We start from the raw sequence: 57,671 nt of genomic DNA on the forward strand, positions 1-57,671 counted from the left end.
GGACGCGCGCAGCATCGCGCAGTTCATCAAGCGCTGGCTGACGGCCAATGATCGATGGAATTCGCCCAAGTTTCTGTTTGGCGAGTCTTACGGCACGGCGCGTTCCTGCGTGCTCTCGTATGTGCTGCACGAAGACGGGGTCGACCTGAACGGCATCACGCTGCAGTCGTCCATCCTCGACTACACGCAGGCGGGCAACCCCGTGGGGCTCCTGCCGACGTGCGCAGCGGATGCGTGGTTTCACAAGCGTGCAACTGCGCCCAAAGGCGGCTCGCTGCCCGCAGACGTGGGCGACTTTGCCGAAGCCGCCGCCGTCTTTGCGAGCACCGATTACGAAAAAGCGCTCGCTAAACCCACGCATGCCGATCCGGCGGTGCTCAAAACGTTGTCTGCCTATACCGGCATCGATGCGGCAACGCTGCAGGGCTGGCGGCTGGATGTGGCCGCGCATGACGGGGCGGGCACGTCGCTGTTCCTGACCACGCTGCTGGCCGACAAGGGCTTGTCGCTTGGGGCGTACGACGGCCGCGTCACGGGCATCCACACCGGCATTGCAGCGAGTGTCGATCCGAACTCCGGCGGCAACGATCCGACCATGACGGCGGTGTCCGGCGTCTACACGGCCATGTGGAATACCTACCTCAACGACGACCTGAAGTTTACGTCCAACTCCGCCTTCACGGATTTGAACGACCAGGCCTTCCGTCATTGGGACTTCCGCCACACCGACCCGACCGGCGCGCAGAAGGGGCTCGATGCCAATGGCAACGTCGCCCTCTACACCGCCGGCGACCTGGCCGCCACGATGAGCCTGAACGTGGATCTGAAGGTCTTTTCCGCCAACGGCTACTACGACTTCGTCACCCCGTTCTACCAGACCATGCTGGACCTGAAGGCGATGCCGTTGCTGGATGCGGGCGTGCGCAAGAACCTCTCGGCGGGGTTCTATCCGTCGGGGCACATGGTGTACCTGGACGCCGGCTCGCGCACGGCATTGAAGGCCGACCTGGCGCGCTTATACGACGCCGCCACGACCGACCACCAGGCCGTCGCGCGCATCCGCATGCTGCAAGCGCGCAAGGCCTGAGCCCGGTTTGCGGATCAATACCCGCGGTAATACGGGTGGTAGTAATGCGGGCGGTCGTAATAGCCGCCTGCCGGCACCACCACGCACGCACTCAGCGCAGAGGTCGCGGCAGCGGCAAGGATGAGCAGGGCGATGGTGCGTTTCATGATGAGGCTCCGTGGTGATCGTTGGACTTGGCCTCACTGTATGGAAACGCTTCGCAACCGCGCTTTACCGTTTGTAAGCAAAACTGTGACGCGCAAGCCGGTGATCGGCGGCCGGCCTCAGGCGGACCCCGCTCGCACCGTGGCGGCCGTAATTTGCCGTTACCTTTGCGATCAGACTGTGGAGCAGACCGGGCCTGTTCCGCGACTGTCAGCACAGCGCCACAATGTTCCACGAACTTATCGCCACACTATTGACAGATCGTCGAGATAGGCGGGAAATACAACAAACGGCAAACGTTGGGCTTCAAGTTTGAACGCACAGCGCCGATAGCCGTTCATATAGATGTCGGGGCGTCTCGGTCTAGCCGGGACAGCAAAGCCCTGCGGGGACCATGCGATGCGCACCGCCCAACCGTGCGCGTCGGCAACACACATCGGGGGGACGCATCATGGCCAACATTCTGGAATCCACCATCGCCTGGGCTGCACCGTGCCTGATCGCCACCGCGATCGTCGTGCCGGTCATGTGGGGCAAGCTGCGCACGCGCCGTGTGCTCGAAGCGATGCACGAAGCGCGCGAACACCGCGAAGAGTGATCGGCCGATCGGCCCGCTGCGCCGATCCCATCTGCTTCTCGCACTGATTGAAAACGAAAACGGGCGCCGCACTGCTGTGGGCGCCCGTTTGGCATTCTGCGAGGCAGAGTGCGGCGCGTCCCGTTGCGCCGCAACCGTGTTCGCTCAGGCTGCCACGGCCTGGCTGACAACGTCGCGCATGGCGGCGTGAGCGGCTTCGAGGGCCTGTGCGCGGGCGTCCGGGCCCATCGCCAGGCGTTCGGCGCGCACGAATTGCACATCGGTGATGCCGAAGAAGCCGAACACGGTCTTCAGATACGCCTCCTGGAAATCCATGGCGGCGGCCGGACCGGCGGAGTACATGCCGCCGCGCGTCGATGCAACGATCACCTTCTTGCCGCCGGCCAGGCCAACCGGGCCGGTTTCCGTGTACTTGAACGTACGGCCGGCCTGCGCCACGCGGTCGATCCAGGCCTTGAGCTGGCTCGGCACCGAGAAGTTGTACATCGGCGCGCCGACCACGATCACGTCGCTGGCGAGCAGTTCATTCACGAGCGTTTCCGAGCGGGCATGCTCGGCGCGGGTCGCGTCGTCGAATTCGTCAGCGCCCGTGGCGCGGAAGCCGGCGGCAATGGCGCCGTCCAGGTGAGGAATGGCTTCGACGGACAGGTCGCGGTGGACGACGGTGGCGCTCGGGTTTTCGCGGCGCAGCTCGTCAACAATGGCGGCGCTCAGGAGGCGCGAAGCCGAGGCGTCACCGAGGATGCTCGAATCGATGTGAAGGACTTGCATGGTGTCTCTCCAAAAAAGGTGGGTTGCTGCAAAGATAGTGCGATGCAGCGAGTTCCAGTAGTGGGTTGAATCGACACACATCGTTCTATGGGTGAGACAATGCGCCGGTGCTTTGGAGAACGGCCATGGAAGACCTGAACGACCTCGTCCTGTTTGCCAGCGTGGTAACGCATGGCAGTTTTTCCGGCGGCGCCCGCGCGCTCGGGATTCCCAAATCGCGCGTGAGCCGGCGCGTGGCCGATCTGGAAACGCGCCTGGGGGTGCGGCTGCTGCAGCGATCAACGCGGGCGGTGCATGTCACGGACGTGGGCTCGGCGTTCTTCACGCATTGCGAATCGATGACGCAGGCCGCGCGTGCCGCCTTCGAAGTGGCCGAGCATGCCAGCGAGAAACCTTCCGGCCGGCTGCGCGTAAGTTGCCCGGTGGGCGTGGCGCACGTGTTTATCGCACCCGTGCTGTCCAAATTCCTGCGCGCGCAACCCGATGTGCGGCTGGAACTGGACGTGACGAACCGCCGTGTCGACGTGATCGGCGACGGCTACGACGTGGCGCTGCGCGTGCGCTCGACGCTGGACGATTCCAACCTCGTCGTGCGCAGCTTTGGCGTGAGCGACCAGGTGCTGGTGGCCAGCCCGTCGTTTGTCGCCGAGCATGGCCCGTTCGAGACGCCCGAATCGATGCGCGGCGTGATGGGCGTGGGCGTCGACGGCGCGGCCGGAGAGCGGACGCGCTGGCGCCTGACTGCGCCTGAAGGCGGCGCGGTCGATATCGAATACACCCCCGCACTGGTGACGGACGACCTCTACCTGATGGGGCAGACGGCACTGGCCGGCATTGGCGTTGCGCAGCTTCCGTTCAACCTGTGCGCGGAGCCGGTGCGCGATGGCCGGCTGGTCGTGCTGCTGCCGGAATACCGCTTGCCGGTGCACCAGTTTCACGCGGTGTTTCCGTCACGCCGGGGGCTGGTGCCGGCTGTGCGCGCGTTCATCGAATTCCTGGCCGAGGAGCTGCCGGGCATGACGGCAAACGTCAGCCGGTGCTACGAGGACATCGTCCGCCAACCCGATCGTTGACTCTGCAACGAATGCGAATCGGCAGTATCATCAACGGCTTCGCTTCTCCCATTGGCGCGCGTGCCCCGAGCGGCATTCGCGCATTCCCATGTCCTCCCGCGCCAGCATTGAACCGCCCAAGCCAGACACGCCCACTGCGCCCATCGCGTCGGCACCCAGCCCGCTGGACGCGCTACCGGTGGCCGACATTCCCGTGATGGCGGTGATGGGCGGGCTGATGCTCGCCATTTTGCTGGGCGCGCTGGAGCAGACCATCGTTGCGGTGGCGCTGCCCGTGATCGCCGGCGAATTCAACGGCTTTGCGCTGATGGCGTGGCTGGTGTCGGCGTATCTGGTGGCGTCCACGGTCGTCACGCCCATCTACGGCAAGTTGAGCGACCTCTACGGCCGCCGCGCCATGCTGACGACGGCCATCGTGCTGTTTGTGCTGGCATCGGTGGCGTGTGCGCTGGCGACCAGCATGCCGATGCTGCTGTTTGCGCGCGTGCTGCAGGGCCTGGGTGGAGGCGGTCTGATCTCGGTGTCGCAGGCGACGATTGCCGATGTGGTGCCGCTGCGCGGCGCGGCCGCTACCAGGGCTACGTGAGCGGCATGTGGGCCATGGCCAGCCTCGCCGGGCCGGTGATCGGCGGCTATCTCACCCATTACCTGTCGTGGCGCTGGATCTTCTGGATCAACCTGCCGCTGGGCATCGTCGCGCTGCTCGTCGTGCGCCGCACGCTGCGGCATCTGCCGGTGGCGCATCAGCGTCGCCCCATCGACGTGCCGGGCGTGGTGCTTTTTGCCGCGGGGCTGACTGCGCTCTTGCTGATGATCACCCGGGTGGGGCAGGGCACGCCGCTCACGCAGCCCGACAACCTCGGCCTGCTGGCCGGGGCCGTGGTGTTGCTCGGCGCCTTTGTCTGGCAGGAAAACCGCGCCGTCGAACCCATCATTCCGCTGTCGATGTTCCGGGTGCGCACGGTCACGATCTGCTGCCTGGCGCTGTTCCTGTGCTTCTTCCAGCTGATCGCCACGTCGGTGCTGATGCCGCTGCGTTTCCAGATGGTGGCCGGTGCCAGCCCCGACGCCGCGGCGCTGCGCCTCGTGCCGCTGACGCTGTCGATTCCGCTCGGCGCCTTCATCGCCGGCAAGTGGATGACGCACAGCGGCCGCTATAAGCCGCTGATGGTGGGCGGCGCATGCGTGGTGCCGTTTGCTGTGGCATCGCTGGGTTTGCTGGACCCGCACAGCGTGTTGGCGCTGACCTTGGCGATGATCGTGCTGGGCCTGGCGATTGGCGTGCAATTTCCGACCGGCCTGGTCGCCACGCAAAACGCGGTGCCGCCGCAGACGGTGGGCCTGGCCACGGCGCTGACGGCGTTCTCGCGCCTGCTGGGTGGCGCTGTGGGTGTAGCGGTGCTGACGTCCGTGCTGATTGCGCTGCTGCGTCAGGCTGCGCCCGAAGCACAGGTGGCCGCCGGCGGCGGCGTGCTGATGGACCTTTTCCACGCGGCACTTGCCAGCAGCGGTGCCGACGCCCAGGCGCTGCAACGCGCAGGCGAGCGCGTTCCGGCATCTGTTCTTCTTTGCCGCCGCGGTGTCGGTGATTTCGCCGCTGCTGATCGTGCGGCTGGAAGAGAAGGCGCTGCGCGGCAAGGTGTCGCTTGCCGAAGCCATCGAGTAAAAGCTGGGCGCGCTAGCTGGCTGCAGGCGCCAGCGCCCGCCTTCGAGCGCGGCGCGCCACGCTGCCGTCATGCAACGCCCAGCGCAGCGTCGGCGCCACGGTGCGCATGGCCGCCGATGCAAAGGCCGCCTGCAGCGGCGGCCGCTTGAGATCGAGCATCTGTATTGCCCACGGCGGCAGCAACTGGATGCCCGCATCCAGGAAGAGGCGTACCGCCGGGCGCAACCCCGGGCGCGGCGCCTGCCACGTCATCAAGACTTCCACCACCGTGCGCGTGCGATCGCTGGCCACCAGCTCGGCACGCATCGCATTCAGATAGGTCTGGACCGCCGCCCGCGATTTCGGCACGTCGCGCGCCGAGCATCTCGGCCACCAGCGCGGTCTCTTCAAAGTAACGATCCTGCTGCGCGCCGCTCAGGCTGCCATCCACATAGCGCAGATAGCCCGCCAGGAAGCTCGACATCTCGGCCACGTGCACCCAGGTGAGCAGGTCGGGGTCGTTGGCGGAATACGGCCGGCCATCGGGCGCGATGCCCTGCACGCGGTCGTGGATGGTCTTCACCCGCTCGATGAGCGCCAGCGCATCTTGCCGGCTGCCGTACGTGGTGCCGGCCACGAACTGCGCGGTGCGGCCCAGGCGCCCCTGCAGGTCTTCACGAAAGTTGGAGTGATCCCACACGCCGGCCAGCGCTCGTGGGTGCAGCGCCTGCAACAACAATGCGCTGATGCCGCCGGCCATCATCGCCGGGAAATCGGCGTGCACCTTCCAGCAGACTGCATCGGGGCCGAACAGGCCGGGGTCGCCCGGCGGCGAGGCAATGTCGAGGGTGAGGCTGCCGGTGGCGCGCGTCAGGCCGCGGATCTGATTGGCGATGCGTTCGCGAATGGCGTCGAGTGGCGAGGGCATGGTGCCGAAGGTGCCGGGAAGCACGAGGCGGAGAAGCGCCCATTTTACCGAGCCGCACCGCAGCACACGATGCCCGCCGTGATGACAGAACGCCGCATGACCGATGTGCCGGCGCAGGACCATTTGTTGCGACGGCATGTGCATCCGCGCCTCCTAGAATGAAGAACGATTCCACGAGAACGCCATGCCTATGACCCCCCATCGACATTCCGCCTGGTCAGGTTTGCTTGCCCTGAGTGCTTTGATGGCAGGCCTGTGCCTCAGCGTCCCGGCGCGTGCGGCGGACAACGCGCAAGCGCTGCGCGACAAATACCAGACCGTGGCGCCGCAGTTGGCTGACAACGCGTTCCACCGCCCGCTGGTCCTGGAATCCACCGAAGCGCCCGAACGGCTCAAGAGCGACATCTATAGCGTGCTCGACTACCCGTTCGCCACCGTCAGGAGCGCATTGGGCGACCCTGAGCGCGGCGCTGCCAACTGGTGCGACGTGCTGATCCTGCATCTGAACATCAAGTACTGCCATGCCACGCAGGGCACGGAGAGCAGCGTGTTGAACGTGAATTTGGGCCGCAAGGTGGAGGACTCGCTTTCCAGCAGCTACCGCCTCGAGTTCGGTTATCACCCTGTTGTCAGCAATGCGGATTACTTCCGCGTGGAACTCAGCGCGGCTTCCGGCCCGCTCAGCACCCGGGACTACCACATCATGCTGGAGGCCATTCCCGCCCCTGGCGCCGGCAACCACACCTTCCTGCACCTGACCTACGCGTACGGCTATGGAACGGCCGGTCGACTGGCGATGCGCACGTACCTCGCCACCGTGGGCAGCGGCAAGGTCGGTTTTACCAAGACGGCGGAATCTTCATCAGGCGGGGAGCCCGAATATGTGGGCGGCGTGCGGGGCCTGCTCGAGCGCAACACGATGCGCTACTACCTCGCGATCGACGCCTATCTGAAGTCGCTGTCTGCGCCGCCGGACAAGCGCGTGCAGCAGCGGCTGAACACGTGGTTCAACGCCACCGAGCAGTACCCGCGCCAGCTGCATGAAGTGGAACGGCAGGATTACCTGCAGATGAAGCATCACGAAATCGAGCGCCAGCAGACGGCGCAGTGACGCTCTTGGTAAGTCAGGCCGGGCGGTAGACCTTGGCAAAGCGCTGCGCCTGCACGACGCCGTAGTCGCCGGGGGCGTATTGGAGCACCCAGTCGCCTGCCTGGCCATGCAGCACGTCGCCGGCCTCGGAGCGCGCCATCGAGAACGCTTCACGCATCTGCTTGGCCAGCACCACGCTCGGTCGGTTGTGGTAGGCGCCAGCCTGACCATGCGCGAGCGATGCATCGGCGGGAACGTATTTCGCATCGAAACGCTCGCGCGAGACCACCCAGCGGTCTCCGGTCGAGCCGGTGATCAGCGCATCGCCGGGGGCGTAGCGGTTCGGGCCTTCGAGGCTCATCAGCTCGCCGGCTTCGGCGGCAAAGTCGACGTGGACAGTCTCGTCCTTGACGAAGGGGCGGGCGGCGGGGTCCGTGCGGAGGTCGACGTGTTGCAGGGCGGGCATGAGGTGACGCAAAAGGCGATGAAAGCCCGGGTGGGGCGAAAGGCCGTAAGCGTAGCGCAAATGGCGCCGTGGGGCCCCGCGTTTCGGCCGCGGCGCCCGTCATGCGGTGTAGGACCGTGTAACCAACGCCGATAGAGCGACGAGCCCATCGCGCGCACAATACCGCAGCTCAATTTTGCGGAGTGTGCATGCTCATCGATTGGTCCCTTATCGCCACGCGGGAGGCTGACGCGCTGCACGACACGGTCGTCGACATGGAAGGCTGGGCGATGCCGCTGGACGCCGCGGCGCAGTCCGCCGACTACTTCCTGCTGAGTGCCGAAACGCCGTGCTGCGGCGGTTGCGTGTCGCGCAACCCGGCCACCAGCATCGAAGTCCTTGCGGTGCAGCCGCTTCCGGTGGGTGACATGACGCGCGTGCGGGGCCGGCTGGTGCGCTTGCAGGACGACCCCGCAGGCTGGCGTTATCAATTGGTGGATGCGTCGCTCGCGCCCGGGCAGCCTGCGGCCGGATCGCCACGCGTCAGCCGTCGCGTGTTCCTCGCGGCGGGTGCGGCGATGGGCTTGGCAGCCTGCGCGCCGGGCCGCTTTGCCAACTACACCGATGCGCCGTCAGAGGCTTCGTCCATGTGGACGCCGCCGGCCGGCACGCTGACCATCGATATGCACAGCCACGCCGGGCGCGTGACTGTCTCGCGCGATCCCAAGATCGGCGCCAACCGCCCCTTCTTGCCGGCGGCGGAGCCGATGCGCGCCGGCGGCATGCAGGTCATCTGCCTGGCCATCGTGACCGACACCACGGCCGTGCACGTGGGCGCTGGCGGCAACCGTTTCGAGGCGTTCCGCACGCCCGAGCCCGGGGAGCTTTACCAGCTCGGCATGACAGAGTTTGCGCGTGCCCAGCGGCTGATCGAGCGTGAGCAACTGCATGTGGTGACCGACGCCGCATCGCTGGCCGCCATGGGCACGCAGGGGCCGAGCGTCATCATCGCGTCGGAAGGTGCGGACTTTCTGGAGGGCCGCATCGAACGCGTGGACGAGGCCTACACGCAGCACCGTCTGCGGCACCTGCAGCTGACGCATTACCGCGTGAATGAACTGGGCGATATCCAGACCGAGCCGCCCGTGCATGGCGGCCTGACGGATTTCGGCGCCGATGTGGTGCGCCGCTGCAATGCGCTGGGCATTGTGGTGGACGTAGCGCACGGCACGTATGACCTCGTCAAGCGTGCAGCGGCGACGACGACCAAACCGCTGGTGCTGTCGCATACGGCGCTGTCAGGGTCGCCCAGGCCGCGCAGCCGGTTGATTTCCGCCGACCATGCACGCGCGGTGGCGGACACCGGCGGCGTGATTGGCGTGTGGCCCAATGCGGCGGATTTTCCCAGCCTCGATGCCATGGCGCTGGGCATCAAGCGTATGGCCGATGTGGTGGGCGTGGCGCACGTGGGGCTGGGCACTGACATGTTGGGTTTCATCCGGCCGCCGGTGTTTACCAGCTATACGCAGTTGCCGGCGCTGGCCACGGCATTGCTGAAGGCGGGATTCACGGCAGTGGAAGTTGGCCAGATCCTGGGCGGCAACTACCGGCGCGTGTTCGAAGCGACGGTGGGTTGATCGGTGCCCGCAAGGCGGCAAAACCTTGCGGGCCCGATCACCGCACTTCCCCGTGTGCCCTGCTTATCAGCGGTGTATCAGCGGTCGTACTCGACTGACGTGGTGAAGTTCAGATCCAGCGGGTCGGCCCACGACATGTTGGTGAACGACATGTCCTGCGTGCCCGTCCACCCCGTCACCGCCGGGAAGGCCGTCCCCTGGTCACCCGCCACGTTCAGCGTGAGCGTGGTCCCGGGCGCAGCCGGCGAGGCGCGGCCCACGCCGTTGACGAACACCGTCGGCTGGCCCGACATCGTGGAACGGATCTGCACATTGACGCGCTTCACGAACGGCACGCCGGCCTTGGTCGTCCACGTGACCGGCAGGGTGGGGCCGCCCGCAAACGTCGATGCCGTGCCCGGGGTGAGGATGTCGCGCGTGGCCTGTGAGACGTCCTGCCACGTGTACTGGCGCAGCGCATCGGGCGAAGGCGATGGCGTGCGCAGGCGCACCGTGTACGTCTTCGACGGCTGGCTCGTCACGCCCCCTGATAGATGGCGATCGTGTAGGCGCTGAACGGCGTGATCGTCGCGAGCTCCGATGCCGTCAGTTGCGGCTTGGCCCAGGCCGTGTTGTTGCGCGGCGCATCGCCCGGCCACGTGAAGCTGCCTTGATTGGCCGGGTCTTGCGCCACGCCTGCCAGGCGGAAGTTATTGCGGCAGGCGCTTTGCTTGGCCAGCAGCGCAAGCTGCGCCGGGGTCTGGCTTGCGCCAATCTGGGCGCGGATGTTGAGCGTGTCGCAGGTGCCGGAAGACGGCTGCAGGAACACGCCATTGCGCAGGCCCGGGCCGGTCACGATCGCGAAATCGACCGGCGTGCCGGCGGCGTCGACGATGCCGACCTGCATGTTGATCGAATCGACAAACGCATTGGTGCCCGTCATTGCGGTGGCGCTGTTCAACCAGTCCCACTTCTGCGCGTTGGCGTTGACCTTGGTGAACACGGCGCGCTGGTTGCCGACGATACGCCAGCCGTTGTCGCCGCTGGCGCGGGCGGCGGGCTGCACCGCCACTTGCACGTGCTGCTGCATGCCGTCGCGAAGGCCGTCGGCGCGGGTCCAGGCGAGCTTGACCCACAGCGTGTCACCGCTGCTGGATGTCACGCGGATGATCTCCGGCAGGCTGAAGCTGGCGTTGTTCATCGCGTCATCGGCAAACAGGCCGGGCGCGCCGCCGCCCAATGCGGGGCCGAATTCCTTGTCGGCAGTCAGGCCGTTGTTCAGGTAGGCCGACGGCACGCCGTTGATGAGCGCGCCGCTGGCCACGTCGTCCACGAAGATCTGACCGCAGACGGGTACGCTGCCGCCCGTGCGCGCCGCGCCCGTGGAACCCGCAAAGCACTGATTGAGCGCCGTTTGCAGCGCCACCAGATCGGACGCGGTCGGCAGGTTCGAGACGGGGTTGCCATTGATGGTCGCCACGCTTGGCAGGCTCGCCTTGTCGCTGGGCTGGGGCGCTACGCCTGGCGAGAGCTGCAGCTGCGCAGGCGTATCGCTCGACGCGCCTGCCACGGAGCTGATCTGCACGCTGCCGTCCGGCAGCACGTTCACCTTCACTTGATCGAGCAGACGATCGAGCCCCGGGGCGCCGGCCGTCAATGGGCCCGAGATCAGATCTACCCCGGTGTTGCCGGTGGCGGCCAGCAGGTCGGCCAGCGCGGCGGCATAGGCGGCGACGGTGCTGGAGACGGTCTGCGCGGTCACCTTGCTCTGCAGCAGGCCCGTGTTGCCCAGGAGCTTGCTCGGGTTGTCGCCGACGATGGTGGCCGCAATGGCGTTGGTGATGGGCGTGATGTTGATCGTCTGCGTGCCGGCGCTGGCAGACAACGCAATCAGGGTGGCCTGCGAATCGGCAACGTTGCCGGCTGCCGACAGCACGAACGGCGCGGTAAGACCCGTGACCGTGCACTGGAAGGCGCCCGTCGTGGCGTTAGCGGGGCAGTCGACCGACTTGCCGCTCGCATCCATCAGCGTGACCGTGGCGCCTTGCATGGCTGCACCCGTGGCAGCGACCCCGCTGACGGTCTGTGCTGCCGGAACGTTGGTGCCTGGCGCCGTGCTGGCGTTGCTGCCGGAATCGCCACCGCCGCAGGCCGACAGGGCAAGCGTGGCCAGTGCGATTGCAATGGGGGTGAGTTTCATGGAGTCCTCCCTGGATCGTGGGTGCGCCGTACATGCGACGCCGTTATTCGGCACGGAGATTCTCGAAGCACGCCCCAGGCACCCGCATCATTCATTTGGAGGAAAGCGTCGCCAAATGAACGATGTTGATTGGCGCACGCGCGTGTTACGTTTGCGCGCATAACATGTCCGCTGCCACTTTGTTTACACCGGGTGAGCACGGCGGGCGCCATGGCCAGACAGCCATCCTTCGGGGGAGGGGAGTGTGCTTAAAGACCAGCTCATTGGTGATCTGTACGAAGCTGCGGTGACGCAGGACGGTTTCCTGGACGTGTTTCACGACGTCACGGAAGCGCTGGGCGCCAACGTGTTCCACATGTTCAGTTGGGACCCCGTTCGGAACGCGCCCCATCTTTCGACTTACTCCCCAGGGCGGGGTGGGACGATGCCATTGCCCGCTACGACCAGTACTACGGCGCGCTTGATCCGCGGCGCGCGCATGTCGAGCGTGCCGCGCAGGGCGAGTTTGCTTTCTGCCAGGACTACGTGTCCGATGCCTACGTCGAGCGCAGCGAGTTCTACCAGGACTTTCAGCTTCCGTCGGGATTTCGCTACCTGATGGGCGTGCGGCTGGCGCGTCCCGGCGGCAGCGACATCCTGCTGGGCATGCTGCGCGCGAACGGCCGCGCTCCGTTTTCCGATGAGGAACGCGCCACGGCTGCCGGCATGACGGGCCACTTGCAGCGCACCATCAATCTCTGGCAGGACACGCGCGTGCTGCATCGCGATGCAGCCGTCGGGGCAGAATTGATGGAGCAGCTCGGCCTGGCCGTGTTCGCGCTCGGGCGGGATCAGCGTGTGCTGTTTGCCAACGCGCAGGCCGAAGCGTTGCTGCGCGCATCGACTTGCCTGCGGCTGGAGCACGGCCGGCTGGCTGCCGCGTTTGCCGCCGACAACGATGGCCTGCAAGCCGCGCTGGCGCGGGTGGCGAAGTCACGCAAGGGCGAGAGCCTTGCCGTGCGGCCGGCACTCGGGGCGCCGCACGAAGTCTTCCTCGGTATTTCGCAATTGCCGGCCAACGCCGCCCATGCCGCGTTCGGCGATGCCGCCATGCTGGTCACGGCGCGCCGCAAGGGCGATGCCGTACCGGTGACGGCCGTGCAACTGCGCCAGGCGTTTGGTTTGTCAGCGGCGGAGGCGGCGGTGGGTGAAGCGCTGATCGCCGGCAAGACGCCTGACGAATACGCGGCCAACGCCAACGTCGCCATGTCGACCGTGCGTTCGCAGCTGCGGGCCATCTTTGAAAAGACGTGCACGCGATCGCAGGCGGAGGCCGTGGGCGCAATGCTGTGGGTGCTGTCGCAGCGCAGGCCGCAACGCTAGACGGCTGTCAGGAAAATACCGGACGGAAGAAGCTGCGTTCGTAGCTGACGATGCAGCCGGTGTCTTCGGCGTACTGGAAGGCCGCCATGCAATCGGGGTCGGTCTTGGCGCGCTCGCGATAGACCTCGTAGGTCGCCAGGCTCGGGAACGAGAACAAGGCCAGCGCGACGTTGTTCGCCCCTTCCGATGGGAGAAAGTAGCCGTGGTGCTGGCCGCCGAATTTTTCGACCAGGGGAATCCACATCTTTCCGTAGGCTTCGAATTCGGCAAGCCGTGCCGGGTTGATGATGTAGCGGAGGTAGCAGGTGATCATGGCGCGTGTGGTGAGGTCGGAAGCGCACGAGCCTAAACGTCCGCCCGCGGTCCGGTCAATGCCGTATGCGGGCGGCGTGCTCAGTAGTAGCGCAACTCCGTCGCCTTGCCGTGGAACACCTTGTACGAGTAGATCGTGTAGCCGACGATGGTCGGCAGCACAATCGCCACGCCCACCAGCATGAATTCAAGCGATTCCGGTGCGCTTGCGGCCTGCCAGATGTCGAGCCGATCCACCACCAGATACGGGAAGAGGCTGTAGGCGAGGCCATTGAAGGCGAGCAGGAAGATGGCCCCGGTACCGACGAACGGCGCCCAGATCAGATGTTCATCACCCTTGGCAATCTGCTGGGGCAGGCGGCGCAGGACCCAGTCGATCAGCAGGAACAGCACGATGGTCACCAGCGGCACCGGCGCCAGCAGGATGATGTTCGGCAGCGCAAACCACTTGTCGAACACGCGTGTGCTGACCCACGGCGTCGCCAGCGACACGGCGGCCACGCCCAGCGCGGTGAACCACAGGCTGCCGCGTGCCCACTGCACCGCGCGCAGCTGCAACGCGCCTTCCGTCTTCATGATGAGCCACGTGGCACCCAGCAGCAGGTAGCCGGCAATCAGGCCGCCCGCCGTGCAGATCGCAAAGATGACGTTGGCGGCGTCGTACTGAAAGCCGGTGATGTATAGCCCGAGCATCAGGCCCTGCGCAGCGGTGGCGATGACCGAGCCTGCATAGAACGCGCGGTTCCACCACGGCTTGTGGTGCGCGCGCGCCTTGACCCGAAAGTCGAATGCCACGCCACGCAGGATGAGCCCGAACAGCATCAGCGCCACCGGCAGATACAGCGCGCCCAGGATCTCGCCATGGGCGGCCGGAAACGCCACCAGCAACAGCCCGACACCGAGTACGAGCCAGGTTTCGTTGGCGTCCCAGAACAGGCCGATGGAGGCGATCATGGTGTCCTTCTCGGCGTCGTCGGCGCGGCGCAGCAGGATGCCGACGCCGAGGTCGTAGCCGTCGAGGACGACATAGGCCAGCACGGCAATCCCCATCAGGGCCATGAAGACCACCGGCAGCCAGCCGGCGGGTTGGGTGAGGTCGGGGATGGCGTTCATGCTTGGCTCCGGGCGGGTTGGGCGAAGACCGGGTTGGGTGTTTCGATGACGGGTGTGCCGGTGGCATCGGGGTCGGTGGGATCGATCACGCCACCGGCCTTGCGGGCCAGATAGAACACCACGCCGATATACGAGGCGATGAGGAACGCGTACAGCGCGAGATACATCGCCAGCGTGCTGCCGATCATGCGCGCGGGCACGGACGACGCTGCCTGCGCGGTGGTCAGCACGCCGTAGACGAGCCACGGCTGACGGCCGATCTCGGTGACGTACCAGCCGGCCACCACAGCGACCCAGCCGGAGAACGTCATGGCGACGAGGGCACGCGCCAGCCAGCGCGGCAGCTCGCCGTTGCGGCGAAGGCGCCAGGCGCTTGTCCACGACACCGCCAGCATCAGCAGCCCCACGCCCACCATCAAGCGGAAGGCGAAGAACACGGGCAGCACGGGCGGATGCTCGTCAAACTGATCGAGCCCGCGTACCTCGCCGTCGAGCGAATGCGTGAGATACAGCGATGCCAGCTTCGGCACCGCGATCTCGTAGCGGTTGCTGTGCGAAGCCGCATCGGGAATGCCGAACAGCACGGCGGGCACGCCGCGTTCGGTTTGCCAGATGCCTTCCATCGCGGCCAGCTTGGCCGGTTGATGCTCCAGCGTGTTGAGGCCGTGCGCATCACCGGCGGCAATCTGCAGCGGGATCAGCATGGCTGCAAGCACCACGCCGGTCTTGAGCGCCGCACGTACATCGCCGCCGCGGTCGTTGCGCAGCCAGCGGTAGGCCGATACCCCCGCCAGGAGGAACGACACCGTCAGTCCCGAGGCCAGCAGCATGTGCGTGAACCGGTAGGGGAACGACGGGTTGAAGATGATCGCCAGCCAGCTTTGCGGATGCGCGCGGCCGTCGATCATCACGTAGCCGGCGGGGGTCTGCATCCACGAGTTGAGCGCGATGATCCAGAACACCGAGATGGTCGTGCCCAGGGCAACCAGGAACGTCGCGAATGTGTGGATGCGCGGGCTTACGCGGCCCGTGCCGAACAGCATGATCCCCAGAAAGCTGGCTTCCAGAAAGAACGCCGTCAGCACTTCATACGCCAGCAGCGGCCCGGCGATGTTGCCGACGGTATTCATATAGCCCGGCCAGTTCGTGCCGAACTGGAAGCTCATCGTGACGCCGGACACCACGCCCAGCGCGAACGTCAATGCAAAGACCTTCACCCAAAGGCGATAGGCGGACATCCAGGCTTCGTCACCGGTCTTGCGATAGCGCAGCTTGAAGAACAGCAGCACCCACGCAAGCGCGATGCTGATGGTGGGAAAGAGGATGTGGAAGGTGATGTTGGCGCCAAACTGGATGCGCGCCAGGACAACGGGATCGAGCGACATGGTTTTTCTTGATACGGGCTACTTCGATTTGCCGCCAACGACAACGGCAAGCTTGTTCTTCATTTCCAGCAGCTTGTGCACCTTGGCGCCCATCTTCATGAGCTGCTGCAGCGATTCGGCGTCGAGCTTCTGCACGTCGTCGAACCAGTTCGTCATGAGCGTGATGAGCTGGTACATCTCCTTCATGCGCGCCTGGGCGTGGCGGTCGTCGGGGTCGGTCGGGGATTCGAGCATCACGTCGCGCAGCAGCGAAAGCGTGGGGTCGATCTCGCGCTTGCGGCGCTCTTCGGCCAGCGTGCGGAAGATGGTCCAGATGTCATCCGGGGCGGAAAAATATTCCCGCCGGTCGCCCGGCTTGTGCGAAAGGCGGACCAGCTTCCAGGACTCCAGCTCCTTCAGCCCGATGCTCACGTTGGAGCGGGAGAAGCCCAGCGCCTCGGCGATCTCGTCCGCGTTGATCGGCTCGCGCGCGGCGTAGAGCAGCGCGTAGATCTGCCCGACGGTGCGGTTGATGCCCCAGCGGCTGCCCATCTCGCCGAAATGCAGGACGAAGCGCTGTTTCAAGGGGGAGAGTTGCATTGTTTTGATCTTTCTCAATTTTTAGGAATTTGTGAAAGTTTAGCCGTCTTGGCCGGCCCTGCAATGTGGCGCGCTGTCGCGGGGGGTGTGCTGTGGTTCGGGAGCTATCGCGTCGCAATATGTGAGGTTTGCTCACAACGGCGCATGTGGCGCACCGTTTTTATGTTTTATCTCAAGTTCAGGCGCCGAGAATTAACGCAGATGGGGTATTAACGAACGCGCTTGGCGGCGCTAATCCGATGCGCTCGTCGCGCGAGCCGAGAAATCTGCTCCGGATAAGGTAGATGCGAATCATTTTTCATAATGCATTTATCTGCTCGGGCAAGGGAATGAGTCGCGTCTGGTGTGCGCCGAAGCGGGGTTATCCGGCCTTAATAAATCCGGTTATGTGCCGATAATCCGTTGCGAAGCAAATCATCAAAGGAGATTCCCCATGCGTGTCAACGAACCTGTTACCCAGCGCGAATACGAGTTCCCGGACAACGCCACGCTCATGTCGACAACCGATACCCAGAGCTACATCGCGTATGCGAATGCGGCGTTTGTGGAGGTGAGCGGTTTTTCCCGCGAAGAGATCGAAGGGCAGCCACATAACATCGTGCGTCACCCGGATATGCCAACCGAGGCATTTGCCGACATGTGGGCCACGCTCAAGGCGGGGCAACCATGGACGGCGCTGGTCAAGAACCGCCGCAAGAATGGCGACCATTATTGGGTGCGTGCCAATGCAACGCCCGTGGTGCGTAACGGCCGGACCAGCGGCTATATGTCAGTGCGCACCAAGCCCACGCGCGAGGAGATCGCTGCAGCCGAGGCGCTCTACAAGGATTTCCGCACCGGCCAAGCCGGCAGCCGGAAGTTTCACAAGGGTCTGATCGTGCGAACCGGGTTGATGGCCTGGCGTTCGGTGTTTCAGGTGATGCCGGTGCGCTGGCGCATCCGGCTCACGTTTCTCACATTGCTGCCCGCGCTGGTGGCGGTGGCGTGGGCGTTTGGGCTCTCCGGCGCGGCGCTCGGCGGTTTTGCCGGCGCGTTGCTCGTGGCGCTGGCGCTGGCGTCGTGGTCATTGAAGGTGCAGATCGCCACGCCGCTTGAAAAGCTGCAGGAGCTCGCCCTGAGCGTGGCCACGGGTGAGAGCCGGAAAGTCGCCATCGCAGACCGCGTGGACGAGATCGGCATGACGCTGCGCACGATCAGCCAGCTCGGGCTGATGTTTCGCTGGTTGATCGACGACGTGGCCGAGCAGGTCGTCAACGTGCAATCGGCCAGCCAGGAGATCGCCAAGGGCAACGGCGACATCAACATCCGCACGGAGCAGGCCGCTGCCAGCCTGGAAGAAACCTCCAGCTCGATGACGCAGATGACCGCCACGGTGGCCAGCAATGCCGAGACGGCCGGGCAGGCCAACACGTTGTCGAGCGCGGCCACCCAGGCGGCGGTCAACGGCGGCCGTGCCATGGAACAGGTGGTCTCCACCATGAGCGCCATCACGCAGAGCGCCAAGCAGATCGCCGACATCATCGGCGTGATCGACAGCATCGCCTTCCAGACCAACATCCTGGCGCTCAATGCGGCCGTGGAAGCCGCGCGTGCCGGCGAGCAGGGGCGTGGTTTTGCTGTCGTCGCGGGCGAGGTGCGTGCGCTTGCGCAGCGCAGCGCCGGTGCAGCCAAGGAGATCAAGGAGCTGATCGGCACCAGTGTCGACAAGGTGGAATCGGGCTCGCGGCTGGTGGACGACGCCGGCAAGACCATGGACGACATCGTCGAACAGGTCAAAAAGGTTTCGGCCATGATCGCCGACATCAGCCTGGCGACGGCGCAGCAGACCGAAGGCATCACGCAGGTCAGCCAGGCGGTCAATCATCTGGATCAGGTCACGCAGGAGAACGCCACGCTGGTCGGACAGAGCGCAGCGGCGGCCGAGGGCCTGCGCATCCAGGCGACACGCTTGGTGGAGGCGGTGAACGTGTTCCGTTGAACACGACGCAATTGCAAAAACCGTGTGAGCGCCGCATCGCGATTGTGCGGTCTTCGCCTACTATGCCTGTGCGGTAACGTCCTCAAAACGCACATTCATTGGAGCGCGAACATGGCCTCACACGGTTTGATTGCCTGGTTGATCATCGGCGCGGTAGCGGGTTGGCTGGCCGGCATCCTGGTCAAGGGCGGTGGTTTCGGCATCTTTGTCGACATCGTGGTCGGCATCGTCGGTGCGTTCATCGGCGGATGGCTGGCGGGGGTGCTGGGCATCTCGCTGGGCGGCGGGTGGATCGGCTCGATCGTCACGGCGGTCATCGGCGCGGTGATCCTGCTGTTCATCATCCGGCTCATCAAGCGCGCATAGCGCAAGGCAGCACCAATCCCAAGAACGGCGGTGGATGCGGATGTCATCCAACCGCCGGATTTCAACATGCACCGCATCACCTAGACTGGTTGAACCAAGGGCAGCCGCGCCGCGCCACAAGCGCCTGCGCGGCCGGTACACGCTAACCCGGCGAGGCCACCATGTCTGACCAGCTCACCACTGCACCGCAAGAACTCTACGAAGGGTTCGAGATTCACGTTGTGCCAAGCCCGACTCGGGCAGACTCCACGCGCTACACCTACACCGGCTACGTGTGCCACCCCGGCGCCGATCCGCAGTTGACCGGTCACGTCGTGGCGTTTCATGCCGATGGCGACGAGACCTTCCGCAGTCCCGAAGAAGCCATGGAAGAAGCCGTGCACGTGGCGCGCAGCATTGTCGACGGCACGCATCCGGATCTGTCTGTGCTGTCGATCGTGACGCACGGCTACTGACGTCGGTTACGGATCCGGCAGCTTCTCCTTCCACACGTCATGCAGGTGATGTGCCGGTCGCCATTGGCGGCGGCCCACGCATTTGCTGTGCCGCACCATCCCGACCGCATCTGCACCGAAACCGTGCGGCGCGGTGCTCCCGCATGAGGCACGCGCGGGCGGCGATTTCTCCTCAATCTCCCGCAAACCGCGATAGCTCAAGGCTTTGCCCGCCTGGCATACCTGTTGCATAGCACCATTGCGCGGGTCAAAGGCGATTCGTGCTCTTCGTGGTGAAGGCCCTGGTGCTCAGGGCTACTTGGACAACGGCGTCCCAGACCCCGGCTACTGCAGCCGGGCTCTCGGACGCCTTTCTTTTTTGGCCCCTGATTGATGGGATTCAACATGACCGGCAAAGCGACCCGAATCGACCTGTTCAGCCTGCGCACGCCGCAGATGCGCGCCTTCCATCTGACGTGGCTCGCGTTCTTCGTGTGTTTCTACGCGTGGTTTGCCTGCGCGCCGCTCATGCCGGTGCTCAAGGGCGAGTTCCACCTCACGCCGGGCCAGATCGCCAACATCAACATCGCGGCCGTGGCGGTGACGATCCTGGTGCGACTGATTGTCGGCCCGCTGTGCGACCGCTTCGGCCCGCGCAAGACCTATACCGGCTTGCTGCTGCTCGGCGCCGTCCCCGTGCTGGGCGTGGCGCTGGCGCAAAGCTACGAGGCCTTCCTGTTCTTCCGCCTGGCGATCGGCGCGATCGGCGCGAGCTTCGTCATCACGCAGTACCACACGTCGGTCATGTTCGCGCCGAACGTGGTGGGCACGGCCAACGCCGCGGCGGCCGGCTGGGGCAACGCAGGCGGCGGTGTGGCGCAAGGCACGATGCCGCTGCTGCTGACCGCCATCGTGATGATGGGCGTGACGCAGAGCCTGGGGTGGCGCCTCGCCATGGTGGTGCCGGGCGTGGCGATGCTGATCGTCGCGGCGCTGTACTGGCGCTATACGCAGGACTGCCCGGAGGGCAACTTCAGCGCGCTGCGCGCCGCCGGCAAGACCATCGACGGCGGCAAGAAGGGCGGCTGGGGCAGCTTTGTGTCCGCTGCCGGCAACTACCGTGTGTGGCTGCTGTTCATCACCTACGGCGCGTGCTTTGGCGTGGAGATCTTCATCCACAACATCGCCGCTACCTACTACGTCGATCACTTTGGCCTGTCGCTGTCGGCCGCGGGCATGGCTGCCGCGAGCTTCGGCCTGCTGGCGCTGTTTGCCCGCGCACTGGGCGGCATCGTTTCGGACCGCGTGGCCGCCAAGCGCGGCCTGGATGCACGGACCCAACTGCTGTGCGTGCTGATGGTGGGCGAGGGCCTGGGCCTGTTCGGATTTGCCCATGCGGGCAGCGTGCCGGTCGCCATCCTGGCGATGCTCGGCTTCGGCCTGTTCACGCACATGGCATGCGGCGCGACGTATGCGCTGGTGCCGTTTATCGATCGCCGTGCGCTGGGCGGTGTGGCCGGCATCATCGGCGCGGGCGGCAACGCCGGCGCGGTGGCTGCGGGCTTCCTGCTCAAGGGCATGGCCGATACGCAGGCCACGCTGTCGGTGCTGGGCGTGCTGGTCGGGCTGTCTGCCATCTGTGCGATTGCCGTGCGCTTTTCGCCGGAACACAAGGCGCGTGAACAAGCGCTCTACGACAACACGCTGGCCGCTGCCGGCAACGCCTGAAAGAGGACATCACCATGACCATGAAGATCGTCGTCATTGGCCACGGAATGGTGGGCCACAAGTTTCTGGAAAGCCTGCTGCATGCGCCGGGCCATCACCTTCAGGTGACGGTACTGTGCGAAGAGCCGCGCCCGGCCTACGACCGCGTGCACCTGTCGGAATTCTTCACGGGCAAGACGGCGGAAGACCTTTCGCTCGTCGCGCCGGGCTTCTTTGATCGCGATGACGTGGTGCTCAAGCTCAACGCCCGCGCCACGGCCATCGACACCACCGCCAAAACGGTGACGGCCTCCACCGGCGAGGTGCTGCCGTACGACAAGCTCGTCATCGCGTCGGGCTCGTCGCCGTTTGTGCCGCCGGTGCCGGGCCGCGACCGCAAGGACTGCTTCGTCTATCGCACCATCGAAGACCTCGAAGCGATGGCCGAGTGCGGCCAACGGGCCAAGACCGGCGTCGTCATCGGCGGCGGCCTGCTGGGGCTGGAATGCGCCAAGGCGCTGCGCGACATGAACCTGCAAACGCACGTGGTCGAGTTTGCCGGCCGCCTGATGGCGATGCAGGTGGACGACGGCGGCGGCCGCATGCTGCGCCGGAAGATCGAAGACCTGGGCGTGACCGTCCACACGCAGAAGAACACGTCGGAAATCGTCGACGGCGAAACGGCGACGCACCGCCTGAACTTTGCCGACGGCACGCACCTGGAAGCCGATATGGTCGTCTTCTCGGCCGGCATCCGCCCGCGCGATGAGCTGGCGCGGGCTTGCGGGCTGGAAGTGGGCGAGCGCGGCGGCATCGTGATCGACTCCGAGTGCCGCACCTCCGCGCCCGATGTGTACGCGATTGGCGAATGCGCGCTGTGGGGCGGCAAGGTCTACGGGCTGGTTGCGCCCGGCTACGAGATGGCCCGCATCACCGCCAAGCAGATCCTGGCGGCGGACGACGCGTCGGAGTTCAGCGGTGCCGATATGAGCACCAAGCTCAAGCTGATGGGCGTGGACGTCGCCAGCCTGGGCGATGCGCAGGGTGTGACGCCGGGCAGCCGCAGCGTGCTGTTCACAGATGAGCGCAAGCAGATCTACAAAAAGCTGGTGCTGTCCGAAGACGGCAAGTACCTGCTCGGCGGCGTGCTGGTCGGGGATGCGGCCGAATACGGCACGCTGCTGCAGATGATGCTCAACCGCATCGAGCTGCCGGAAGCGCCCGAATTCCTGATCCTCCCGCAGGCCGATGGCAATGCGCGCCCGGCGCTGGGCGTGGATGCGCTGCCCGACAGCGCGCAGATCTGCTCGTGCAACGACGTGTCGAAGGGCGCGCTGTGCCAAGCGGTGTGTGCCGGCGCCACGTCGGTAGGCGCGCTCAAGGACGCGACCAAGGCCGGTACCTCGTGCGGCGGCTGCGTGCCGCTCATGACGCAGGTGATGAAGGCCGAGATGAAGAAGCAGGGCCTGGCCGTCAACAACCACATCTGCGAGCACTTTCCGTATTCGCGTCAGGAGCTGTATCACCTCGTGCGCGTGGGCCGCATCCAGTCGTTCGAAGCGCTGCTGGAAGCGCACGGCAGCGGCATGGGCTGCGACATCTGCAAGCCGGCTGTGGCGAGCATCCTCGCTTCGTGCTGGAACGACTTCGTGCTCAAGAAGGAGCACGCCAGCCTGCAGGATTCCAACGACTACTTCCTCGCCAACATCCAGAAGGACGGGACGTATTCCGTGGTGCCGCGCATGCCGGGCGGCGAGGTCACGGCAGACGGCCTGATCGCCGTCGGGCAGGTGGCCAAGAAGTACGGCCTGTACACCAAGATCACCGGCGGTCAGCGTGTCGACCTGTTCGGCGCGCGCCTGGAGCAACTGCCGCTGATCTGGGAAGAGCTGATCGCGGCAGGCTTCGAGTCGGGCCACGCGTATGGCAAATCGCTTCGCACAGTGAAGTCGTGCGTGGGTTCCACATGGTGCCGCTATGGCGTGGGCGATTCGGTCGGTTTTGCGATTGCGCTGGAGAACCGCTACAAGGGCCTGCGCTCGCCGCACAAGCTGAAGTTTGGCGTGTCGGGCTGCACGCGTGAATGCGCCGAGGCGCAAGGCAAGGACGTCGGCATCATCGCTACCGAGAAGGGCTGGAACCTGTACGTGTGCGGCAACGGCGGCATGAAGCCCCGCCATGCTGAACTGCTGGCGGCCGACCTCGACCAGGAAACGCTCATCAAGTATGTCGACCGCTTCCTGATGTTCTACGTGCGCACGGCCGACCGCCTGCAACGCACCAGCACATGGCGCGACAACCTGGAAGGCGGTCTCGACTACCTGAAGGACGTGGTCATCAACGACAAGCTGGGCATCGTGGCCGAACTCGAAGCCGAGATGCAGCATGTGGTCGACACCTACCAGGACGAATGGAAGACGGCCGTGACCAACCCCGACGTGCGCAAGCGCTTCCGCCACTTCGTCAACAGCGAAGCGAAGGATGCGAATGTCGTTTTCGTTGAAGAGCGCGGCCAGATCCGCCCCGCCACGGTCGAGGAGCGTGCCAAGACACGGCCCGTGCGCATTCCCGTTGTGGCTGAAGCCGCTTGAGCCCGAGAGAAGAGGAGAACGCCATGCAAGCATCCCGTTGGACGCCCATCTGTGCCGTGGACGACATCGTTCCCAACACCGGCGTCTGCGCGCTGGTGGACGGTGACCAAGTTGCCGTGTTCCGTGTGGCCGGCAACACGTCGCAAGGCGTGTACGCCATCGGCAACTACGATCCGAATTCCCATGCTGCCGTGCTCTCGCGCGGGCTCATCGGCAATCTCGGCGAGCGTATTGTCGTGGCTTCGCCGATCTACAAGCAGCATTTCGACCTGACCACCGGCGAGTGCTTGGAAGCGCCGGCCAACTCCGTGCACGCGTACGCGACCAAGGTCGAGAACGGCACCATCTGGGTGGGAGTGTGAGCATGACGTCGGCGCGCCCCAAGCTGGTCGTGATTGGCAACGGCATGGCCGGCATGCGCACGGTCGAAGAGTTGCTCAAGCTCGCGCCGGACCTGTACGACATCACCGTGTTTGGCGAAGAGCCGCACGGCAACTACAACCGCATCCTGCTCTCGCCTGTGCTCGCCGGCGAAAAGCTGGTTGACGACATCATGCTCAACACGCGTGAGTGGTACGCGCAGAACCACATCACGCTGCATGCGGGCGATCCGGTCGTCGCCATCGACCGCCCGCGCCGCACGCTGCGCTCGCGAGACGGCGTGGAGATGCGCTACGACCGCCTGCTGATCGCCACCGGCTCGCGGCCGTTCATCCTGCCGGTGCCGGGGCATCTGCTGCCGGGCGTGATCGCCTTCCGCGACATCCAGGACGTGGAGACGATGCTGGAGGCGGCGCGCAATCATCGGCATGCGGTCGTCATCGGCGGCGGCCTGCTCGGGCTCGAAGCCGCCAATGGTCTGATGCGGCAAGGCATGGACGTGACGGTCGTGCACCTGCCCGACACGCTGATGGAGCGCCAGCTGGACAAGCCCGCCGCACAACTGCTGCAGAAGGCGCTGGAAGCCAAGGGCCTGCGCTTCCTGCTGGGTGCGCACACGGCGGAGCTACTGGGCACCGACCGCGTGACCGCCGTGCGCTTCAAGGACGGCACCGAGATCCCCGCGGATCTCGTCGTCATGACGGCCGGCGTGCGCCCGAACATCGAGCTTGCCAAGGCCGCCGGCCTGCATTGCGAACGCGCCATCATCGTCGACGATACGCTGCAGACCTACGATCCGCGCATCTACGCCGTGGGCGAATGCGTGCAGCACCGCAGCGCAACGTTCGGGCTCGTCGCGCCCATCTGGGACCAGGCCCGCGTGTGCGCCGCGCACCTGGCCGGCGCAGGACACCGCCGCTATGTCCAGCAGGCAACGGCCACCAAGTTGAAGGTCACCGGCGTGGACTTGTATTCGGCAGGCGATTTCATCGGCGGCGACGGCACCGAAGACATCGTGCTGCGCGACCCGCGCCGCGGCGTCTACAAGCGCCTGGTGCTGAAGGAAGACCGTATCGTCGGCGCAGTCCTGTACGGCGATGTAGCCGACGGCCCGTGGTACTTCGACCTGATCCAACGCGAGGTGCCCATCACGTCGATCCGCCAGCGCCTGTTGTTTGGCCGCGCGCTCTGCGAAGCCGAAGCTGCGTAATGAGCACCGGCAAGACGCGAAACCGACGACACCCTGTGCATGCCGTCGGTGTGGCCTTTGACTTATCTGCCCTAGAGGGCGCCTTGAATTTATGTAAGCGGGCGGAAAAAGGAAGGAGGCTTGTTTGAGCGAAGCGAGTTTGCCTCCTTCCCCGCCCGGTTACAGAAATTCAAGGGGAAGGCGCCATCTCGGGCGCGCCTTTGCTGACTTTCTTTGGCAAGACAAAGAAAGTGAGTCGCCCTCGGCAGGGGGTGAAACAAGGGATGCACGACAAACGCACAGCAATACGGAAATGACGATGACCACCATCCCCCTCCACCCAGCAACGAACGCCGTGCGCACCACCTGCCCCTACTGCGGCGTCGGCTGCGGCGTGCTCGCGACCCCGCAGGCGGATGGCAGCGTCAGCATTCAAGGCGATCCGACCCACCCCGCCAACGCAGGGCGCCTGTGCGTGAAGGGCGCCGCGCTGGGGAAACCGTCAGCCTCGAAGGCCGCCTCCTGTATCCCGCCATCCGCGAACGTTCGCATGACGTCGACGCCTCCATTGCCCCGCTGCAGCGCGTGACATGGGATACCGCCCTCGACACCGTCGCCCAGGGTTTCCGCCGCATCATCGACGAACACGGCCCCGATGCGGTCGCGCTCTACGTCTCCGGCCAGCTCCTGACCGAGGACTACTACGTCGCCAACAAATTGATGAAGGGCTTCATCGGCACGGCCAACATCGATACGAACTCTCGGCTGTGCATGTCGTCGGCTGTGGCCGGCCACAAGCGCGCGTTTGGCGAAGACCTCGTGCCCGTCTGCTATGACGATCTGGAAATGGCCGACCTCATCGTGCTGGTCGGCTCCAACACGGCGTGGTGCCACCCGATCCTGTTCCAGCGTATCGTGCGCGCCAAGGAAGTGCGGCCCGAGATGAAAGTGGTGGTGGTCGACCCGCGCCACACGGCCACGTGCGAGCTGGCCGATCTGCATCTGCCCATCAAGCCCGGTACCGATGTGCGGCTCTTCAACGGCCTGCTGTCGTTCCTCCGCGGCGCGGCGTGGTGGACAGGAACTTCGTCACGCTGCATACCAACGGCCCGGACGCCGCGCTGGAAGCTGCCGGCACCGAGAGCGAAGACGTCGAAGCCGTCGCCAAGGCCTGCAAGCTCAAACTCGACGATCTGCTCACCTTCTACAGCTGGTTTGCCGACACCGAGCGCACCATCACCGCGTTCTCGATGGGGGTGAATCAGTCGACGGCGGGGACGGACAAGGTCAACAGCATCATCAACTGCCACTTGCTCACGGGCCGTATCGGCCGCGCGGGCATGGGGCCGTTTTCGATTACCGGCCAGCCGAATGCCATGGGCGGCCGCGAGGTGGGCGGGCTGGCGAACATGCTGGCCGCGCACATGGAGCTGAACGAGCCGTCGCATCGCGATCTCGTGCAGACGTTCTGGGGCGCGCCGCGCATGGCCGACAAGGCGGGCCTCAAGGCGGTCGACCTGTTCAACGCCATCGAAGACGGGCGCGTCAAGGCCGTGTGGATCATCGGCACCAACCCCGTGGTCAGCCTGCCGGATGCGGACCAGGCGCGCCGTGCGCTCGCCAAGTGCGAACTCGTCGTCGCTTCCGACATCATTGAAGCCACAGACACGACCGTGCTGGCCGACATCCTGCTGCCGGCGCTCGGCTGGGGCGAAAAAGACGGCACGGTGACGAACTCCGAGCGCCGCATCTCGCGTCAGCGCGCCTTCCTGCCCGCACCCGGCGAGGCACGTGCCGACTGGGACATCCTTGCCGACGTCGCCCGCCGCATGGGCTACGACGGCTTCGACTTCAAGCGCGTGCGCGATGTGTTCGACGAACACGCGCGTCTGTCCGCCTATGCCAACGGCGCGAGCGGCATTCGCCGCGCCTTCCACCTCGGCGGCCTGGCGGGGCTCGATGCCGATGCATACGACAGCATGTCGCCGGTGCAGTGGCCCATCACAGCGTTGGGCCACAGCGAAGCGCGCCTCTTCAGCGATGGCCGCTTCGCCCACGCCGATGGCCGCGCGCGCTTCGTGCCGACGCCGGCCCGCGCGCCCGCGCATGCGGCCGACAGCGAATATCCGCTCATCCTCAACACGGGCCGCGTGCGCGACCAATGGCACACCATGACGCGCACCGGCCGCGCGCCCAAGCTGGCGGATCATGTGCCCGAACCGTTCGTCGATCTGCACCCGCACGATGCGCTGCTGGCCGGCGTGCGCGAGGGCGGCCTGGCGCGCGTGTCCTCGCGCTGGGGCAGCGTGGTGGCGCGTGTGCGCATGACGGGTGGCATCGCGCGCGGCAGCGTGTTCGTGCCGATCCACTGGAACGGCCAGTTTGCTTCCGATGCGCGCGTGGGGGCCGTCGTCAACCCGGTAGTCGACCCCGTGTCCGGCGAGCCCGAGTTCAAGCACACGCCGGTGATGGTCGAGCCGTTCGATGTGGCATGGCACGGTTTCGTGCTCTCGCGCCGCGCGCTCGACACGGACGATGCAACGTGGTGGACGCGCATCCAAGGCAAGCAGTTCGTGCGCTACGAGTTGGCTGGTCGCCAGCAACTGGGGGCCGTACACGATTGGGCGCGCGCGCTGCTCGGCGTAACTGACCCACACGCCGACTGGCTCGAATACGAAGACACCACCGCGCGTGTCTACCGCGCCGTGCACGTCGTGGACGACCGCATCGAAGCCTGCGTGTTTCTTTCACCGCGCCCGGACCTGCCGTCGCGCAACTGGCTGGCCGGCCTGTTCGCCCAAGAACGGCTGGAAGACGTCGATCGGGCGGGCGTGCTGCTCGGCCAGCCGATCGAAGCGGGCGTCGACGTCGGTCCCACCGTCTGCTCATGCTTTGGCGTGGGCCGCAACACCATCTGCGATGCCATCCGCACGCAGGGCCTGCAATCCACCGGCGAGATCACGGCCTGCCTGAAAGCGGGCGGCAATTGCGGCTCGTGCGTGCCGGAGCTGAAGCGGTTGCTGGTGGAGGCGCGCGTGCAGCAGGCCGCGTGACGGTTGTGTCACGTCACGCGCAATAGCGCTTTTATGCCCGGGTAATATTGACATCCAATTAAACCCGGGTAGAATGCGCTCCTGTTGAAACTTCAGCAGGAGCGTTTCTCATGGATGCCGCAGCAATCCACGCGTGCACGGCGTTTGCCGGTACGCAGCGCCTGGCCGGCGGGCCCGTCCGCGACGTCGCCCGGGCCGTCAAGATCCACGTCGATGCACACCCCGAATCACAGGTGCTGGTGTTCGACAACACCTCCGCACAACCGGTCGAATTCGACTTGCGCGGCACGGTTGAAGACGTGCTCGCGCGCCTGGATCAAACCGTACCGTCTGCCACGGAACCCGCCGAGTCCGAAAGTCGCCCGCGTGGCCCAGGCCGCCCCAAGCTGGGCGTGATCGCCCGCGAGGTCACCTTGCTGCCGCGCCACTGGGACTGGCTGGCCGCGCAGCCGGGCGGGGCATCGGTTACGCTGCGCAAGCTGGTTGAAGATGCGCGCCGCGCTGCCGAAGGCGCCGACCGTCGTCGGACTGCGCAAGAAGCGGCGTACCGCTTCATGTCAGCCATGGCGGGCAACGCCGCGGGTTTTGAAGAGGCCACGCGCGCCTTGTTTGCCGCAGATGCCGCGGCGTTCGAATCCCTCACACACTCCTGGCCCGCCGACGTGCGCGACTTTGCACGCGAGCTGGCGAGCCGGGCCTTCAATCCTCAACAGGAGGCTGCATGACAGCGCCTGCTGCTCGCCCGTTGTGGCGAACATTCGTTGCCTTCCTCGGCCCGCTGATTCTGGCCAACATCCTGCAATCGTTGTCGGGCACGCTCAACAACGTCTATGTCGGGCACATGCTCGGCGTGAAGGCGCTCGCCGCGGTGTCGGCGTTCTTCCCGATCCTGTTCTTCTTCATCGCGTTCATCATCGGGCTCGGCTCTGGTGCGGCGGTGCTGATCGGGCAGGCGTGGGGCGCCAAGAAGCCCGAGGCGGTCAAGACGGTGGCCGGGACAACGTTGTCGGTGGGCTTCATCGTAGGGCTGGCGGTGGCGCTGCTGGGCGGCCCGTTCGCAAACGCGCTGCTGGGGTGGCTCGGCACGCCGGCCGACATCCTGCAAGACGCTACGCTCTACGCCAGCGTCATGCTCTATGCCATGCCGGGCCTGTTCGTCTACCTGCTGGCTACGGCGATGATGCGCGGCGTCGGCGACACGCGCACGCCGCTGCGCACGCTCGCGCTGTCGACGGCGATTGGGCTGGTGCTGACGCCGACCTTCATTCGCGGCTGGTTCGGCTTGCCGCAACTGGGTGTGGCAAGCGGCGCCGCGGCGACCATCATCTCGTTCACGATCGCGCTGGTGTGGCTCGCCTTCTTCCTGCGCCGCCGCAACCATCCGCTCGCGCCCGATGCCGTGCTGGCGCGGCATCTGTGGGTCGATGTTGGTGTGCTCAAAACCGTGCTGAAGATCGGCGTGCCGACGGGCGTGCAGCTTGTGGTCATCTCGATTGCCGAGCTGGCGCTGCTGTCCTTCGTCAACGGCTTCGGTTCCGACGCGACGGCCGCCTACGGCGCCGGCACGCAGATCATCAGCTACGTGCAATTTCCCGCCATGTCGATTGCGATCACGGCGTCCATCCTCGGGGCGCAGGCCATCGGCTCAGGCAATACGGAGCGGCTCGACGCCATCACGCGCACCGGCTTGTGGCTCAACGTGGTCATTACCGGCGTGCTGGTGCTGATGGCGTTGCTGTTCTCGCGCGCCGTCATCGGCTGGTTCACCACGAACACGGAAGTGATGAGCCTTGCGCAGAGCCTGCTGCACATCTCGCTGTGGAGCTCGGTCATCTTTGGCATGGCGAGCGTCTTCTCGGGCGTGATGCGCTCGAGCGGCACGGTGATGGCCCCAACGGCAATTTCCATCCTCGCCATTGCGGCGGTGGAAGTGCCGGTGGCCTGGGTGCTGAGCCGGCATATCGGCACCGATGGCATCTGGGCTGCATACCCGGCCGCCTTCCTCGCCATGTTCGTGATGCAAGGGCTGTATTACGCGCTCGTGTGGCGCCGCCGCGCGCAGCGGTTCGGCATCCGCCGCATGGTCTGACGACGCCGCCGCCAGCTGCCAAAGGGGCGGCGGGCGGTGGAGCGCGTGCGGGACTTACGCGGCGTTCTCGCGCAAGACTTTCTTGTTGATCTTGCCGACGCTCGTCTTCGGGATCTCCGCCACGAAGGCGATACGGTCCAGTTCCGGCACGGCGTATTTGCTGATGCGTTTGGCGTCGGCGTGTGCCAGAAGGGAGTCGCGAATGGCCTCGGCCTTCAGGCGCGCCCCCGGCTTGCTCACGACAAACGCCATTGGCCGTTCGCCCCACTTGGCGTCCCGCACGCCGATGACGGCGCTCTCCTGCACGCCCGGCACCTGGGCGATCAGGCTTTCCACTTCAATCGACGACACCCATTCGCCGCCGGTCTTGATCACGTCCTTGATGCGATCGACGATCTGCACGAAACCATCAGGCGTCATGACGGCGATGTCCTGCGTGTGCAGGTAGCCGCCGGCCCACAGTTCTTCCGATGCTTCCGGCTTGTTGAAATAGCCCTGCGTGAGGTAGGGCGTGCGCAGCACGATCTCGCCCTGGTGCTTGCCGTCGTGCGGCACATCGCGCAGATGCTCGTCGACGATGCGCAACTCGGCCAGCGGCACGGGCCGCCCCGTGGCGCAGCGCATGCGGATCTCCTCCTGGAGGTCTGCTGGCTTGCGGCCAGGCGGCAGTTGCGCGAGCGCCACCACGGGGCCGGTTTCGGACATGCCATAACCGGCAAACACGTCAATGCCGCGATCAAGCGCTGCCTCGCACAGCGCCGGAGACAACGCCGAGCCGCCAATCAGGACCTTCCATCCCGACAGGTCGTGCATGCCGCCTTCCGCCGCCTGCAGCAGCATTTGCAGCAGCGTCGGCACGCAATGCGAGAAGGTCACGCGCTCCGTGTCGTGCAGCTTCAGGAGCAGGTCGGCCGCATAGCGCCCCGGCAGCACGATCTTCAGGCCGAGCATGACGGCGATGTACGGCATGCCCCAGGCCAGCACGTGGAACATCGGCGTGATCGGCATGTAGACATCTTCACGGTGCAGGCGCTGGCCATCGCGCGGCGCGCACAGGGTCGTGGCAGTCGCCATGGCGTGCAGCACGATGTCGCGGTGGCTGTAGCTCACGCCTTTCGGGTCACCCGTCGTGCCGGTCGTATAGAACGTTGCGGCCCGCGTGCGTTCCTCGAAGTCGGCAAATAAAAAATCAGGCGAGGCATGGGCGAGCAGCGCTTCGTATTCACCTGCCACCGGCAGCGTGGTGTGCGGCATGGGGGCGTTGTCGGCCAGCACGACAACGTGACGCACGCTCGTCAGCTCGGCCCAGATCTCTTCGAGCAGCGGCACGAAATCGGCGTGCACGAGCACAACTTCAGCACAGGCATCGTTGAGCGTGTAGAGAATCTGCTGGGCTGAGAGCCGCACGTTCACGGTGAACAGCGTGGCACCCATCGTCGGCACGCCAAAGTAACACTCGAGATAGCGGTGGCTGTCCCAATCCATGACGGCCACGGTTGAACCGTGTTGAACCGCCAGTGCGCTCAGCGCCGATGCAAGCCGGCCGATGCGCTCGCGAAACGTGCGATAGCTGTAGCGCAGCGCCCCGCGATACGTGATTTCCTGCTCGCCATGGAGGCATTGCGCGTTGGTCAGCAAGTGCTTGACGAGCAGCGGATAGGTGTACGCCGACGGTGTCGGGGTGATGAGGTTCTCATGCATGTTCTGAAGGGCCTTGTTGTGTATGCAGGTTCAAATCGACGTGGCGATTCAGGCAGCGTCTTCCACATGGATGACGATGTGGCCGTCGGTCTCCTGAATCGCGTAGGTCTTCAGGCACAGGCCGCCGACGCCGGGCATGCAACCGGTGGTGAGGTTGAAGCGCAGGCCGTGCGCAGGGCACTGCAGGACATTGCCATCCAGACCCCCGGCGGCGAGCGACGCGCCGTTGTGAGGGCAGCTGTTGTCGACGGCATGAAGCCGGCCTTCGACGTTGAGCAGGACGATGCTTCGGCCGTTGACGAAGACGAGTTTGCGCTGGCCGGCAGGCAGTTCGCTGGCGGACGCCACGGTGACATTGCGGGTCATGATGTGCATGGCGAGTGCGACGGTGACAGCGCGTTTTGCATGGCGCGCACGAGCGTCGTTGCAGGATGCGCACCGGAGATTGTCACGTCGGCGTTGAAGACGAAATGCGGCAGCCCGGAAACGGTCACGCCGCGACCGACTGGCTTGCAGACGCTGGGCGGGCCCGCATCGAGCGCCATCGCCGGGGCGATGTTGTGCTCGAATTCCAGGCGCTGCACTACGTCTTCGTCACCGATGTCGGCGCCTTCCACAAAATAGGCGATGAAGATGCGTTCGATGAGCCGGGCCGGGTGTCCGCCCGCGTCGATCCGTCGATATTTCCGAACCACGCCGTGCGCACGCTCGGTATTGGGCAGGACGTTGATGCGCGAGAAATCGAAGTCGATGCCGGCGGCTTGCCCGGCGCGCTGCACCTGGGCGCGCCGCATCGAAACGGCAGTGGGGCTGCCGAGGCGGCTGAGGTAGAACGCCTGGTACGGCAGCCCTTCGGCCGGGGTGTCCGGCAACAGGGGTACGGGCGCCACCGCACCTTGGTTTTCACCTCCGGATGCAGCGTTGCGAACGTGCGTAGCGCGCTCGCAAGATGGCGCGTACCGATCCAGCACCACGGACAGATGAAGTCGAAGAAGACATCGATCGTGAGCGATGTGCGCCGACGGTTCGCGCCGGCCAGCATTCCCCGCACGGGCCGGTCAAACGAGTTCATGGATCAGCGCTTCCGCCATGGGCCAGGGGCCAAATCCCGCGGCGGGATTCAGATGCCCCACCTCTCCAAGATCGACCAGGCGGCTGCCCCAGTTAGCGGCCATGCCGGCCACGCGTTCGAACGACGCCAGCGGATCGTTCCGGCTGGCCGCGACGATGCTCGGAAACGGCAACGGGCGCCGCGGGCAGGGCAGCCAGCCATTTTTCTGCAGCACGTCCTGCGTTGGGTAGCCCGACGGCAACTGCGTCTCGAGATCGGCCGGGGTGGCCAGCAGTGCGCCGTGGATCTTACGCGCGTGCCGCCGGGCCCAATGCACGGTGATCATCACGCCCGCGCTGTGCGCCACCAGAATCACCGGCCCGTCGATGGCGGTGATGGCTTTGTCCAATGCTGCCACCCGTGCCGCGCAGCTCAGCCGGTCGACTTCCAGCGGTGGGACTGACGCAGCCTTGTGGCCTGCAGCCCGGAGTTTGGCTTCGAGCAACGTCTGCCAGTGTTCGGCCACGTGGTCGCGCAGGCCGGGCACCATGAGGATGGTGGGAGAAGGGTTGGACAACGTCATGATGAAACGCCATGAAGAAAAACGAGGAGGTCACCCTCCTCGAATGCCGACCGGGGAGACGGCGGAGTCCGCCTCCCGTGGTGCTTTTGGGGACCGGCCGCTCAGAACTTGTGGCGGATGCCGACAGCCGCACCCAGCATGCTGGTCTTGCCGGCAGCCAGGCCGTAACCGGTAGCGTTGAGGTCCACAGCGGCCTGATCCAGTGCCAGGCCTGCATTGCGCGCATAGGCCGTGGTCAGATACAGGTCGGTGCGCTTGGAAAGCGTGTAGTCGGCAATGAATGCGACCTGCCACGGGTTGGCCTGTGTGGACGGTGCGCTGTTGATGGTCTTGATTTTCTGATACGAGTATTCGAGCGAGAGCATCAGCGCGTTCGTTGCCTGATAGTTCGCGCCGGCCCAAAAGTAATCGTCGCGCAGCGCCACGCTGCCGTTGGCGTTTTTGTTCTGGCCCCAGCGGTAGCCGCCCATGACCTTGAGCACATCGCCAACGAGGTAGCTGCCCGCCAGCGCTGCCTTGCGGACCGTGCCGGAGCTGAATGCGCCGCCGCCCAGCGGGGTGCTCGGGTTGTACTGGTCGTACGCGAGCGTGGCGCCCAGGGGCCCCGCCGAATAGGCCACCCCCGCGCCGTAGCCGCTGTCGCGCCGCGCCTGACCGGGCACCTCGCCGTTGCCGCCGCCGGTCGGGTTGGTGCTCGGCGCGCCGGTGCCGAACGACCAATGGGCCTGCGCCGTCACCGGGCCGAAGTTGCCCGTGTACATCGCCGTGTTGTCGGAGCGGAAATTGACGCCGGTCTGCACGGCCGCCGGTTCGTATTGCGTGGAATACGCCATCGGCTCGAAGTTGGCCAGCAACTGGAACAGCGTTGTGTACTGGCGGCCGAAGGTGAACTGCCCGATCGTGCTGCTCTTGAGCCCAACGTAGGCCTGACGCCCGAACAGCCGTCCGCCTTGCTGCGATTGGCCCGTGTCGCTCGCAAAGCCACTTTCCAGCACGAACAGTGCGCTCAGTCCGCCGCCCAGATCCTCCACGCCGCGCAGGCCCCAGCGCGAGCCTGACAGCCCGCCGCTTTGCATGGACACGCGATTGCCAGAGCTGCCCGGTGTGGCGCCCGGCAGGTTCGTCGCATATTCGATGTTGGTGTCGATGACGCCGTACAGCGTGACGCCGGATTGCGCACAGGCCGCGCCGGCACAGGCCAGCAGCGCCGCAGGGGCGATGTGCTTCGTCTTCATGTTGCAGGGTCTCCTCTTGGTGTGATCGCCGACGGGTCCGATGTGTCCCGACGGTCGTTAGAACGGCTTCCCGCCGATGATGCCGGCACGCTCCATCTTGCGATGGCACGGCGCGTAATCCATGACGGCGTAATGCTGCGTGGCGGAGTTGTCCCAGATCGCCACGCTGTTCGGTTTCCAGCGCCAGCGCACCTGGTATTCAGGAATGTAGGCCTGGCTGATGAGGTAGCGCAGCAGCTCCGACGCGCCGCCGGTGGCGTCCTGTCCGAAGCGCACGCGCGCCGGTGTGTGGTAGTTCGTGAAGTGCGTCGTGAAGCCGTTCACGTACAGCACCTTCTCGTCGGTCTCGGGGTGCGTGCGGACCACGGGGTGTTCCGGATCGGGATATTGCGCCTTGAGCGCGAGGCGCTTTTCGATCGGCATGACCGCGCCAAAGCTGGCCTCGATGCTGTGGCGCGCACGCAAGCCGGCGATGTCGCGCTTGACGTCTTCAGGCAGGTTTTCGTAGGCCAGCACCATGTTGGCCCACATGGTGTCGCCGCCAACGGGCGGACATTCCACGCAGCGCAGCACAGCGCCGAACTGCGGCGCCTCGCGCCAGGTGGTGTCGGCGTGCCAGCAGTTTTCGTAGCGGTCGTTCGGGTGATCGGGCGTCTTGTAGATGCGCACGAGGCCCGGGTGTTCGGGGTCGCTGCCGGCCACGGGGTGGTCTTCCAGATCGCCGAAGCGGCGGGCAAATGCGACGTGCTGCGCGGGGCTCAGGTCCTGGTCGCGCAGGAAGATCACGCGGTGCTTGAGCAGCGCGGCGCGGATCTCGCCGAACAGGCCATCGTCTTCGATGGCGTCGCGCAATTGCACGCCGGTTAGCTCGGCACCCAGGGCGTTGGTCAGTTGTTCAATGCGCATGACGGCCCCTCAGATGACGAAGACGGACGACCCCGTCGTCTTGCGCGACTCAAGATCGCGGTGCGCCTGCACGGCGTCTTCCAACGCATAGCGCTGGTGGATTTCGATCTTGATGCGACCGGCGGCGACGTGATCGAACAACTCGCCGGCAAGCTCGGCTTTCTCGGCCGAATCGGCGATGTAATCGGCCAGGGCCGGACGCGTGAGGTAAAGCGATCCCTTCATCGCCAGCAGCTGCGGGTTGAACGGCGGGATCGGGCCAGACGCCGTGCCGACGCACACCATCAGGCCGCGTCGCTTGAGCGAATCGAGCGAGGCATCGAAGGTGGCCTTGCCCACGCTGTCGAACACCACGTTGACGCCCACGCCATCGGTGAGTTCGCGCACGCGTTTTGCAACGTCTTCGTGCGCGTAGTTGATGACGTGGTCGCAGCCGTGCGCGCGGGCGATGTCCGCCTTGGCTTCGCTCGATACCGTGCCGATCACCGTCAGCCCGAGCAGCTTGGCCCACTGCGAGACGATGAGCCCCACGCCGCCGGCGGCCGCATGCAGCAGGACCGTGTTGCCCTTCGCAAACGGGTAGATGCGGCGCAGCAGGTAGGCCGACGTCAGGCCGCGCATGGTCATGGCGGCGGCGGTTTCGCAGGCAATGGCGGCAGGCAGCTTGATGAGCGGAGCGGCCGGAATGAGGCGTTCGGTGCTGTACGCGCCCAACGTGTTGATGAAGCCCGTGTAGGTCACGCGATCGCCCACGGCGACATTGGCGACGCCATCGCCGACGGCTTCAACGATGCCTGCCGCCTCAACGCCCATGCCGGCGGGGCGGGGTACGGGATAGAGCCCCGAGCGGAAGTAGGTGTCGGCAAAGTTCAGGCCGACGGCTTCGTGGCGCAGACGGACCTGCCCCGGGCCGGGTTGGCCGACTTCCACGGTCTCGCAGCGCAAGACCTCGGGGCCGCCGGTTTCATGAAAGCGGATTGCGGTTGCCATGGGTATCTCCTGGATTACTTTTTCGGATGTTCGGGGTGCGCGCCGCCCGCGCGGCTCGCTCCGGAGACGCGGTCAAAGCGGAGAGGGGTGGGTGCCTTGAAGGCGGCGCGCGGTTAGCGGAGCAAGGCCGTCATGCGGAAGCCACGGCGGCGGGTGCGGCGGAAGGTGCCGCGTCGATCGACACGTTGGCCACGCGCTGGAGTTCAGCTTCGTAGCTGCGTGCGGCCAGCAGGAAGCAGCCTGCAGCCACCACGCCGAAGACCGGCATGACGGCCAGGGCGGTCTGCAGGCCCCATGCGTCGGACATGGCACCGCCCACAAACGGCCCGATCGCCAGGCCGAACAGGTTCTGGAACAGCGACAGCACCGCGGCGCCAGTCGAGCGTACGCCGGGGTGCACCACGTCGAACACGACGCTCGATGCCGGCGCCACCGTGCACGTCATCAGGAAGCCGCCGAAGGCGATCATGAGGAACTGCTGGTTGGCCGGCATGGCGGTACCGAACGCCGTCATGAAGACGAGCAGCGTGACCACCGCCAGCACGGCCACCGCAATCAGCCGGTTGCGCTGGCGGCGTGCCGCAACCACATCGGCCACCACGCCCCACACGAAGGCGCCCATCGCGCCGCACAGCACCACCAGCGCGGCTTGCATGGCGGCGCGGTCCGGCGGCGTGCCGTGATAGCGATTCAGGTAGCTCGGCAGCCATGACCAGATGGTCGACACGACGATCAACTGGAAGGCAGCGCCCAGGCACGTCCACCACAGCGTGCGCGAACTGGTCAACGCGCCTGCCACGCGCTGCAGGAGCTTGCCCGCAGGCTGCCGCGCTTGCGTGCTGCCAGGCGCCATCGCCACCGTTTTGTAATCCGGTACGAAGACATAAAGCAGCGCCAGCACCAGGCCCGGTACGCCCACCACGCCAAACGCCGCCTGCCAGCCCCAGCGCGCTGCGATTACGCCGCCGAGCAACACGCCCAGCACCGAACCGACGGATGCCGCGGCAAAGAAGGCGCCCATCAACGTGGCGCGCAGGCGCTTGGGGAAGAGGCTGGCAATGAGCGCTGCGCCCACCGAGCCGTAGCCGGTTTCACCCACGCCCACAATGGCGCGCGCGGTGAAGAGCTGCGCGTAGTTGCGCGTGAACATGCACGAGATCGTTGCGAGGCTCCATACGGTGGCCATCACGACGATGCTCTTGACGCGGCTGAAGCGGTCGGCCAGCAGCGCCACCGGCAAGCCACCCACCGCTACCACGATGGAGATGACCGAGACGAGCGCGCCAAGCTGCTTGTCGGACAGCGCCCAGGCGGTTTTCAGGTGCGGAAACAGCGACACGATGACTTGCCGGTCGATGTAATCGAACAGCATCAGTGCAAAGGTCATCGCAAATGCAAACCACGCCTGGGGGCGGCTGACGAGGTAGCCGTCTTCGTGGTCTGCGCGCGGGTCGGCGGCATGCAGATTCATGGTTGTCTCCGAGTGGCGGTGCTTGCGTTGAGCGCCGCCTGTGTTGGCCCGGTGATACTGCGGCTTCTAGTTTAGGCAGCGCGCAGCGGCAGGTTCTTCACGTTCGGCGCACGGTTGGGGGACATGCCGTTCTTCGCCAGCGTTTCTTCCACGCTGTCATATTGCACGCCAATGCGGTAGATGGCGCGGGCCTCTTTGCCGCTGGCAACCTCGCGGCCCAGTTCACGGGCCACGCGCACGCACTGCTCAATCTGCTGCACGGACGTCATGCGCTTGCCGTGCTGGTCGATGATCGTGTCTTCAAGGCCGCAGCGCGGATGCAGGCCCATTGCCATGGCCATCATGTTGAAGGGCAGCACGTTCTTGAGCAGCGACTCGGCCGTCAGCGTGCAGCCATCCGGAGCGCGGTGGATGAAGTTGAAGAAGTTGAACGGATTGGGGCCGTCGAAGCCGCCGCCAATGCCGATCCACGTCAGGTTGAGCGGGCCCTTGTAGACGCCCTTGCGGACGACGCGTTCGAGCGTTTCCAGCGCGTGGATGCCGGTCAGCTGGAAGTGCGGCTGCACGCCGGAGGCCTGCAGGCGGCGCAGGTGCTCCTCCAGCCAGGCGGGGCCGGCGGGCACTGTCATCTCCGCATAGGCGGCGGCCAGCGCGGGGTTGGCCAGCGACGTGCCCTCCAGATACGCCGGATACAGCAACTCCATGATGTTCATCTGCGTGGTGTTGACGGCCACGGTCACCTGGTCGGGCGTCGGCGTCAGGTCGGCCAGCATGTGGCGGGTGTCGTCGGACAGCCACTTGGCGGCTTGCCCTTCGTCTTCCGGCGCAAACGAGATCGAGCCGCCGACCTGGATGATCATGTCAGGCACGGCCGCACGCACGCCGGCAATCAGCTCGTTGAATTTCGACAGCCGCTTGGAGCCCTTGCCGTCCAGCTCGCGCACGTGCAGGTGCAGGACCGTGGCGCCGGCGTTGTAGCAATCGACGGCCTTCTGCACCTGTTCTTCCATCGTGACCGGGATGTCTTCAGGAAAGTCTTCCGGCATCCATTCCGGGCCGTACGGCGCAACGGTAATGACGACCTTGTCCTGGTTTTCGGGGTGCAGCGAATCATCGAGGAATTGCATGTTGGGGGCTCCTGTAGGGGATGTCTCGGCTGGACTTCACTATAGGGAAGCGGTAGCTTTGAATTTCTCAATTGGCGCCAAGTTTTCTCTTTTCGCGCCATTCCGCGTAAACACCAAGACGGTTCGGAGCGCCCTGAAATCGATGGAAACGATGGTGCGTGCCCGGTCGCTCAACGGCTACTTCCAGGTCGTGCGGCGGCTCGGTTTCAACCCGCAGGAAGCGCTGCGCCAGGTGGGGCTTGACCCGGCCAAGCTGGCCGATCCCGAGCAGCCGGTGCCGGTCGTGGCGACGTGCCAGTTGATGGAGATCACTGCCGCGAATGCCCCGTGTCCGACGCTTGGCCTGCAGATGGCCGAGGCGCGCCAGGAACTGGACTTCGGTGTGCTCGGGTTATTGCTGGCGCATAAACGCACGCTGCGCGAGGCGCTGCAGGCCATCATCCAGTACCGCCACCTGCTGAACGAGGCGCTGGCGATCTACCTGGAATCGGATGGCGACATGGTGGTCATTCGCGAAGAGGTCATCACCGAAACACTGGTGCCGTTGCGGCAGGCAAACGAGTTGGCCGTCGGTGTGCTGGCGCGGACATGCAGCGCGCTGTTGGGCGTGCACTGGAAGCCGCGCAGCATCCACTTCACCCATGCCGCCCCGGGTGACGTGAGCCTGCACAGGCGCGTGTTCGGTTGCCCCATCGTGTTCGGCAGCGACTTCAATGGCATCGTCTGCGCGGCTGCCGATCTCGAGACGCCCAACCCTGCCGCGGATCCCGCACTTGTGCGCTACGCCGAGAGTCTTGCCGAGCCGCTCAATGTCTCGGCGCAGGAGGCGGTGGTGCAGGACGTGCGTCGTGCGATCTACCTGCTGCTGCCGTTGGAGCGTGCGTCGGTCGAGCAGGTGGCGGATCATCTCCACCTGAGCGTGCGCACGTTGCAACGGCAATTGAATCGGCCGGCATGACGTTCTCCGATCTGGTGGAGGAGGTGCGGCACAACCTTGCCGTCCGTTACATAGCAAACCCCAGCTACCGGATCGGGCGGGTGGCCGCGTTGCTTGGCTATACGCGGCAGGCATCATTCACGCGCTGGTTCATCACCCACTTCGGCATGACGCCGCGCGCGTGGCGCGATGCGCAGCGCGGCGAGCGTGGTGCCGACGCGGCTCAGGCAGGTTCCAGCCCGGCCGCTGCATCGTCGGCACGTGGCTGACGCACCAGCCGCACCGCAGGCGATTGCAGGATGCACAGCAGCTGCAGCGCAAAGCCCCCCATCGCCACCAGCAGGCACGCCCCGACACCGGCATGTGCGGCAAGCCACGCGGCCATGGCCGCACCGACCGGCCGAGCGCCATACGACATCACGTTGACTGCGGATACGCGTGCCAGCAGCGCTGGCGGCGTCACCGTCTGCCGCAGCGTGGTCGTGCTCACCACCCAAAGAATCGGCCCACAACCGAGTAGGAAGAAGCCGGCCTGAGCCAGCGCAGGCCACGGCTGCCACAGCGTGGCCGCAAGCAGCACACCGCCCGCCAGTCCGCATACGGGGCCTGTCGCCACCACATGGCCGAAACGCCAACGCGCGAGAATCCGCGCGGCCAGCAGTGCGCCGACCACCATGCCAGCGCCGTACATGCCAAGCGTCAGCCCGATCGCCTGCGCAGAGAGATTCAACCGATGCGCCGCATACGGAACGAGGATGGCCGACACCATGAAGAAGGACATGGTGAAGACGAGCTGCGTGATGAATACCGGCCGCAGCAGCGGATGCTGAAACACGAAGCGCGCGCCTTCCGCAATGTCTTGCAGCGGATGCGCTGCGCGCGGTGCTACAGGCTCCCGAGCGGTCACGCCGGCCAACATTGCCGACGCCATGGCCGACAACGCCGCCGCCAGCACGAACGCCGCCATCGCGCCCGTCCAGCCGATCAACGCACCGCCGATGGCGGGGCCGCACGCAAATGCAACGGTGCGCGCCAATTCGATGCGGCCGTTTGCGCGTGCGAGCATCGCGGCCGGCACGAGCGACGGCACCAGCGCCGGGGCTGCCACGCTGAACACCGCCGTGCCGCACACCGCCACAAAGCCGAGCACGCCCAGCGCCGTCAGGTTCAACCGCCCGGCCATCAGCAGCCCCGCCACAGCAAACAACGCCAGTGCGCGCACCGCCTCCGCGCCGGCCATCAACGCGCGCTTGGGCCAACGGTCCGCCAGCATGCCGATGGGAATGGCAAATAGCACGAAGGGCAGCGTGAGCGCCACTTGCAGCCAGCTCGCCGTGCTGGCGTCGGCATGCAGGGTGAGCACAGCAACCATTGGCATGGCCGCCAGCGCAATCTGCTCGGCAGACTGGGCGGCCAGGTTGGAACCGGCCAGCCGGTTGAAGCCCGGCGGCAGGCGGTCGACAGCAGGGACATGGGGATCGGACATCGCACACTCCTGAAAACGTACGCCCAGGGTAGGGATGACGATGTCTGCGTGCGCTCCGCTTCTTGCGGGCGAATTCCGGGCGTGACGCTGACTACAGGATGGGCGCGAATAGCTTGGCCACGTGCATGATCACGCGGCGCAGCGGGTGTGCGTGTTCGTATTCGTCTCGGCCGACGCGGGCGGCTTCGGCGAAATCGACTTCCAGCATCTGCGCGACGTCGTTGGCGAAGCGCGGGTCGGCAGTCATGATCATCAGCTCGAAGTTCAGGCGGAACGAGCGGTTGTCGAGGTTGGCGCTGCCCACGGCGGCGGCCTCATCGTCGATCAGAACGACCTTCTGGTGCAGGAAGCCGGGCAGGTAACGGTAGATCTTCACGCCCGCGCGGATCGCCTGATATGCATACAGCGACGACGCCAGGAACACCATGTGATGGTCCGGCCGCGACGGGATCAGGATGCGCACGTCCACGCCGCGCAACACGGCCAGGCGCAGCGCAGCAAACACCGCTTCGTCCGGAATGAAGTACGGCGACGTGATCCACAGCCGCTTGCGCGCCGACTGAATGGCCTCCATGAAGAACAGCGAGCACGTTTCCTGTTTGTCGGCCGGGCCGCTGGCGACCACCTGGCAGACCATGTCTTCTTCCGGCCGCAGTTCGGGCACGATCAGTTGCGGCACTTCGTGGGCAGCCCAATACCAGTCTTCGGCAAAGGTCAGCTGCAAGTCCATGACCGCGGCACCGACGATCTCGATATGCGTATCGCGCCACGGTGCAAGCGGCGGCTTTTCGCCCATGTATTCGTTGCCGACGTTGTGGCCGCCAACGTAAGCGCGCTCGCCGTCCACCACGACGAGTTTGCGGTGGTTGCGGAAGTTGAGCTGGAAGCGGTTGACGAACCCGGCGTGGGTAGAGAAGGGCTTGGCCAGCACGCCGCCTTCGACGAGCCGGTGCACATAGTGGCGGGGCAGCGCGTGGCAGCCGATGCTGTCGAAGAGAAAGTACACGCGCACCCCGGCACGCGCGCGGTCGAGCAGCAGTTCGGCCAGGCGGCGCCCGAGCGTGTCGTCATGCACGATGAAGAACTGCACGATCAGCACCCGGCGCGCCTGCTCAATGGCCGCAAAGATCGCATCGAAGGTTTCTGCGCCGTTGACAAGCAATCGCACGCGGTTGCGCGCCAGGCACGGTGTGCCGGTCAGGCGAGGCAACGCCTGCATGCAGGTGTGTTGCGGCGCGACCACGCTCGATTCATGGTCGCGCAGGCGGCGCCAGTCGTCGGAGAGGGTGATTTCTCGCAGGCGGGCGTTGTGAAAGCGGCGTGCATCCACATAGCCGGCAAAGGTGCTGCGCCCGAAGATCAGATAGGGGATCAGCGTGAATTCCGGCAGCGTGACCAGCGAGATGGCCCACGCGATGGCGCCCTGCGACGTACGCACGGTCAGCACGGCATGCATGGCAGCGAGCACGCCCACGCAGTGCACAAGAAAGAGGAAGGCGGCAAATGCCGTGGTGTTGGTCAGCATTGGGAGCGTCGGGGGAAACGGCACACCGTTGGCCATTTTGACACGGTCCAGGTGGCGTCGGACAAACACGGATATTGCCCTGGCGGATATCTCGCGTAGTCTGGCTGCGGCGTCCACGTCAGGCACGCCGCATGCTGGTGTGAAGTCAACGTCCTCTCGACCCGCCGTACCCAACCGACATTCGAACATGCAAGGGCACCCGAGGAACCTCCCGACCGCGCTTCTACGCGCCTGGCTTGCCTGGCTGGCCATCGCGCTGCTGACCGGCTGCGCAAGCCTGCCCGAGCATGTCGATCGGCCCGTGACGACGGCGCTGGCCAATGCCCAATCGGCCACCTCGCTGGGGCGCCTCGCGCAGACGAATGCGCCGTCGGCCGATGTGTCCGGCTTCCGGCTGATCCTCGGGCGAAGAAGCCTATGCCACGCTGCTTACACTGGCCGACCGGGCCGAGCGTACGTTGGACCTGCAGTACTTCATCATCGCCAGCGACAACAGCGTGCGCGAACTGATGCGCCATGTGCGGGCCGCTGCCGACCGGGGCGTGCGCGTACGCATGCTGGTCGACGATCTGCACAGCGACGGGCGCGACCTGGCGTTCCTGAAGTTTTCGTCGCACAAGAACATCGACGTACGGCTGTTCAACCCGTTTCCTGGCGGCCGCATGTCGAACGTCACGCGGTACCTGAGCGGTGCGGCTGAGTTCCGCCGCGTCAACCGTCGCATGCATAACAAGGCCTTCATTGCCGACAACGCGCTGGCCGTGACGGGCGGGCGCAATCTGGGCGCCGAGTATTTCACCCAGAACGAGACCACCAACTTTGTCGACCTGGACGTGCTGGCCGCGGGGCCGGCGGTGCGCCAGTTGTCGTCGGCGTTCGATGCGTACTGGAACAGCGAATTTGCCTATCCGGTGCAGGCGTTGGCGCTCGAACCGAGCACGGCGCATCCGCCCGCGCAGAAAGACGGCAACTATCCCACACCCGTGACGATGCCGAACCGGCCGGAAGGGCCGCCCCAGCATATCGACGTGCCGACCCGGCCGATCGACATGGGTTCAGGCTCCGGTTCCGGCAAGGCCTCGCCTGACAAGACGATCTCGCAGCTCGAGCAGCGCCGCAACCGGACTGACCTCGCCAGCCCGGCGCCGGAGCAGCCCTTGCCGCTCAAACCTGCCCCGCGTGACTGGTTCCTCGCCGATCAGATTGCCCGTGGCCGCCTGCGCCTGGAATGGGCGCCTGCGCAGGTCATCGTCGATCGTCCGGCCAAGGTGTCGGGGGATGAGGTGGAACCTGGCGGTGAGCGTCTCGCCCAGACGCTTCTGCGCCTGATTGACGAGGCCAAGCGCGAGGTGGTGCTCATCTCACCGTACTTCGTGCCGGGCAAGCGCGGCATCGAGGTGGCCAAGCGCCTGCAGGATCGCGGCGTGCGTCTGCGTGTGCTGACCAATTCGCTGGCGGCGACCGACGCGCCCATCGTGCATGTCGGCTATGCGAAATATCGCAGCGCGCTGATCGACGACGGTGTCGAGCTGTACGAACTGCGCCCGACGCTGGGGGATCGCCCCAGGATGATCGGCACGTTCCGTTCGTCGCAGGCCAGCCTGCACGTGAAATCGATCGTGGTCGACCGCAGCACCCTGTTTGTCGGCTCAATGAACATCGACCCGCGCTCGATCGGCCTGAATACGGAAACGGGGCTGATCATCCGCAGCCCGGTGCTGGCGGAGGCGGTGGCCAAGCTGTTCGACGACTCGGTGCGCGACAGCGCCTACCGGGTGACCAAGGACGACGGCCACCTGCGCTGGACCACGCATGAGAACGGCAAGGAGGTCGTGGTCGATCACGAGCCCGAAGTCGGCCTGGGCCGCCGGACGTGGATCCAGATGCTGGCGCCGTTTACGCCGGAAGAACTGCTGTAGCGGCTCCAAAGAAAACGCCGCGACGGGCGGCGTTTTGCAGCGCAGGCCAGGGGTCGCCCGGCCGTTGCTTCATTACATCTTCTGCTTGGTGTTGTCAGCCGCGTTTTCCAGCTTCTGGCCACCGGTCTGGATGTCCTTGCCCATGCCTGCCATCGTGTTGCAGCCTGCCAGGACGGCGCAGCCCAGGGCCAGCAGTGCGATCAGTTTCTTCATCTCGATCCCTTGTGAGCCGTGCGGTATCCCGCACGATGTTCGCGTGATTGCCACCCCTGCGGTGGCGCAACCGGCATTTTAGTGCGAGCCCGCGCACGTGGGGTGCGTCGATCGCATCTTTTTGTCGTCTTGCATATCACTTGCGACGCATTCCGGACATTCCGGGCGCTGCCCTCTACTTCTGCCGTCCGCTGCCGTTAGCACCTTTGGGAGTGAACAGGGTGCCTGAAGAGGGGCGCGGGGAAACGATCTCGGCGCCACACGGGCCAACCATGCAGGGGAAAACACATGTGGAAGTGGATGGATACGAGCATTCGCACGCGGCTGACGTTCCTGGTCGCGGTATTTGCCGTGATGATTGCGGTGGTGGGTTTCGCCGGCATCACCACCGGCCGGGCCACCAATGAAGACCTGCGCGCGGTGTATCTGGAAGATGCCAAAGGCCTCGACCTGCTGGCCAAAGACACCATCAACCTGCTGTGGGCGCGCATCCACCTGACCAATTTCGATGCGGTCTCGTCGCCGGAAGAGCTCAAGAAGTTGCTGGCCGATGCGCACACCATGGTCAATTCGGCCAACGAGGCGTGGGCGCAGTTCATGAAGCTGCCGATTCCGGATGCGGACCGCGCCCAGCTGCAAGCCGCCGATGCCGCCCGCACCAAGTTCGTCAAGACCGCGCTGGAGCCGGCCATTGCCGCGCTGGAGCGCAGCGACCTCACCACGTATCGCGAGCTGAACACCAACCTGGTGCCGAAGCTGTTTGTCGACTACGACGCGGCGCTCGGGCCGCTGGTCGGGGCGCGCTTCAAGTACGGTCAGCAACGCTTCGACCATTCCCAATCGCGCTATGCGATGAGCATCTGGATCTCGGGCGGCTTGCTGGCCGCTGCGCTGGTGCTGTCGGTGGTGGCGCGCGGCGTGCTCGGCCGCACGGTGGTGCGTCCGCTGGAACGCGCCATTCAGGTGTTCGAGCGCATGGCCTCCGGCGACCTCGCCACGCGCATGGAAGGCCAGACCGCCGCCGGCCGCCGCGACGAAACCGCACGGCTCATGCACGCCGTGTCGTCCATGCAAACGAGCCTGCAGCAGATCATCGGGCAGGTGCGCACGGGCTCGGATTCGATCGCCAGCGCCACCAAGCAGATTGCCGCCGGCAATGCCGACCTCTCGCAGCGTACGGAGCAACAGGCCTCGTCGCTGGAAGAAACCGCGTCGAGCATGGAGGAACTGACCAGCATCGTGAAGCAGAACGCCGACAACGCACGCCAGGCGAGCGCGCTCGCCGTCAACGCGTCGGACATTGCTGTCAAGGGCGGGGAGGTCGTGGGCCGCGTGGTCGACACCATGGCCGGCATCAACGAAAGCAGCCGCAAGATCGCCGACATCATCGGCGTGATCGAGGGCATTGCGTTTCAGACCAACATCCTGGCGCTGAATGCCGCAGTGGAAGCCGCACGCGCTGGCGAGCAGGGCCGGGGTTTTGCTGTCGTTGCCGGCGAGGTGCGCAGCCTCGCGCAGCGCAGCGCCACGGCCGCCAAGGAGATCAAGGAGTTGATCGGGGATTCGGTGGGCCGCGTGCAGAACGGCTCGGCGCTGGTGGCGGAAGCCGGCACGGTGATCGACGAGGTCGTGGTGGCCGTGCGCCGCGTGACCGACATCATGGGCGAGATCAGCGCCGCGTCGGAAGAGCAGAGCAGCGGCATCGAGCAGGTCAACCAGGCCGTCACGCAGATGGATCAGGTGACGCAGCAGAATGCGGCGCTGGTCGAGCAAGCAGCCGCTGCGGCGGAATCGTTGGAAGAACAGGCTGAGGCGCTGCGCAGCGCGGTGGCGGTCTTCCGCGTCGAGCACGCATAAGCAGCACACGCGCAAGCACCTAAGCCCTTCCGCTTTCCAGCGGGAGGGCGTTCTTTTTCACGGCAGCAGATCGCGCGCGCGTTCGGCAATCACGTCTTGCGTGTCGTCGATCCAGCGGGCCGGGAAGGGCTGCGAGAGCAGGTAGCCCTGGATGACGTCGCACCGGCAGGCACGCAGCGCATGGAGCTGCGCCGCCGTTTCCACGCGCGTGGCCGTGACGGGCACGCCCGCACCGTGGGCGGCAGTCACCAGACGTTGCAGTGCCGCGTGGTCGCTCGCGTTGGTCACCGCGTTGACGATGGCCTGATCGAGCTTGACCTGGTCCGGCCGGAACGTTGCCAGGCAATCAAGGCTGTGCGCGGTGGCGCCAAAATCTTCCACAGCCACGCGTGCGCCACTGGCGTGCAGGGCGTCCACGGCCTTCTGCGCTGAGCCGTTGGCGCGGTGCAGCGTGTGTTCCGATATCTCGAAGACCAGCCGTGCGGTCGGCACCGCGTGTCGCGCGGCAATCTCGCGCACGACATCGCTCAATTGCGGATCAAGCAGCTGCGCCACCGACAAGTTGACGGCGGCATGCACGCCCGGCTGATGCCGGCTGTTGCGCCCTGCGCGCTGCGATTCTTCGCGCACCAGCCCGGCCAGCATCTGCGCGGCGTTGTCGAGCACCCAGTGGCCGACCTCGCGAATGTCGCCGGTCTGCTCCAGGATCGGCAGAAAATCGGCTGGTGCCACGCCTCCCAGCTCGGGTGAAATCCAGCGCAGCAAGAATTCGTAGCCGACGATCCGTCCGTCGGTCAGGCTCAGCTGGGGTTGGAGGTTCAGGCTGAACTGGCGGCGGGCAAGCGCGTGGCGGAGTTGCGCGGCCAGGCGCGGGTGTTCGGCGACGGCGTCGTATCCGTCGGCATGGGCGACGTTGGGGCCCGTGCGTGGAGGCATGGCCGCCGGGGCATACAACGCGGGGCTGGGTTCGGCACCGTGCTGTACGCCATACAGCGCCCGGTCGGCCTGTTCAATCAGCCGTGCCGCATCGGCGGGCATGCCTTCGAAAAGCGTCATGCCGATGCTGCAAGAGCAGACCAGCTCGTAACCGTGTGTGATGAAAGGCCGCGTGAGCGCCGCGGAAATCCGCCGCGCGAGGTCGTGCACATCCTGTGCCGAGACGAAGTCTGCGCAGGCAACGGCAAAGGTCTCGGGGCCGATGCGCCCGACGATAGGGGCAATGCCATCCGCAGGTGGCACGCTCAGCGTCTGAAGCCGCGATGCACATTCGACGATGACCTCTCGCGCGGCCAGCGGCCCGAGCGTGTTGGTCGCCTCGGCAAAATGGTCGAAGCCGATGAGCAGCAGCGCGCCGATTGCGTCCTGGCGAGCCGGTTGCGGCATGGCCGCCAGCAGCTGGACGAATCGTTCGCGGTCCGGCAATCCGGAGATGGGATCCAGACTCGATGGCGCGGCAGACCTTGCGCGGCTCATAAATGGGGATCGTCCTGCAAATGCCTTTAAAACGGAAATGCGTACGCTTGATGCACTGTCAATTGTAGAGCTTTGTCAAAAGCCAGCCTGCGGCATCATAAGCCGAAAACCGGCCAGGGTGGCCGATCGCCGGCATGTTTTCGGGCGCTTCCGGCCCGTGTTTTTAACGTTTAGCGGTAATTAATTCTGATAAAAGCAGCGCGAATATCAGTCCTTCTACCCGTTACACCATGCGCTGGCCGCCCCACAGCAACTGCTCATAGATGAAGCACTGCAGCAGCATCTTTTGGGCGGCGACCAGTTCGATGAATTCCACGCCGTATTGATAGACATTGGGCAGGTCGGCCGGCTTTTCACTGCGGACGAGGGCGGCGGCCACCAGCTCGGAGTGGTAGTCGCGCGTTTTCACGCGGAAGCGCAGGCGGGCCGGCGCGCCACTGACTTCAAGCCGATGCGCAGAGCGGAACGACGCGCCCGTCGTGCTGATGTCGGAAATATGGATCATGCGCGGCGGGTCGCCGCTCACCAGCATCTTGCCCACCACGTTGGCGCGCACGCGCAGCGATTTGCGCAGCGTGCGGCTCTTGATCCGCCGCGGCGGCGACAACACGACGTATTCGAACGGGATGCGGCACACCGCCATCACCGTGCACTCGAAGCTGGCAATGCCCTCGCCCGAGAAGGCGTGGACTTCCACGAGTTCGTCCTTGACCGGCATGACGGTGCGGCCGCTGTCGGTGGGCATGGTGATGAGCAGATGGCGTTGCGGGCTATAGCCCATCACGCGCGCGGCGCCCTTGGTCTGGCCGGCACCCGCCGTCAGGCGCACAGTCAGCATGCCGCCGGGGCGCAGGCCCAGCAGCTCCATGGCGATCGTGCGTTCGCCCTCAGGGTCGTCGCCCATGTCCGGGAACATCGTGTTCGGGAACTGCGTGTTTGCAAACGCGGGCGCAGGCGCGGGCGTGCCGTCCGCCAGACGGTGCGGGCGGTGCAGCGTGCACAGCAGATCGATCTCTTCCGGCGAGTGGATGACGTCGCCTTTCGGGACGAGCAGCTGCCCGTCGGCGTCAAGCATCGGCCACGGCAGGGGGATCGCAAGCGGAATGTCGAGAGGTTGAAGTTCGAGCATGGCAATGGGGGCCCCACAGCCGCGCGGGGCCCCACGTTTCTATACGGCCAAATGTTGCACAACTTTAAGCGCACTTATTGATTGTGCAGGGACGGTGGCACGGGAGTTGCGGCCAGCCCGTCATGATCGAGCACAATGGCGGTTCCAACGTGGATGGGGTGAGCGCGCGCATGGCGTCTCGGCAGCATTTCTGGGCGGTGGTGGAGCAGTTTGCGCGCTATGTCGTCATCGGCGGCGGCGCAACGCTGGCGCACTATGTGGGGCTGTTCGGACTCGTGCAGGTGGGGGTGTCGCCGTGGCGGGCATCGGTGGCGGGCAGCGTGATCGGTGCCACGCTCAACTACTTCATCAGCCGGCAGGCCGTCTTCAACAGCACACGCGGGCACATCGGCGCGATGGTGCGCTTCGGTCTGGTGGCCTTCCTCGCCCTGGGATGCAATGCGACCATCATGGCCATCGGCCTCGGGATCGGCCTGTATTACCTGATCGCGCAGGTATTCGCCTCGGCCATCACGGCAGTCTTCAACTTTCTGGTGCACCGGTATTGGACGTTCCGTGACGCCGATGCCGTCGGCGCGCCGACGGAGCCGCAACCAGTCATCGTGCAGGAACGGCCCCCGCATAAGGGCCCGTGAGGGGCCCTCCTGCGTCAATGCCGGCTTCCCACGCTCTGCAGGCCGGCAGCGATTTCCGTGACGAACGCCACATCGCCGATACCATCGGCGGGCGGGACCGGGGCATCGTCACGCAGGCGTTCCACCACCAGGTGAACGTCGATGACGTCGGCCACGCCCGACGCCTCCAACGAGACGAGTGCTGCCAGCTGCGCAATCGCAAACGTATCCGCGAGCAGCGGTGTGTCGTCGTGGAGGTCGCCGACAACGCGTGCGGACGAGGTCTTTCCAGCGCGCGTGGAGTGCTGCGCGGTCTCACGTGCGCGATAGGCGAAGTAGGCGTCGGCAAAGTGCACGCGATGCGCATCGAATACCCGCACGGCGGCGGTGAGGGCATCGTCCACCCAGGCCGGGTCGACTGGCGCCGTGCCGGGCTCGGTGCCTTCGGGCAGGCCCGCAAGCTTGAGCGCATACCGATGTGTCTGCGTGCCGGGGGCGACAAAACTCAATTCCATACGACCTCCTACAACCGCGTGCGCTGGTGCCGCGGCTCGCCGTGTTTGAATTCGCCCCCGAAGCGATATTGAAGAATAGTAACGGAGCTGTCCGATTGCGCGTTTCGTCCTTCCGGATGAGTTCAAGGGGCCTTGTCTTCACCTTAAGACATTCGCAATGTGGAGATTGCCGCCCGGCCATGTGGCAAACGGTTGCGTTCGGGCAGTGCCTGTGCGACCTAACCGAACGGCTAGCTGCTTCGCAACGGGCGCCCGTGTACAGTTTTGTCCGATGTCCGGCGACGTCGGGCAGATGTCGACAATCGACGTCGACAAACGCAGACGGGAATGACGCGGGGCGCGTTTCCTTCGCGTCATTTCGCGCACGAGGGGACCGAAAGCGCGCTCGCGGTCCATGTCCCCTCGCGGGAAGGGATTGCCCCGTTAACTCGCGGCTTCTATAGTCCGCCTCGATTCGTGCGCTTGCAACGCACCAAGGTCTGTCATTGCCGGCCGTCAACTGGGCCGCACAGACCACGAGACCGGTTACGGGGATCACGCCAACCGCCACCGCGCGCGCCTGACGCAGCCATTGCGTCATGGACCCCGCGGCGCGATGGCCACCACATCAGCCACCCCCGGGACTGCCGCATTCGCGAAACAGCATCGCCATGCTTGAGGACCACCACTTGTACAAGGCTGCGATCGAACATTCGCCGATAGGAATCGGCCTGTGCGCGCCAGAGGGTCGCTTCCTCGACGTGAACCGTGCGCTGTGCGCGCTGACCGGTCACGAAGCACAGGCGCTGCGCACGCGCGATCTGTTCGACCTGTGCCACCCCGATCACACTGAACGCACCCGACATGGTGTCGAGTCGCTGCTCGCCGGCCAGCGCGATGCGCTGTCGATGGAGACGCGCCTGGTCCGCCAGGACGGCACAACCGTGTGGGTGCAGGCCGACGTGGCCGTTGCGCGCGACGACGGCAGCCAGCACCTTGTCGTGCAGATGCAGGATGTGACCGCGCGGCGCCTGGCGCTGGAATCGCTGCGCGCGTCGGAGCAACGGCTGGCCTATGTGCTGGACGGCGCGGGGCTGGGCACGTTCGACTGGTCGACGCGCGCGCGGCATGTGTCGTTCAACCGCCGGACGGCCGACATGCTCGGCTACGAGCCGGCGGATCTGCCCAACGATCCGGATGCATGGTTCGCCATGGTGCATCCGCAAGACGCAGCATTGAGCGCGCGGCGTATCTATCGCCATATGCGCGGCGATGCCGACAGCTTTGAAATCGAGCAGCGCATGCGCGCGCGCCATGGCCAATGGATCTGGGTGGCCGCCCGCGGGCGCGTGACGGAGCGCGATGCACGCGGCATGGCCACGCGCGTAAGCGGCACGCTGCTCGACGTGACGCAGCGGCGCACGGCGCTGGATCAGGCGCACCACCTCGCGCTGCATGATCCGCTGACGGACTTGCCGAATGCACGTTTGCTTCGCGATCGCCTGTTCGTCGCCATTCAGGCGGCGCGCGCGCGCGCGGGCAGGTCGCGGTCGTGTTCATCGATCTCGATCGCTTCAAGCCGGTCAACGACGAGTATGGCCACGCGGTTGGCGATCTCGTCCTGAAGGCGACGGCCATGCGGTTGCGCAGCGGCCTGCGCGCCTCCGACACGGTGGCCCGCCTGGGCGGCGATGAATTTGTCGCCGTCCTCACGCACTGCGCCACGCGCGACGATGTGACGCAAACCGTGGAACGCCTGATCGAGCAATTGCAGACGCCGTTCCGTGTGGAGGGCCATGTGCTGTCGATGGGCGTGAGCGCCGGCGTGGCGCTGTATCCGACTGACGGGCGTGACGCGCAGACGCTCATCCGCAACGCCGACGCGGCGATGTATGAAGTCAAACGTGCCGGCGGCAACGGCGTGGGTTTCCATGCCTCGCTCAACTATGAGCGGCTGATGGGCATGCGATCGCGCAATCGCGATCTCGACGGCGAAGCCGACGCGCGCTGATCCGCTACCGCGCACCCAAACAAAACGGCCCGCCGCAAGGCAGGCTTTCTTCAAGCGTTGCAAACGCTCGAAACTCAGAACGTGTAACGCAAGTAGAGCTCGTTCAGATCCGTGCCCGGGTTCGGGCGCTTGATCGACGCGTTCGACAGGTGTTCGAAGCGGTAGCCCATCTGGAATTGCTGCTTGCTGCCGAAGGACACGCCCACGCCGATCATGTCGGAGAACTGGAAGGCCGTGCTGAAGTTGTGCTCATCTGACGTGCGGGTGTGCGAGAGCAGGCGCGGGCCGATGCCAGCTTCAATGAACGGCACCCATGAGCCGCCGCGCTTTTCGATGCGGAACAGCGGCGTCACGCCGAATTCGGTCAGGTTCTGGCGGTTGGTGCCCTTGGTCGAGCGCCATTGGCCCAGCGCCACTTCCCAATCCAGGTTCACGAACCAGCCTTGCGGGTTGCCCCAGTGGAAGCCCGAATCGAAATCCAGATCGACGCCGTACTTCTCGATGCCGTGGCTGTTGTCACGGCCGTAGATGACGCGCACGGAAGGGTCAGCCTGCGCAGGCAGGGCGGTGAACAGCGTGGCGGCGCCCAGGGCGGTGGCCAGCAACTTGGCGGAGCGGGGAAGCGCGGATCGGATCATCAGAGAGAGCGGAATCAGTTGAACGGCGCGCGTGAATCGGGGCAACTGCGTCGGCAACCACGCGCGCGGCGGACATGGTGGCAGGCAAACGGACGGTCGGGATCGCACCGGGGCGAGCTTGCAAGGCATCGGACGACGCAATTTGCGCGCCTGCTGCTGCACCCGCCCGCCCACATGATCGGGACGGTCCGGAACAAATTCCGACGATTATAGGGGGAACTATCCGACTGCGTGCGTGCTTACGCACAAGGGGACATTGCCGGCGGCGAAACGTCGTCGGCCACCGGCAATGCCAGAAGGGTTATTGGGCGGCCGGGGCGGAAGCCGGCTGCAGCGCCGCCTGGCCGACCACCGGCACTTCGCCGTGCCAGCCGCCGCCCAGCGCCTTCACCAGCAGCACGGCTGCCGAATACTGCTTGCCTTGCAGCGTGAGCAGCGTGCGCTCGGCACTGTAGGCCGTGGCTTGTGCCGTGATGACTTCCAGGAAGCTCACCGTGCCGGCGCGATACCGGTTCAGGTTGAGCTGCGCGGCTTCCTGTGCGGCCTTGACGGCGTCCGCCTGTACCGCAAATTCCTGCGTCTGCCAGCGCAGCGCGGCAAGGTTGTCTTCAACATCCTGGAACGCGCCGAGCACGGTCTGCCGGTACGTTGCGACCGACGCATCGTAAGCAGCGCCGGCCTTGTCGACAGCGGCTGCACGCGCGCCGCCATCGAACAGCGTGGCCGCCAGCGTCGGGCCGATCGACCAGACGCGGCTGGGCAGCGTCGCCAGGCGCGAAAGCGTGTTGGCCGCCAAACCAGCCGATGCCCCCAGCGTGAGCGTGGGGAAATACGCGGCCTTCGCCACGCCGATTTGCGCGTTGGCAGCGGCCATGCGGCGCTCGGCGGCGGCAATGTCGGGGCGCCGCTCCAGCACGGCCGATGGCACTTCCAGCGGAATGGCGGGCAGTGCCGGCAAGTCGGCCACGCTGGCAGCGGTGGCCGGCGCCAGCGAAAACTCCGCCGGCGGTTTGCCGATCAGCACTGCAATGGCGTGCTCAAGCTGTGCGCGAGTGACTTCCGTATCCAGCAGCAGCGCTTGCGACTGCTTGAGCTGCGTCTGCGCGGTCAGCACATCCGAGCGCTGCGCCACGCCCACGGCGTACTGGTTTTGCGTGAGCTTCAGGAAGCGCTCGTAGTCCGCAACGGTGCGCTGCAAGACGGCCTTCTGGGTATCCGTGACACGCAATTGAAAATAGTTCTGCGCAAGCGTCGCGTGGGCCGACAGCAAAGCGGACGATAAATCGCCTGCACTGGCTTGCGCGCTGGCCTTGTTCGACTCAACCGATCGGCGGATGCGGCCCCACAGGTCGAGTTCCCAACTGGCGTTGAGCGACAGGCTCTGCGAATTGAGCAGGCTCGGGTTGCCGGTCGACAGGCTGCCGTCCGGATTGACCGACGTGCGCACGGAACGGCTGCGCGTGGCGGACGCACTGGCACCCAGCGTCGGGAAGAACGAAGCCTGCGCGGATTGCACCAGCGCCTGGGCCTGGCGGTACTGCGCCTCGGCCACCAAGATGTTCTGGTTGGCGGCCGCAACCTGTTCTTCCAGCGCGTTCAGCTGCGGGTCGTTGAAGATCTCCCACCACTTGCCGCGGGCGATGGCGTCGCTCGGGTCGGCGATTTTCCAGTCGCCGGCTTCCTTGTATTGCTGCGGCACTTCGGCATCGGGCCGCTTGTAGTCGGGCCCGACCGCGCAGGCCGAGACGAGCGCGCACGCGGCCAGCGCGAGCAACGAGGTGCGAAGGGCTTGGGTGCCTCTTGTCATGTTCAGCTTCCTTGCGAATCCAATGCGGGCAGCGGTGCGTCTTTGCTGCGGCCGGCGCGACGCAGGCGCAGCCGGTCGAGCGCCAGGTAGACCACCGGCGTGGTGTAGAGCGTGAGGATCTGGCTGACCAGCAGGCCGCCGACGATGGAGATGCCCAGCGGCGTGCGCAGCTCCGCGCCGTCGCCGTGGCCGAGCGCCAGGGGCAGGGCGCCGAGCAGCGCGGCCATCGTCGTCATCAGGATCGGCCGGAAACGCAGCACGCAGGCGTGGAAGATCGCATCTGCGGGGCTCATGCCCTGGCTGCGCTCAGCCTCGAGCGCGAAGTCGATCATCATGATGGCGTTCTTCTTGACGATGCCAATGAGCAGAATCACGCCGATCAACGCGATGATCGAAAAGTCCGTGTCGGTGATGATCAGCGCCAGCAGCGCCCCCACACCGGCCGAGGGCAGCGTCGAGAGAATCGTGATGGGATGCACGTAGCTCTCGTACAGCACGCCCAGCACGATGTAGATGGTGATGAGCGCAAACAGGATCAGCACGGGCTGGCTGGAGAGCGAATCCTGGAACGCCTTGGCGGTGCCCTGGAAACTGCCGTGCACGGAGGACGGCACGCCGATGCGGTTCATCGCATCCTGGATGTCCTGCGTGGCACCCGACAGCGATGCCCCCGGCGCGAGGTTGAACGAGATGGTGCTGGCCGCAAACTGCCCCTGGTGATTGACGGCCAGCGCCGTGTTGGTGGGCTCGTAATGCGAGAAGGTCGACAGCGGCACCTGCGCACCCGTCGACGTGATGATGTAGATGTCGCGCAGGCCGTCGGGGTTCTGCCAGTACTGCGGCGCCGCTTCCATCACAACACGGTATTGGTTGAGCGGGTTGTAGATGGTCGATACCTGGCGCTGCCCGAACGCGTTGTTCAGGGCGTTGTCGACATCGCTCGGGTTGATGCCGAGCGATTTGGCCTTGTCGCGGTCGATGACGAGTGATGTCTGCAGGCCCTTGTCCTGCGTATCGGTGTTGACGTCCGTCAGCGACTTCACCTGCGTGAGCGCCTGCTTGATCTTCGGATCCCACGCGCGCAGCTCGTTCAGGTCGTCGGCCTGCAGCGTGTATTGGTACTGCGCGTTGCTGGCCCGACCGCCCACCCGGATGTCCTGTACCGATTGCAGGAACAGGCTCGCGCCCGGCTCACGTGCAAGCTTGCCGCGCAATCGGTTGATGATCTGGTCGGCCGACATCTTGCGCTCGGCCAGCGGCTTGAGCTGAATGAACATCTGCCCGGTATTGCGCTGACTGCCGCCCGTAAAGCCCACCACGTTCTCCACCGCCGGGTCTTGCCGAACGATGGTGATGAAGTCGGTCAACTTGGTGCGCATCGCCTGGAAGGAGATCGACTGGTCCGCCTGGATGAAGCCGATCACCCGGCCCGTGTCCTGCTGCGGGAAGAACCCCTTCGGCACGATGATGTACAGGTAGACGTTCAGGCACACCGTGGCCAACAGGATCAGCAGCGTGAGCCAGCTGTGCCGCAGCGCCCACGCCAGCGAGTTGCGGTAGAGGTCGAGCAGGAAGGTGAAGAAGCCTTCCGTCTTGCGATGGAACCAGCCGTGTTCTTCCTCGGCGGCGGGCTTCAGCAAGCGTGCGCACATCATCGGCGTGGTGGTCAGCGATACCACCAGCGACACCAGGATGGCGACCGACAGCGTCACCGCAAACTCACGGAACAGCCGGCCGACGATGCCGCCCATCATCAGCAGCGGGATGAAGACGGCGATCAGCGAAAGACTCATCGACACCACGGTGAAGCCGACTTCGCGCGCCCCCTTGAGCGCAGCCTGCATGGGCCGCATGCCGTTTTCGATGTGGCGCGAGACGTTTTCCAGCACGACGATGGCATCGTCCACGACAAAGCCGGTCGCGACGGTCAGCGCCATCAGCGAGAGGTTGTCGAGGCTGTAACCGCACAGGTACATCACGCCGAATGTGCCGATGAGCGAGACCGGCACCGCCACGCTCGGAATGAGCGTCGCCCGCACGTTGCGCAGAAACAGGAACACCACCATGATCACCAGCGCGATCGACAGCACCAGCGTGCGCTCCACATCCTTGAGCGAGGCGCGGATGGTGGGCGTGCGGTCCATCATCACATCGAGGTTGATCTGCGCGGGGATGGTATTGCGCAGGTACGGCAGGATGTCGTTGATGCGGTCGACCGTGTCGATGATGTTGGCGCCCGGCTGCCGGCTGATGATGAGCAGCACCGAAGGCTTGCCGTTGGCCGAGCCGTAGTTGCGGATGTCCTGCACGCTGTCAGTCACCTCGGCCACGTCGGCCAGCCGCACCGGCGAGCCATTGCGCCAGGCGA

General features: G+C 65.6%; 44 protein-coding genes and 8 pseudogenes (1 of these 52 running past the window's edge). 23 read left to right on the forward strand and 29 right to left on the reverse strand.

Annotated features, from left to right (window positions below):
• Positions 1–1,087, forward strand: a pseudogene (locus tag OWR21_RS10365) (peptidase S1); the annotation flags it as partial.
• A 14-nt stretch (positions 1,088–1,101) separates the two neighbouring features.
• Here OWR21_RS10365 and OWR21_RS10370 read toward each other — a convergent pair.
• Entirely contained in the window at positions 1,102–1,233 is a 132-nt protein-coding gene (locus OWR21_RS10370) for a hypothetical protein (RefSeq protein ID WP_004627564.1), read from the reverse strand.
• Positions 1,234–1,682: 449 nt separating this feature from the next.
• Between OWR21_RS10370 and OWR21_RS10375 the strand changes: the two genes are divergently transcribed.
• Positions 1,683–1,829 carry a hypothetical protein gene (locus tag OWR21_RS10375; RefSeq protein ID WP_186829360.1) on the forward strand — a complete coding sequence of 49 codons (147 nt, stop codon included), beginning with the start codon at positions 1,683–1,685 and terminating at the stop codon, positions 1,827–1,829.
• Between the two features lie 144 nt (positions 1,830–1,973).
• Here OWR21_RS10375 and OWR21_RS10380 read toward each other — a convergent pair whose 3' ends face one another.
• Positions 1,974–2,600, reverse strand: coding sequence for an FMN-dependent NADH-azoreductase (locus tag OWR21_RS10380; protein WP_332395174.1), 627 nt, complete (start codon positions 2,598–2,600; stop codon positions 1,974–1,976).
• Between the two features lie 125 nt (positions 2,601–2,725).
• Between OWR21_RS10380 and OWR21_RS10385 the strand changes: the two genes are divergently transcribed.
• Positions 2,726–3,673 (forward strand): LysR family transcriptional regulator, encoded by a 948-nt coding sequence (locus tag OWR21_RS10385; RefSeq protein WP_332395175.1) that lies wholly within the window; start codon positions 2,726–2,728, stop codon positions 3,671–3,673.
• Positions 3,674–3,761: 88 nt separating this feature from the next.
• Positions 3,762–5,339: pseudogene (locus OWR21_RS10390) on the forward strand (MDR family MFS transporter).
• A gap of 12 nt (positions 5,340–5,351) precedes the next feature.
• Here OWR21_RS10390 and OWR21_RS10395 read toward each other — a convergent pair.
• Positions 5,352–6,246, reverse strand: a pseudogene (locus OWR21_RS10395) (oxygenase MpaB family protein).
• Between the two features lie 184 nt (positions 6,247–6,430).
• Between OWR21_RS10395 and OWR21_RS10400 the strand changes: the two are divergent.
• Positions 6,431–7,357 carry a hypothetical protein gene (locus OWR21_RS10400; protein ID WP_316891323.1) on the forward strand — a complete coding sequence of 309 codons (927 nt, stop codon included), beginning with the start codon at positions 6,431–6,433 and terminating at the stop codon, positions 7,355–7,357.
• A gap of 13 nt (positions 7,358–7,370) precedes the next feature.
• Here the strand turns inward: OWR21_RS10400 and OWR21_RS10405 are convergent, their stop codons facing one another.
• Positions 7,371–7,802 (reverse strand): PGDYG domain-containing protein, encoded by a 432-nt coding sequence (locus OWR21_RS10405; RefSeq protein WP_332395176.1) that lies wholly within the window; start codon positions 7,800–7,802, stop codon positions 7,371–7,373.
• Between the two features lie 188 nt (positions 7,803–7,990).
• Here OWR21_RS10405 and OWR21_RS10410 point away from each other — a divergent pair, with 188 nt between their 5' ends.
• Positions 7,991–9,418: a dipeptidase gene (locus tag OWR21_RS10410; RefSeq protein WP_332395177.1), complete on the forward strand. Its 1,428-nt coding sequence runs from the start codon at positions 7,991–7,993 to the stop codon at positions 9,416–9,418.
• Positions 9,419–9,495: 77 nt separating this feature from the next.
• Here OWR21_RS10410 and OWR21_RS10415 read toward each other — a convergent pair whose 3' ends face one another.
• Complete coding sequence (locus tag OWR21_RS10415) at positions 9,496–9,939, reverse strand: hypothetical protein (RefSeq protein WP_332395178.1); 444 nt, start codon at positions 9,937–9,939, stop codon at positions 9,496–9,498.
• On the reverse strand, positions 9,936–11,597 hold the full coding sequence (locus tag OWR21_RS10420) for a hypothetical protein (RefSeq protein ID WP_332395179.1): 1,662 nt from the start codon (positions 11,595–11,597) through the stop codon (positions 9,936–9,938). Before OWR21_RS10420 ends, OWR21_RS10415 begins: the two co-directional genes overlap by 4 nt.
• A 363-nt stretch (positions 11,598–11,960) precedes the next feature.
• On the opposite strand from OWR21_RS10420, the gene OWR21_RS10425 reads away from it, so the two are divergent.
• Complete coding sequence (locus OWR21_RS10425) at positions 11,961–12,959, forward strand: helix-turn-helix transcriptional regulator (RefSeq protein ID WP_332395180.1); 999 nt, start codon at positions 11,961–11,963, stop codon at positions 12,957–12,959.
• Positions 12,960–12,966: 7 nt separating this feature from the next.
• Here the strand turns inward: OWR21_RS10425 and OWR21_RS10430 are convergent, their stop codons facing one another.
• From OWR21_RS10430 to OWR21_RS10445, 4 genes are all read right to left on the reverse strand, one after another.
• Positions 12,967–13,272: an NIPSNAP family protein gene (locus OWR21_RS10430; RefSeq protein WP_092972042.1), complete on the reverse strand. Its 306-nt coding sequence runs from the start codon at positions 13,270–13,272 to the stop codon at positions 12,967–12,969.
• Positions 13,273–13,352: 80 nt separating this feature from the next.
• Positions 13,353–14,384 (reverse strand): cytochrome d ubiquinol oxidase subunit II, encoded by a 1,032-nt coding sequence (locus tag OWR21_RS10435; RefSeq protein WP_332395181.1) that lies wholly within the window; start codon positions 14,382–14,384, stop codon positions 13,353–13,355.
• Positions 14,381–15,769, reverse strand: a complete 1,389-nt coding sequence (locus tag OWR21_RS10440; protein ID WP_316891319.1) for a cytochrome ubiquinol oxidase subunit I — start codon at positions 15,767–15,769, stop codon at positions 14,381–14,383. The genes OWR21_RS10435 and OWR21_RS10440 overlap by 4 nt, the downstream gene beginning before the upstream one ends.
• Positions 15,770–15,787: 18 nt before the next feature.
• Positions 15,788–16,348: a GbsR/MarR family transcriptional regulator gene (locus OWR21_RS10445; protein ID WP_004627541.1), complete on the reverse strand. Its 561-nt coding sequence runs from the start codon at positions 16,346–16,348 to the stop codon at positions 15,788–15,790.
• 433 nt (positions 16,349–16,781) lie between these two features.
• Between OWR21_RS10445 and OWR21_RS10450 the strand changes: the two genes are divergently transcribed.
• The 10 genes and pseudogenes from OWR21_RS10450 (at position 16,782) to OWR21_RS10495 (ending at position 30,136) form a co-directional block, all read left to right on the forward strand.
• Positions 16,782–18,326 (forward strand): methyl-accepting chemotaxis protein, encoded by a 1,545-nt coding sequence (locus tag OWR21_RS10450; RefSeq protein WP_332395182.1) that lies wholly within the window; start codon positions 16,782–16,784, stop codon positions 18,324–18,326.
• A gap of 111 nt (positions 18,327–18,437) precedes the next feature.
• On the forward strand, positions 18,438–18,692 hold the full coding sequence (locus OWR21_RS10455) for a GlsB/YeaQ/YmgE family stress response membrane protein (protein WP_147218274.1): 255 nt from the start codon (positions 18,438–18,440) through the stop codon (positions 18,690–18,692).
• Positions 18,693–18,853: 161 nt separating this feature from the next.
• A complete protein-coding gene (locus OWR21_RS10460) occupies positions 18,854–19,147 on the forward strand; it encodes a hypothetical protein (protein ID WP_332395183.1) in 294 nt (97 codons plus the stop codon).
• Positions 19,148–19,531: 384 nt separating this feature from the next.
• Positions 19,532–20,854, forward strand: coding sequence for an MFS transporter (locus OWR21_RS10465; protein ID WP_316876516.1), 1,323 nt, complete (start codon positions 19,532–19,534; stop codon positions 20,852–20,854).
• Positions 20,855–20,868: 14 nt separating this feature from the next.
• Complete coding sequence (gene nirB / locus OWR21_RS10470) at positions 20,869–23,424, forward strand: nitrite reductase large subunit NirB (protein ID WP_332395184.1); 2,556 nt, start codon at positions 20,869–20,871, stop codon at positions 23,422–23,424.
• Positions 23,425–23,447: 23 nt separating this feature from the next.
• Positions 23,448–23,786, forward strand: a complete 339-nt coding sequence (gene nirD, locus OWR21_RS10475; RefSeq protein WP_027679159.1) for a nitrite reductase small subunit NirD — start codon at positions 23,448–23,450, stop codon at positions 23,784–23,786.
• 2 nt (positions 23,787–23,788) lie between these two features.
• Positions 23,789–25,015, forward strand: coding sequence for an NAD(P)/FAD-dependent oxidoreductase (locus OWR21_RS10480; RefSeq protein ID WP_332395185.1), 1,227 nt, complete (start codon positions 23,789–23,791; stop codon positions 25,013–25,015).
• A gap of 292 nt (positions 25,016–25,307) precedes the next feature.
• Positions 25,308–28,047 (forward strand): annotated as a pseudogene (locus tag OWR21_RS10485) (molybdopterin-dependent oxidoreductase).
• Between the two features lie 110 nt (positions 28,048–28,157).
• Positions 28,158–28,772: a DUF2239 family protein gene (locus OWR21_RS10490; RefSeq protein WP_332395186.1), complete on the forward strand. Its 615-nt coding sequence runs from the start codon at positions 28,158–28,160 to the stop codon at positions 28,770–28,772.
• On the forward strand, positions 28,769–30,136 hold the full coding sequence (locus OWR21_RS10495; RefSeq protein WP_332395187.1) for an MATE family efflux transporter: 1,368 nt from the start codon (positions 28,769–28,771) through the stop codon (positions 30,134–30,136). The genes OWR21_RS10490 and OWR21_RS10495 overlap by 4 nt, the downstream gene beginning before the upstream one ends.
• Positions 30,137–30,190: 54 nt before the next feature.
• Here the strand turns inward: OWR21_RS10495 and OWR21_RS10500 are convergent, their stop codons facing one another.
• From OWR21_RS10500 to OWR21_RS10540, 10 genes and pseudogenes are all read right to left on the reverse strand, one after another.
• Positions 30,191–31,837: a fatty acid--CoA ligase gene (locus OWR21_RS10500; RefSeq protein WP_316898276.1), complete on the reverse strand. Its 1,647-nt coding sequence runs from the start codon at positions 31,835–31,837 to the stop codon at positions 30,191–30,193.
• A gap of 48 nt (positions 31,838–31,885) precedes the next feature.
• Complete coding sequence (locus tag OWR21_RS10505) at positions 31,886–32,203, reverse strand: Rieske (2Fe-2S) protein (RefSeq protein WP_332395188.1); 318 nt, start codon at positions 32,201–32,203, stop codon at positions 31,886–31,888.
• Complete coding sequence (locus tag OWR21_RS10510; RefSeq protein ID WP_332395189.1) at positions 32,200–32,727, reverse strand: DsbA family protein; 528 nt, start codon at positions 32,725–32,727, stop codon at positions 32,200–32,202. The genes OWR21_RS10505 and OWR21_RS10510 overlap by 4 nt, the downstream gene beginning before the upstream one ends.
• 32 nt (positions 32,728–32,759) lie before the next feature.
• Positions 32,760–32,909 (reverse strand): annotated as a pseudogene (locus tag OWR21_RS12620) (DsbA family protein); the annotation flags it as partial.
• Positions 32,896–33,471 (reverse strand): RBBP9/YdeN family alpha/beta hydrolase, encoded by a 576-nt coding sequence (locus OWR21_RS10515; protein WP_332395190.1) that lies wholly within the window; start codon positions 33,469–33,471, stop codon positions 32,896–32,898. The pseudogene OWR21_RS12620 and the gene OWR21_RS10515, both read right to left, overlap by 14 nt.
• Positions 33,472–33,572: 101 nt before the next feature.
• Positions 33,573–34,706, reverse strand: coding sequence for a porin (locus tag OWR21_RS10520; protein WP_332395191.1), 1,134 nt, complete (start codon positions 34,704–34,706; stop codon positions 33,573–33,575).
• Between the two features lie 57 nt (positions 34,707–34,763).
• Positions 34,764–35,612, reverse strand: a complete 849-nt coding sequence (locus OWR21_RS10525) for a TauD/TfdA dioxygenase family protein (protein ID WP_332395192.1) — start codon at positions 35,610–35,612, stop codon at positions 34,764–34,766.
• Positions 35,613–35,621: 9 nt separating this feature from the next.
• Positions 35,622–36,602, reverse strand: a complete 981-nt coding sequence (locus OWR21_RS10530; RefSeq protein WP_332395193.1) for a quinone oxidoreductase family protein — start codon at positions 36,600–36,602, stop codon at positions 35,622–35,624.
• 130 nt (positions 36,603–36,732) lie between these two features.
• Positions 36,733–38,073 (reverse strand): MFS transporter, encoded by a 1,341-nt coding sequence (locus tag OWR21_RS10535; protein ID WP_332395194.1) that lies wholly within the window; start codon positions 38,071–38,073, stop codon positions 36,733–36,735.
• 71 nt (positions 38,074–38,144) lie between these two features.
• On the reverse strand, positions 38,145–39,200 hold the full coding sequence (locus OWR21_RS10540; RefSeq protein ID WP_332395195.1) for a 3-keto-5-aminohexanoate cleavage protein: 1,056 nt from the start codon (positions 39,198–39,200) through the stop codon (positions 38,145–38,147).
• Positions 39,201–39,342: 142 nt separating this feature from the next.
• On the opposite strand from OWR21_RS10540, the pseudogene OWR21_RS10545 reads away from it, so the two are divergent.
• Positions 39,343–40,406, forward strand: a pseudogene (locus tag OWR21_RS10545) (AraC family transcriptional regulator).
• On the opposite strand, the gene OWR21_RS10550 reads toward OWR21_RS10545, so the two are convergent.
• Together OWR21_RS10550 and cls are read right to left on the reverse strand one after the other, a co-directional pair.
• Positions 40,361–41,623, reverse strand: a complete 1,263-nt coding sequence (locus OWR21_RS10550) for an MFS transporter (protein ID WP_332395196.1) — start codon at positions 41,621–41,623, stop codon at positions 40,361–40,363. The pseudogene OWR21_RS10545 and the gene OWR21_RS10550 sit on opposite strands and share 46 nt — an antisense overlap.
• Before the next feature lie 91 nt (positions 41,624–41,714).
• Positions 41,715–43,148, reverse strand: a complete 1,434-nt coding sequence (gene cls / locus OWR21_RS10555; protein WP_147214739.1) for a cardiolipin synthase — start codon at positions 43,146–43,148, stop codon at positions 41,715–41,717.
• Between the two features lie 458 nt (positions 43,149–43,606).
• On the opposite strand from cls, the pseudogene OWR21_RS12625 reads away from it, so the two are divergent.
• Positions 43,607–43,978 (forward strand): annotated as a pseudogene (locus tag OWR21_RS12625) (phospholipase D-like domain-containing protein); the annotation flags it as partial.
• A 219-nt stretch (positions 43,979–44,197) separates the two neighbouring features.
• On the forward strand, positions 44,198–45,067 hold the full coding sequence (locus tag OWR21_RS12630; protein WP_442968620.1) for a phospholipase D-like domain-containing protein: 870 nt from the start codon (positions 44,198–44,200) through the stop codon (positions 45,065–45,067).
• Positions 45,068–45,139: 72 nt separating this feature from the next.
• Here the strand turns inward: OWR21_RS12630 and OWR21_RS10565 are convergent, their stop codons facing one another.
• Positions 45,140–45,280, reverse strand: coding sequence for an entericidin A/B family lipoprotein (locus tag OWR21_RS10565; RefSeq protein WP_009240575.1), 141 nt, complete (start codon positions 45,278–45,280; stop codon positions 45,140–45,142).
• Between the two features lie 288 nt (positions 45,281–45,568).
• Here OWR21_RS10565 and OWR21_RS10570 point away from each other — a divergent pair, with 288 nt between their 5' ends.
• Positions 45,569–47,137 (forward strand): methyl-accepting chemotaxis protein, encoded by a 1,569-nt coding sequence (locus tag OWR21_RS10570; protein WP_332395198.1) that lies wholly within the window; start codon positions 45,569–45,571, stop codon positions 47,135–47,137.
• A gap of 57 nt (positions 47,138–47,194) precedes the next feature.
• Here OWR21_RS10570 and OWR21_RS10575 read toward each other — a convergent pair whose 3' ends face one another.
• Both OWR21_RS10575 and OWR21_RS10580 read right to left on the reverse strand, forming a co-directional pair.
• Positions 47,195–48,610: a bifunctional diguanylate cyclase/phosphodiesterase gene (locus tag OWR21_RS10575; protein ID WP_316891295.1), complete on the reverse strand. Its 1,416-nt coding sequence runs from the start codon at positions 48,608–48,610 to the stop codon at positions 47,195–47,197.
• A gap of 223 nt (positions 48,611–48,833) precedes the next feature.
• Positions 48,834–49,739: a flagellar brake protein gene (locus OWR21_RS10580; protein ID WP_316876504.1), complete on the reverse strand. Its 906-nt coding sequence runs from the start codon at positions 49,737–49,739 to the stop codon at positions 48,834–48,836.
• 122 nt (positions 49,740–49,861) lie between these two features.
• On the opposite strand from OWR21_RS10580, the gene OWR21_RS10585 reads away from it, so the two are divergent.
• On the forward strand, positions 49,862–50,374 hold the full coding sequence (locus OWR21_RS10585) for a GtrA family protein (protein WP_147214734.1): 513 nt from the start codon (positions 49,862–49,864) through the stop codon (positions 50,372–50,374).
• Positions 50,375–50,388: 14 nt separating this feature from the next.
• Here the strand turns inward: OWR21_RS10585 and OWR21_RS10590 are convergent, their stop codons facing one another.
• On the reverse strand, positions 50,389–50,868 hold the full coding sequence (locus OWR21_RS10590) for a hypothetical protein (RefSeq protein ID WP_332395199.1): 480 nt from the start codon (positions 50,866–50,868) through the stop codon (positions 50,389–50,391).
• Positions 50,869–51,518: 650 nt separating this feature from the next.
• Between OWR21_RS10590 and OWR21_RS10595 the strand changes: the two are divergent.
• Positions 51,519–52,858: pseudogene (locus OWR21_RS10595) on the forward strand (diguanylate cyclase domain-containing protein).
• A gap of 74 nt (positions 52,859–52,932) precedes the next feature.
• Here OWR21_RS10595 and OWR21_RS10600 read toward each other — a convergent pair.
• The 3 genes from OWR21_RS10600 to OWR21_RS10610 all read right to left on the reverse strand — a co-directional run.
• A complete protein-coding gene (locus OWR21_RS10600; protein ID WP_332395200.1) occupies positions 52,933–53,496 on the reverse strand; it encodes an acyloxyacyl hydrolase in 564 nt (187 codons plus the stop codon).
• Between the two features lie 301 nt (positions 53,497–53,797).
• Positions 53,798–55,303 carry an efflux transporter outer membrane subunit gene (locus OWR21_RS10605; protein ID WP_332395201.1) on the reverse strand — a complete coding sequence of 502 codons (1,506 nt, stop codon included), beginning with the start codon at positions 55,301–55,303 and terminating at the stop codon, positions 53,798–53,800.
• A gap of 2 nt (positions 55,304–55,305) precedes the next feature.
• A protein-coding gene (locus OWR21_RS10610) for a multidrug efflux RND transporter permease subunit (protein WP_332395202.1) crosses the window boundary here: on the reverse strand, positions 55,306–57,671 show its 3' portion. 736 nt of this gene lie beyond the right edge of the window; only the last 2,366 of its 3,102 coding nucleotides appear in the window; the start codon falls outside the window, past its right edge; the stop codon is at positions 55,306–55,308.

It is taken from the genome of Ralstonia sp. 1B3 (genome assembly GCF_036631435.1).

Bases quoted from the DNA above. Each gene is read 5' to 3' on its own strand.
- OWR21_RS10490 (WP_332395186.1), top strand. From the start codon at position 28,158: ATGGATGCCGCAGCAATCCACGCGTGCACGGCGTTTGCCGGTACGCAG.
- OWR21_RS10540 (WP_332395195.1), bottom strand. From the start codon at position 39,200: ATGCAATTCCTCGATGATTCGCTGCACCCCGAAAACCAGGACAAGGTC.
- OWR21_RS10515 (WP_332395190.1), bottom strand. From the start codon at position 33,471: ATGACGTTGTCCAACCCTTCTCCCACCATCCTCATGGTGCCCGGCCTG.
- OWR21_RS10370 (WP_004627564.1), bottom strand. From the start codon at position 1,233: ATGAAACGCACCATCGCCCTGCTCATCCTTGCCGCTGCCGCGACCTCT.
- OWR21_RS10400 (WP_316891323.1), top strand. From the start codon at position 6,431: ATGCCTATGACCCCCCATCGACATTCCGCCTGGTCAGGTTTGCTTGCC.
- OWR21_RS10480 (WP_332395185.1), top strand. From the start codon at position 23,789: ATGACGTCGGCGCGCCCCAAGCTGGTCGTGATTGGCAACGGCATGGCC.
- OWR21_RS10600 (WP_332395200.1), bottom strand. From the start codon at position 53,496: ATGATCCGATCCGCGCTTCCCCGCTCCGCCAAGTTGCTGGCCACCGCC.
- OWR21_RS10530 (WP_332395193.1), bottom strand. From the start codon at position 36,602: ATGGCAACCGCAATCCGCTTTCATGAAACCGGCGGCCCCGAGGTCTTG.
- OWR21_RS10505 (WP_332395188.1), bottom strand. From the start codon at position 32,203: ATGACCCGCAATGTCACCGTGGCGTCCGCCAGCGAACTGCCTGCCGGC.
- OWR21_RS10375 (WP_186829360.1), top strand. From the start codon at position 1,683: ATGGCCAACATTCTGGAATCCACCATCGCCTGGGCTGCACCGTGCCTG.
- nirD (WP_027679159.1), top strand. From the start codon at position 23,448: ATGCAAGCATCCCGTTGGACGCCCATCTGTGCCGTGGACGACATCGTT.
- OWR21_RS10405 (WP_332395176.1), bottom strand. From the start codon at position 7,802: ATGCCCGCCCTGCAACACGTCGACCTCCGCACGGACCCCGCCGCCCGC.
- OWR21_RS10525 (WP_332395192.1), bottom strand. From the start codon at position 35,612: ATGCGCATTGAACAACTGACCAACGCCCTGGGTGCCGAGCTAACCGGC.
- OWR21_RS10435 (WP_332395181.1), bottom strand. From the start codon at position 14,384: ATGAACGCCATCCCCGACCTCACCCAACCCGCCGGCTGGCTGCCGGTG.
- OWR21_RS10380 (WP_332395174.1), bottom strand. From the start codon at position 2,600: ATGCAAGTCCTTCACATCGATTCGAGCATCCTCGGTGACGCCTCGGCT.
- OWR21_RS10445 (WP_004627541.1), bottom strand. From the start codon at position 16,348: ATGCAACTCTCCCCCTTGAAACAGCGCTTCGTCCTGCATTTCGGCGAG.
- OWR21_RS10535 (WP_332395194.1), bottom strand. From the start codon at position 38,073: ATGAATCTGCATGCCGCCGACCCGCGCGCAGACCACGAAGACGGCTAC.
- OWR21_RS10605 (WP_332395201.1), bottom strand. From the start codon at position 55,303: ATGACAAGAGGCACCCAAGCCCTTCGCACCTCGTTGCTCGCGCTGGCC.
- OWR21_RS10500 (WP_316898276.1), bottom strand. From the start codon at position 31,837: ATGCATGAGAACCTCATCACCCCGACACCGTCGGCGTACACCTATCCG.
- OWR21_RS10420 (WP_332395179.1), bottom strand. From the start codon at position 11,597: ATGAAACTCACCCCCATTGCAATCGCACTGGCCACGCTTGCCCTGTCG.
- OWR21_RS10460 (WP_332395183.1), top strand. From the start codon at position 18,854: ATGTCTGACCAGCTCACCACTGCACCGCAAGAACTCTACGAAGGGTTC.
- OWR21_RS10440 (WP_316891319.1), bottom strand. From the start codon at position 15,769: ATGTCGCTCGATCCCGTTGTCCTGGCGCGCATCCAGTTTGGCGCCAAC.
- OWR21_RS12630 (WP_442968620.1), top strand. From the start codon at position 44,198: ATGGGTTCAGGCTCCGGTTCCGGCAAGGCCTCGCCTGACAAGACGATC.
- OWR21_RS10590 (WP_332395199.1), bottom strand. From the start codon at position 50,868: ATGGAATTGAGTTTTGTCGCCCCCGGCACGCAGACACATCGGTATGCG.
- OWR21_RS10570 (WP_332395198.1), top strand. From the start codon at position 45,569: ATGTGGAAGTGGATGGATACGAGCATTCGCACGCGGCTGACGTTCCTG.
- OWR21_RS10430 (WP_092972042.1), bottom strand. From the start codon at position 13,272: ATGATCACCTGCTACCTCCGCTACATCATCAACCCGGCACGGCTTGCC.
- OWR21_RS10580 (WP_316876504.1), bottom strand. From the start codon at position 49,739: ATGCTCGAACTTCAACCTCTCGACATTCCGCTTGCGATCCCCCTGCCG.
- OWR21_RS10550 (WP_332395196.1), bottom strand. From the start codon at position 41,623: ATGTCCGATCCCCATGTCCCTGCTGTCGACCGCCTGCCGCCGGGCTTC.
- OWR21_RS10520 (WP_332395191.1), bottom strand. From the start codon at position 34,706: ATGAAGACGAAGCACATCGCCCCTGCGGCGCTGCTGGCCTGTGCCGGC.
- OWR21_RS10565 (WP_009240575.1), bottom strand. From the start codon at position 45,280: ATGAAGAAACTGATCGCACTGCTGGCCCTGGGCTGCGCCGTCCTGGCA.
- cls (WP_147214739.1), bottom strand. From the start codon at position 43,148: ATGCTGACCAACACCACGGCATTTGCCGCCTTCCTCTTTCTTGTGCAC.
- OWR21_RS10455 (WP_147218274.1), top strand. From the start codon at position 18,438: ATGGCCTCACACGGTTTGATTGCCTGGTTGATCATCGGCGCGGTAGCG.
- nirB (WP_332395184.1), top strand. From the start codon at position 20,869: ATGACCATGAAGATCGTCGTCATTGGCCACGGAATGGTGGGCCACAAG.
- OWR21_RS10575 (WP_316891295.1), bottom strand. From the start codon at position 48,610: ATGAGCCGCGCAAGGTCTGCCGCGCCATCGAGTCTGGATCCCATCTCC.
- OWR21_RS10410 (WP_332395177.1), top strand. From the start codon at position 7,991: ATGCTCATCGATTGGTCCCTTATCGCCACGCGGGAGGCTGACGCGCTG.
- OWR21_RS10385 (WP_332395175.1), top strand. From the start codon at position 2,726: ATGGAAGACCTGAACGACCTCGTCCTGTTTGCCAGCGTGGTAACGCAT.
- OWR21_RS10495 (WP_332395187.1), top strand. From the start codon at position 28,769: ATGACAGCGCCTGCTGCTCGCCCGTTGTGGCGAACATTCGTTGCCTTC.
- OWR21_RS10465 (WP_316876516.1), top strand. From the start codon at position 19,532: ATGACCGGCAAAGCGACCCGAATCGACCTGTTCAGCCTGCGCACGCCG.
- OWR21_RS10450 (WP_332395182.1), top strand. From the start codon at position 16,782: ATGCGTGTCAACGAACCTGTTACCCAGCGCGAATACGAGTTCCCGGAC.
- OWR21_RS10585 (WP_147214734.1), top strand. From the start codon at position 49,862: ATGATCGAGCACAATGGCGGTTCCAACGTGGATGGGGTGAGCGCGCGC.